51 protein-coding genes (2 of these 51 running past the window's edge) are annotated in these 56316 nt (G+C 69.2%); 17 read left to right on the forward strand and 34 right to left on the reverse strand.

Annotated features, from left to right (window positions below; all coding sequences use genetic code 11):
• Together MNO14_RS16290 and MNO14_RS16295 are read left to right on the forward strand one after the other, a co-directional pair.
• Positions 1-161, forward strand: partial view of a hypothetical protein gene (locus MNO14_RS16290; RefSeq protein WP_241944717.1) — the 3' portion only. 37 nt of this gene lie to the left of the window's left edge; only the last 161 of its 198 coding nucleotides appear in the window; the start codon falls outside the window, past its left edge; its stop codon occupies positions 159-161.
• A 145-nt stretch (positions 162-306) separates the two neighbouring features.
• Positions 307-2484 carry a glycoside hydrolase family 3 N-terminal domain-containing protein gene (locus MNO14_RS16295; protein WP_241944718.1) on the forward strand — a complete coding sequence of 726 codons (2178 nt, stop codon included), beginning with the start codon at positions 307-309 and terminating at the stop codon, positions 2482-2484.
• A gap of 71 nt (positions 2485-2555) precedes the next feature.
• Here the strand turns inward: MNO14_RS16295 and MNO14_RS16300 are convergent, their stop codons facing one another.
• From MNO14_RS16300 to MNO14_RS16325, 6 genes are all read right to left on the reverse strand, one after another.
• Positions 2556-2951 carry a DUF6165 family protein gene (locus MNO14_RS16300; protein WP_241944719.1) on the reverse strand — a complete coding sequence of 132 codons (396 nt, stop codon included), beginning with the start codon at positions 2949-2951 and terminating at the stop codon, positions 2556-2558.
• Positions 2952-2984: 33 nt separating this feature from the next.
• Positions 2985-3749: an N-acetylmuramoyl-L-alanine amidase gene (locus tag MNO14_RS16305; RefSeq protein WP_241944720.1), complete on the reverse strand. Its 765-nt coding sequence runs from the start codon at positions 3747-3749 to the stop codon at positions 2985-2987.
• A 66-nt stretch (positions 3750-3815) separates the two neighbouring features.
• Positions 3816-4073: a hypothetical protein gene (locus tag MNO14_RS16310; RefSeq protein WP_241944721.1), complete on the reverse strand. Its 258-nt coding sequence runs from the start codon at positions 4071-4073 to the stop codon at positions 3816-3818.
• 47 nt (positions 4074-4120) lie between these two features.
• Positions 4121-4381, reverse strand: coding sequence for a hypothetical protein (locus MNO14_RS16315; protein WP_241944722.1), 261 nt, complete (start codon positions 4379-4381; stop codon positions 4121-4123).
• A gap of 54 nt (positions 4382-4435) precedes the next feature.
• Positions 4436-6301, reverse strand: coding sequence for a S8 family peptidase (locus MNO14_RS16320; RefSeq protein ID WP_241944723.1), 1866 nt, complete (start codon positions 6299-6301; stop codon positions 4436-4438).
• A gap of 68 nt (positions 6302-6369) precedes the next feature.
• Positions 6370-11475 (reverse strand): ESPR-type extended signal peptide-containing protein, encoded by a 5106-nt coding sequence (locus tag MNO14_RS16325; RefSeq protein ID WP_241944724.1) that lies wholly within the window; start codon positions 11473-11475, stop codon positions 6370-6372.
• Here MNO14_RS16325 and MNO14_RS16330 point away from each other — a divergent pair.
• On the forward strand, positions 11474-12826 hold the full coding sequence (locus tag MNO14_RS16330) for a HAMP domain-containing sensor histidine kinase (protein ID WP_241944725.1): 1353 nt from the start codon (positions 11474-11476) through the stop codon (positions 12824-12826). The two genes, MNO14_RS16325 and MNO14_RS16330, sit on opposite strands and share 2 nt — an antisense overlap.
• Here the strand turns inward: MNO14_RS16330 and MNO14_RS16335 are convergent.
• From MNO14_RS16335 to MNO14_RS16365, 7 genes are all read right to left on the reverse strand, one after another.
• Positions 12810-13538: a response regulator transcription factor gene (locus MNO14_RS16335; protein WP_241944726.1), complete on the reverse strand. Its 729-nt coding sequence runs from the start codon at positions 13536-13538 to the stop codon at positions 12810-12812. The two genes, MNO14_RS16330 and MNO14_RS16335, sit on opposite strands and share 17 nt — an antisense overlap.
• Positions 13539-13641: 103 nt before the next feature.
• Positions 13642-14949, reverse strand: a complete 1308-nt coding sequence (amt, locus tag MNO14_RS16340; protein WP_241946372.1) for an ammonium transporter — start codon at positions 14947-14949, stop codon at positions 13642-13644.
• Positions 14950-15004: 55 nt separating this feature from the next.
• Positions 15005-15343 (reverse strand): P-II family nitrogen regulator, encoded by a 339-nt coding sequence (locus MNO14_RS16345; RefSeq protein ID WP_241944727.1) that lies wholly within the window; start codon positions 15341-15343, stop codon positions 15005-15007.
• 28 nt (positions 15344-15371) lie between these two features.
• Positions 15372-16076, reverse strand: coding sequence for a TorF family putative porin (locus MNO14_RS16350; protein ID WP_241944728.1), 705 nt, complete (start codon positions 16074-16076; stop codon positions 15372-15374).
• A gap of 229 nt (positions 16077-16305) precedes the next feature.
• On the reverse strand, positions 16306-16455 hold the full coding sequence (locus MNO14_RS16355) for a hypothetical protein (protein WP_241944729.1): 150 nt from the start codon (positions 16453-16455) through the stop codon (positions 16306-16308).
• Positions 16455-17864, reverse strand: a complete 1410-nt coding sequence (gene glnA / locus MNO14_RS16360) for a type I glutamate--ammonia ligase (protein WP_241944730.1) — start codon at positions 17862-17864, stop codon at positions 16455-16457. The genes MNO14_RS16355 and glnA overlap by 1 nt, the downstream gene beginning before the upstream one ends.
• 167 nt (positions 17865-18031) lie before the next feature.
• The gene (locus MNO14_RS16365; protein ID WP_241944731.1) at positions 18032-18505 is read right to left on the reverse strand and encodes an Lrp/AsnC family transcriptional regulator; all 474 of its coding nucleotides are present in this window, start codon (positions 18503-18505) and stop codon (positions 18032-18034) included.
• A gap of 129 nt (positions 18506-18634) precedes the next feature.
• Here MNO14_RS16365 and phhA point away from each other — a divergent pair, with 129 nt between their 5' ends.
• Positions 18635-19537 (forward strand): phenylalanine 4-monooxygenase, encoded by a 903-nt coding sequence (phhA, locus tag MNO14_RS16370; RefSeq protein ID WP_241944732.1) that lies wholly within the window; start codon positions 18635-18637, stop codon positions 19535-19537.
• A 34-nt stretch (positions 19538-19571) separates the two neighbouring features.
• On the opposite strand, the gene MNO14_RS16375 is transcribed toward phhA, so the two are convergent.
• The 4 genes from MNO14_RS16375 to MNO14_RS16390 all read right to left on the reverse strand — a co-directional run bounded on the left by MNO14_RS16375 (position 19572) and on the right by MNO14_RS16390 (position 24826).
• Entirely contained in the window at positions 19572-21719 is a 2148-nt protein-coding gene (locus MNO14_RS16375; RefSeq protein WP_241944733.1) for a TonB-dependent receptor, read from the reverse strand.
• A 95-nt stretch (positions 21720-21814) separates the two neighbouring features.
• The gene (adhP, locus tag MNO14_RS16380) at positions 21815-22843 is read right to left on the reverse strand and encodes an alcohol dehydrogenase AdhP (RefSeq protein WP_241944734.1); all 1029 of its coding nucleotides are present in this window, start codon (positions 22841-22843) and stop codon (positions 21815-21817) included.
• A 100-nt stretch (positions 22844-22943) separates the two neighbouring features.
• The gene (locus tag MNO14_RS16385; RefSeq protein WP_241944735.1) at positions 22944-23582 is read right to left on the reverse strand and encodes a response regulator transcription factor; all 639 of its coding nucleotides are present in this window, start codon (positions 23580-23582) and stop codon (positions 22944-22946) included.
• On the reverse strand, positions 23579-24826 hold the full coding sequence (locus MNO14_RS16390) for a histidine kinase (RefSeq protein WP_241946373.1): 1248 nt from the start codon (positions 24824-24826) through the stop codon (positions 23579-23581). Before MNO14_RS16390 ends, MNO14_RS16385 begins: the two co-directional genes overlap by 4 nt.
• A 4-nt stretch (positions 24827-24830) precedes the next feature.
• On the opposite strand from MNO14_RS16390, the gene MNO14_RS16395 reads away from it, so the two are divergent.
• Together MNO14_RS16395 and MNO14_RS16400 are read left to right on the forward strand one after the other, a co-directional pair.
• Complete coding sequence (locus tag MNO14_RS16395) at positions 24831-25262, forward strand: DUF2141 domain-containing protein (RefSeq protein WP_241944736.1); 432 nt, start codon at positions 24831-24833, stop codon at positions 25260-25262.
• A 23-nt stretch (positions 25263-25285) separates the two neighbouring features.
• Positions 25286-26803: a carotenoid oxygenase family protein gene (locus tag MNO14_RS16400; protein ID WP_241944737.1), complete on the forward strand. Its 1518-nt coding sequence runs from the start codon at positions 25286-25288 to the stop codon at positions 26801-26803.
• A gap of 79 nt (positions 26804-26882) precedes the next feature.
• Here MNO14_RS16400 and MNO14_RS16405 read toward each other — a convergent pair whose 3' ends face one another.
• Positions 26883-27767 carry a hypothetical protein gene (locus MNO14_RS16405; protein ID WP_241944738.1) on the reverse strand — a complete coding sequence of 295 codons (885 nt, stop codon included), beginning with the start codon at positions 27765-27767 and terminating at the stop codon, positions 26883-26885.
• Between the two features lie 172 nt (positions 27768-27939).
• Positions 27940-29142 (reverse strand): amino acid aminotransferase, encoded by a 1203-nt coding sequence (locus tag MNO14_RS16410; protein WP_241944739.1) that lies wholly within the window; start codon positions 29140-29142, stop codon positions 27940-27942.
• A gap of 157 nt (positions 29143-29299) precedes the next feature.
• On the opposite strand from MNO14_RS16410, the gene MNO14_RS16415 reads away from it, so the two are divergent.
• Together MNO14_RS16415 and MNO14_RS16420 are read left to right on the forward strand one after the other, a co-directional pair.
• Positions 29300-30328, forward strand: coding sequence for a class 1 fructose-bisphosphatase (locus tag MNO14_RS16415; RefSeq protein ID WP_241944740.1), 1029 nt, complete (start codon positions 29300-29302; stop codon positions 30326-30328).
• Positions 30325-31026, forward strand: coding sequence for a 2OG-Fe(II) oxygenase (locus MNO14_RS16420; protein ID WP_241944741.1), 702 nt, complete (start codon positions 30325-30327; stop codon positions 31024-31026). The genes MNO14_RS16415 and MNO14_RS16420 overlap by 4 nt, the downstream gene beginning before the upstream one ends.
• Before the next feature lie 52 nt (positions 31027-31078).
• Here MNO14_RS16420 and MNO14_RS16425 read toward each other — a convergent pair whose 3' ends face one another.
• From MNO14_RS16425 to MNO14_RS16435, 3 genes are all read right to left on the reverse strand, one after another.
• Positions 31079-31513 (reverse strand): response regulator, encoded by a 435-nt coding sequence (locus MNO14_RS16425; RefSeq protein WP_241944742.1) that lies wholly within the window; start codon positions 31511-31513, stop codon positions 31079-31081.
• Positions 31510-32586: an ATP-binding protein gene (locus MNO14_RS16430; protein ID WP_241944743.1), complete on the reverse strand. Its 1077-nt coding sequence runs from the start codon at positions 32584-32586 to the stop codon at positions 31510-31512. Before MNO14_RS16430 ends, MNO14_RS16425 begins: the two co-directional genes overlap by 4 nt.
• Positions 32587-32665: 79 nt before the next feature.
• On the reverse strand, positions 32666-33763 hold the full coding sequence (locus MNO14_RS16435; RefSeq protein ID WP_241944744.1) for a PA0069 family radical SAM protein: 1098 nt from the start codon (positions 33761-33763) through the stop codon (positions 32666-32668).
• A 117-nt stretch (positions 33764-33880) separates the two neighbouring features.
• Between MNO14_RS16435 and cls the strand changes: the two genes are divergently transcribed.
• From cls to MNO14_RS16455, 4 genes are all read left to right on the forward strand, one after another.
• Positions 33881-35311 (forward strand): cardiolipin synthase, encoded by a 1431-nt coding sequence (gene cls, locus MNO14_RS16440; RefSeq protein WP_241944745.1) that lies wholly within the window; start codon positions 33881-33883, stop codon positions 35309-35311.
• Positions 35312-35367: 56 nt separating this feature from the next.
• The gene (locus MNO14_RS16445) at positions 35368-35730 is read left to right on the forward strand and encodes a hypothetical protein (RefSeq protein ID WP_241944746.1); all 363 of its coding nucleotides are present in this window, start codon (positions 35368-35370) and stop codon (positions 35728-35730) included.
• Positions 35731-35855: 125 nt separating this feature from the next.
• Entirely contained in the window at positions 35856-36128 is a 273-nt protein-coding gene (locus tag MNO14_RS16450; RefSeq protein ID WP_241944747.1) for a hypothetical protein, read from the forward strand.
• A complete protein-coding gene (locus tag MNO14_RS16455) occupies positions 36125-36910 on the forward strand; it encodes a pyridoxine 5'-phosphate synthase (RefSeq protein WP_241944748.1) in 786 nt (261 codons plus the stop codon). The genes MNO14_RS16450 and MNO14_RS16455 overlap by 4 nt, the downstream gene beginning before the upstream one ends.
• A gap of 462 nt (positions 36911-37372) precedes the next feature.
• Here the strand turns inward: MNO14_RS16455 and MNO14_RS16460 are convergent, their stop codons facing one another.
• From MNO14_RS16460 to dnaA, 10 genes are all read right to left on the reverse strand, one after another.
• Positions 37373-37783 (reverse strand): biopolymer transporter ExbD, encoded by a 411-nt coding sequence (locus MNO14_RS16460; protein WP_183425117.1) that lies wholly within the window; start codon positions 37781-37783, stop codon positions 37373-37375.
• A 15-nt stretch (positions 37784-37798) separates the two neighbouring features.
• Positions 37799-38224, reverse strand: coding sequence for a biopolymer transporter ExbD (locus MNO14_RS16465; RefSeq protein ID WP_241944749.1), 426 nt, complete (start codon positions 38222-38224; stop codon positions 37799-37801).
• A gap of 34 nt (positions 38225-38258) precedes the next feature.
• Positions 38259-39014, reverse strand: a complete 756-nt coding sequence (locus MNO14_RS16470; RefSeq protein ID WP_241944750.1) for a MotA/TolQ/ExbB proton channel family protein — start codon at positions 39012-39014, stop codon at positions 38259-38261.
• A 108-nt stretch (positions 39015-39122) separates the two neighbouring features.
• A complete protein-coding gene (locus MNO14_RS16475) occupies positions 39123-39782 on the reverse strand; it encodes an energy transducer TonB (RefSeq protein WP_241944751.1) in 660 nt (219 codons plus the stop codon).
• Positions 39783-39917: 135 nt separating this feature from the next.
• Positions 39918-41117, reverse strand: coding sequence for a tetratricopeptide repeat protein (locus MNO14_RS16480; RefSeq protein ID WP_343226426.1), 1200 nt, complete (start codon positions 41115-41117; stop codon positions 39918-39920).
• A 139-nt stretch (positions 41118-41256) separates the two neighbouring features.
• Entirely contained in the window at positions 41257-42066 is an 810-nt protein-coding gene (locus MNO14_RS16485) for a M48 family metallopeptidase (protein WP_241944753.1), read from the reverse strand.
• Between the two features lie 123 nt (positions 42067-42189).
• On the reverse strand, positions 42190-44625 hold the full coding sequence (gyrB, locus tag MNO14_RS16490) for a DNA topoisomerase (ATP-hydrolyzing) subunit B (protein WP_241944754.1): 2436 nt from the start codon (positions 44623-44625) through the stop codon (positions 42190-42192).
• Between the two features lie 862 nt (positions 44626-45487).
• Positions 45488-46588 (reverse strand): DNA replication/repair protein RecF, encoded by a 1101-nt coding sequence (gene recF / locus MNO14_RS16495; protein WP_241944755.1) that lies wholly within the window; start codon positions 46586-46588, stop codon positions 45488-45490.
• Between the two features lie 102 nt (positions 46589-46690).
• Complete coding sequence (dnaN, locus tag MNO14_RS16500) at positions 46691-47791, reverse strand: DNA polymerase III subunit beta (RefSeq protein ID WP_241944756.1); 1101 nt, start codon at positions 47789-47791, stop codon at positions 46691-46693.
• A gap of 253 nt (positions 47792-48044) precedes the next feature.
• Positions 48045-49388 (reverse strand): chromosomal replication initiator protein DnaA, encoded by a 1344-nt coding sequence (gene dnaA, locus MNO14_RS16505; protein WP_241944757.1) that lies wholly within the window; start codon positions 49386-49388, stop codon positions 48045-48047.
• Positions 49389-49609: 221 nt separating this feature from the next.
• Between dnaA and rpmH the strand changes: the two genes are divergently transcribed.
• The 5 genes from rpmH (at position 49610) to MNO14_RS16530 (ending at position 54629) form a co-directional block, all read left to right on the forward strand.
• Positions 49610-49750, forward strand: a complete 141-nt coding sequence (rpmH, locus tag MNO14_RS16510; protein ID WP_047138036.1) for a 50S ribosomal protein L34 — start codon at positions 49610-49612, stop codon at positions 49748-49750.
• 76 nt (positions 49751-49826) lie between these two features.
• Positions 49827-50243, forward strand: a complete 417-nt coding sequence (gene rnpA, locus MNO14_RS16515) for a ribonuclease P protein component (RefSeq protein ID WP_241944758.1) — start codon at positions 49827-49829, stop codon at positions 50241-50243.
• A gap of 13 nt (positions 50244-50256) precedes the next feature.
• Complete coding sequence (yidC, locus tag MNO14_RS16520) at positions 50257-51963, forward strand: membrane protein insertase YidC (protein WP_241944759.1); 1707 nt, start codon at positions 50257-50259, stop codon at positions 51961-51963.
• Positions 51964-52066: 103 nt separating this feature from the next.
• On the forward strand, positions 52067-53398 hold the full coding sequence (gene mnmE, locus MNO14_RS16525; RefSeq protein ID WP_241944760.1) for a tRNA uridine-5-carboxymethylaminomethyl(34) synthesis GTPase MnmE: 1332 nt from the start codon (positions 52067-52069) through the stop codon (positions 53396-53398).
• Between the two features lie 190 nt (positions 53399-53588).
• On the forward strand, positions 53589-54629 hold the full coding sequence (locus MNO14_RS16530; protein ID WP_241944761.1) for an energy transducer TonB: 1041 nt from the start codon (positions 53589-53591) through the stop codon (positions 54627-54629).
• 81 nt (positions 54630-54710) lie between these two features.
• Here the strand turns inward: MNO14_RS16530 and MNO14_RS16535 are convergent, their stop codons facing one another.
• Complete coding sequence (locus tag MNO14_RS16535) at positions 54711-55892, reverse strand: ABC transporter permease (protein ID WP_241944762.1); 1182 nt, start codon at positions 55890-55892, stop codon at positions 54711-54713.
• Positions 55889-56316, reverse strand: partial view of an ATP-binding cassette domain-containing protein gene (locus MNO14_RS16540; RefSeq protein ID WP_241944763.1) — the 3' portion only. 319 nt of this gene lie beyond the right edge of the window; 428 of the gene's 747 nt are visible here — the last part of the coding sequence; the start codon falls outside the window, past its right edge; it ends in the stop codon at positions 55889-55891. The genes MNO14_RS16535 and MNO14_RS16540 overlap by 4 nt, the downstream gene beginning before the upstream one ends.

Below are 56316 nucleotides of genomic sequence, written 5' to 3' on the forward strand. Positions count from 1 at the left end.
AGCGCGACCGTGCGCCGACTCCGGCCTCGCCGGAAGACGCGCGCGAGCATCGTGGGCACCGCGAACGGCACGAAGAAAACACCCAGGACGAGGCGCTGGAGGAGACCTTCCCGGCCAGCGATCCGGTCTCGCCGTTCGTGCCCGCTCGCAACCCGGAGTGAGGGCGTTCCAAGGCCTGGAGACCGTCGCGCGCAGGCCCGGCGGACAGCACGTCGCCTGCGTCCCGGCCATTGGGGCCACCCCTATCCGCAGAACGGAGCCAGGCCCCTATAATCGCCGGCTGTAATCGTTTACACAGGATCGACGATGCGTCTTGACGACCGGCTGGAAGCGCTGCTCGCCCGTATGACCGTGGAGGAGAAAGTCGGCCAGCTTGGCATTTTCGCCGACATGTTGCGGCCGTTCGCCGCCGACGTGAATCCTGAGATGAACGAGCTCAACGCCGGCGAACTGCGCGAGCGCATCCGGGCCGGGCGCGTCGGCGCGGTCTTCAATGGCGTGGGCGCCGCCCAGGGACGCGAAGCGCAGCGCATTGCGGTGGAGGAAAGCCGGCTCGGCATCCCGCTGCTGATGGGCGCCGACGTGATCCACGGCATGCGCACAGTGTTCCCGATTCCGCTGGGCGAGGCGGCGAGCTTCGAGCCTGAACTGGCCCGGCGCACCGCACGCGCGGCCGCGATCGAAGCCACCGCCTGCGGCCTGCACTGGACCTTCGCCCCCACGCTCGACATCGCCCGCGACCAGCGCTGGGGCCGCGTGGCCGAAGCCGCCGGCGAGGACGTGGTGCTGGCCAACGCCTTCGCGGCCGCGCGCGTGCGCGGCTTCCAGGGCGACGACCTGACCGCCGACGACGCGCTGCTGGCGAGCCCCAAGCACTTCGTCGGCTACGGCGCGGTGATGGGCGGGCTGGACTACAACAGCGTCGAGATCTCCGAGGGCACGCTGCGCGACGTCCATCTGCCGCCGTTCAAGGCCGCGATCGATGCCGGCGCGCTGACGGTCATGAGCGCGTTCAACGACATCAACGGCGTGCCGGCCTCGGCCCACGACGGCCTGCTGACCGACCTGCTGCGCGGCGAATGGAAGTTCGGCGGCTTCGTGGTCTCCGACTACACCGCCGATTTCGAGCTGGTCGCGCACGGCTTCGCCGCAGACGACCGCGAGGCGACCAAGCTGGCGTTCACCGCCGGCGTCGACATGAGCATGCAGAGCGGGCTGTACGCCGCGCACCTGCCGGATCTGGTCGCCAACGGTGAGGTGTCGATGGAGACGCTCGACGAGGGTGTGCGCCGGGTGTTCGCGGTCAAGCAGGCGATCGGCCTGTTCGACAATCCCTACCGCTCGCTCGACCCCGAGGCCGAGGCCGCGCTCGATCCGCAGGCATTACACGGCGATCTCGCACGCGACGCCGCCCGGCGCTCGATCGTATTGCTCAAGAACGATGACGACCTGCTGCCGCTGAAGAAGACCGGGCAGAAGCTCGCGCTGATCGGCCCCTACGCGCGCGACCGCGACAACATCGAGGGCTGCTGGACCCTGTTCGGCGACAAGCGCCTGCACGTGAACCTCGAGGACGGCCTGCGCGCTGCACTCGACGACGGCGATGCGCTGACGGTGGTCGACGGCAGCGGGATGGAAGAGGCACTCGACGGCGGCCTCGACGCCGCGGTGGCCGCCGCGCGCGACGCCGATGTCGTGCTGCTGGCGATCGGCGAACCCCAGAACTACAGCGGCGAGGCACAGTCGCGCACGCAGATCGTGATCCCGCCCGCGCAGCAGGCGCTGGCCGAGGCGGTCGCCGCAACCGGCACGCCGGTCGTCGTGCTGCTGCGCCACGGCCGCGCGCTCGCACTGCACGGCGCGGTGCGTGATGCGCAGGCGATCCTGGCGACGTGGTTCCTCGGCACCGCGACCGGGCCTGCGATCGCCGATGTGCTGTTCGGCGACTACAACCCGTCCGCGCGCCTGCCGGTGAGCTTCCCGCGCGACTCGGGCCAGCAGCCGCTGTACTACAACCGCCAGCGCACCGGCCGTCCCGAGCTGCCGGAGATGAGCGAGTTCAAGAGCCGTTGGCGCGAGATGCCCAACAGCCCGCTGTATCCGTTCGGCCATGGGCTGTCGTACACCCGCTTCGAATACGGCCCGGTGCAGTTGTCGACCGACACGCTCGACTGGGACGGCACGCTGACCGTCTCGGCGACGCTGCGCAACACCGGCGACCGCGCCGGCGAGGAAGTCGTGCAGTTGTACATCCACGACCGCGTCGCCAGCCGCGTGCGCCCGATCCGCGAGCTCAAGGCCTTCCGCAAGGTCGCACTCGCCCCGGGCGAGGAGACCACGGTCGCGTTCGAACTGCAGCGCGACCAGCTCGCCTTCACCACCCGCAGCGGCGCCTTCGCCGCCGAGCCGGGCCTGTTCGACGTGTGGATCGCCCCGCATTGCGAGGCCGGCGAGGCGGTGCAGTTCACGCTGCGCGGGGCCTGACGCGCGCAGCGGGCGTCTGCGCCGGATCGTGACCGGCCGTTCGCCGCACGCGCGGCGACTGCCCCCGCCTTTCAGTCCGCGTCGGCGGCGTATTGCTTCTCTTCGATGAAGCCGGCGCCGGCCAGGCGGTTGATCGCGTTCTTGAGCTCGACGCGGGCGTGGTTGGTCGTGGCGACGGCGCGCGCGAGGCGGATGAACTCGTCGTCGAAGGTCTGGCTGCGCTCGCGGTCGCGCAGGCCGTCCTGGATGTCCCACATCGTCGCGTTGACCGCCTTGAGCTCGGCCTTCAGCGATGCGAAGCCGGGATCGCCCGCCTCGACGCCGCGCCACGGCGCCAGCAGCGCCTCGAGTTCTGTGCGCACGTGCGCGAGCTTGTCGGCATCGTCGAGCCGCTCGGCCTTGATCTCGAGGATGGTGATCTTGTCGGCGAGTTCGCCGACCGATACCGGGGTCATCACTGCGCCCACGTCTGTCTCCTCGTCGCTGGAAAGCCGGTCATTCTAGTCGCGCGTCGGCTGCGCGGCCGGGTGGATGGCCGGGATCGTCCAGCCCTGGACCAGCGCGTACAGGATGCGGCGGTCTTCATCGTCGAGCGCGCCGGTCGCCTGGGCGCGGAAGCGCAGCCGGAATGCGCGCGCGGTCGCGTCGGGATCATCGGTCGAATAGCCCAGCGTGCGCAGCGCCTGCAGCGCATCGAAGCCCGGCGGCGCGGGCGGCGTGCCGTCCTGCGGCCAGACGCCATAGCCGTGTTCGGCGAGCCGGCGCCAGGGGAAATGCACGCCCGGGTCGATCTTGCGCGTGGGCGCAAGGTCGGAGTGGCCGATGACGTTCTCCGGCGCGATCCGCCAGCGCGTGCGCAGGTCCTCGAGCAGCACCAGCAGGCTCTCGATCAAGGGCTCGGCGAACGGCTCGCGGCCGTTGTTGTCGAGTTCGATGCCGATCGAGGCCGAATTGACGTCGGTGATCGCGCCCCAGCGGCCGGCACCGGCGTGCCAGGCGCGATCGAGGTCGGACACCAGCTGGTAGCGCTCGCCGTGTTTGCCGATCAGGTAGTGGGCACTGACCCGGCCGCCGCTGTTGGCGGTGCGCAGCGTGTCGAGACTGCGTTCGACCGAGTCCTGCTCGGTGTAGTGCAGCACCACCAGCACCGGCCGGCGCGCATCGGCGTTGGCCGACGGCACCCAGGTGGCGAGCGGATTGCGCGGGGCCTGGTGGGCGCAGGCCGACAGCAGCAGCGCGGCGACGAGGAGAGAAAGGAGGCGCATCGCCGCATTGCACCCGTTCGTCACCGCGGGCGCAACCCGCGCTGCGGCGCCGGCCTCCCGAGGCACTCAACGATCGAGCAGCACGCGGACCAGGGTGCCTTCGGGCAGGCGTTCGACGCGCAGTTCGTACCAGCAGCGGTCGCGGGCGAGCCGCTCGCACTTCCACGACAGGAAATCGAGCGACCAGGTGAGCGGCGAGGCGCCGCTGCGTTCCAGGAACTGCGCCAGCGGAAACACCGCCTCCTGGCGACGATCCTCGCGCAGCGACCACGCCGTCCAGTGCAGCAGCCAGTCGTAGTCGGCCTGAGGGACCTCGGGTTGCATCGGGGATGTCTCGCTGTCGATCGGGTGTCACCTGCACGGCGGCGCCATCAGGCATGCGGCGGACGTTGGCGGACGATGCGCACCCCTTCGATGCCGCCGGGCAGCGTGTGCGTCTGGATCTCGTACCACTCGCCGGTGCGGATCAGCCGGTCACTGGCCCAGGACACGAAGGCGAACGCCCAGTCTTGCTCCGCCATGCCGCTGCAGTGCGCGACCGCATCGCGCGCCAGGTCCAGCCGCTCGCCTTGCGGGCACGCTGTCCAGCCGGGCAATCCGGCAATCCAGTCGAACGCGGTGCAGGGCGGCATGACAACGCGCACCCGCCCGCACCGCCTCCGGCGATGCGGGCGGGCACTTGGCGCCTACTGGCGCGCGACCAGGGTCAGGCCCGCGTACGTGCCGCTCAGGCGGATGTAGTACTTGCCCGCCTGCGGCGCGGTGAAGCGGACGGTTTCGGTGTTGCTGTTGGCACGCGTGGAGAACGCATCCCGGTCGGTGGCGGTCGGGACCCGGCCCCTGGCGACATGCATCGACACATCGCCGGTGCCGCCGAAGGTCATGAAGGTCAGTACCGTGCCGGCCGTCGCTTCGAACGTGTAAAGCGCGTCTTCGACACCCGCCGACAGGCCGCGCAACTCGACCTTGTTCACCAACGGCACCTCCAGCGGTGCGCAGTCGCTGGTGCACGGCGGCTGCGTCGCACGATGCAGCAGCTGCGCCGCATCCAGAATGCCCGCCCCCATTGGCGTGTTGGTGGGAATGGCCACCGGGAACGGTCGCGCGGTGCGCCGCAACAGGTCGCGCATGTCGCTCCAGTTCAATGGCGTCTCGACGACGCTCTGCACCATCGCCGCGGCCGCGGCCACATGCGGCGAGGCCATCGAGGTGCCGGTGTAGCCGCCCAGGACCCAGTCAGCGGTCGGGCGCGTGGTGCCGGCGTTGACTACCTGGAAGATGTAGCCGTTCGGATTGCCATCGACATCGCCGCCGCCGCCCGGTGCCGACAGGTCGATCCGGGTCCCCCAGCTGGAATAGCTGGCCTTGCCGCCGGTGACGCGGGTCGCGCCCACCGAGATGACGCCGGTGCACGAACTCATTGTGTAGGTGCCGGCATTGGCATTGGAGTTGCCGGCGGCCACGACGACGATCGAACCCTGCGCGTTGATCTTGTCGATGGCGTCCTGGTACAGCGCCGGGCACGCCTGCGGGCCGGTGCTGCCCAGGCTCATATTGATGATCTCGGCCGGATTGGGATTGTCAGGCACGCCCTCGACCGGCAGGCCGGCGGCCCACATCATGCCGTCGGCGATGTCGCTGCCGTAGCCGCCGCACGAGCCGAGCACGCGCACCGGCACGACCTTGGCATCGTGGGCGAGGCCGGCCAGACCGGCGCCGTTGTTGGTCTGCTGAGCGATCGTGCCGGCGACGTGGCTGCCGTGCCAGGAGCTGTCGCGCGGCGCATTGCCCTGTGCGCCCAGCGCGACGCAATAGTTGGCCTCGACCCAATCGCCCACGTCCCAGCCGCCGGCCACGCGTGCATCGGTGTCGCGGCGGGAAATGCGCCGGTCGCTGATCATGTCGTAGCCAGGCAGGACGTTGACCGCGAGATCGGGATGATTTTCGACGATGCCGGTATCGACCACCGCGACCACGACGCCTTCGCCGGTGGAGATGTCCCAGGCCTGCTCGGCACGCACGCCGCCGGTCGGGTCCTTGAAGTTCCACTGCAAGCGCGCGTACTCGGGATCATTGGGCACGGCGGCCGGCATCACCGTCGGCGCACGCGCCACATCGGCGCGCTGATAGAGGCGGTCGACCTCGACCCGGAGCACGCCGGGCTCGGCCGACAGTTCGCGGATGAAGCTCGCGCGCTCGGACTCGGTCATCGCGCGTGAGGCCTGCACCACGTGCCAGCCCGGCGCGGCCATGCTGCGCAGCACGCGCGCGGTGGCGGCCGGGCGCGCGGCGGAGGTCGCGGTCGCGGCGACCGCGCTCGACAAGCCGGCGCGGCGGACGCTGGTCGTCAGCGCGCTGCCCAGGGCGGCGCGGCCCTGCGTGGACGGCAGGCTGGTTTTGACGATGAACCGCTGGCCTTCCGCCGCAGCGGCTTGCGTTTCGCCGGCAAGGTCGCGGGTCACGCTGCGGTCGAGGCGAGGGCCTGCGGCCTGCGCGCCGCCGGTCAGCAGGATGGCGGCGATCGCCGCGCCGAGGGTGGTTTGGATACGCATGGAACGTGTCTCCGTCGAAGAGTGGGATGTCGCGAGGGACGGCGGCGCCGGTCGACGCCGCCGAGGTGTCACAGGTCGATGCCGAAGCCGAAGCCGGCCGATTTCTCGTCGCCGCTGAACGCGCCGCCGAGGCTGAAGGACGCGCGCTCGCCAACCCGCTTGGCGTAGCCGATCGACAGCGCCTGCTCGCCGCTCTGGAAGCCGGCGCCCACCGCCACCCGTCCACGCGGGCTCTGCGTGCCGGCCGCGTTGGTGGCCATGTTGAGCATCGCCGCGCTCATCGCGCCCTGCCGGTCCATGCGCCGGTCGACGTCGCTGAAACGACGCTCGACATCACCGCGGTAGGCATCGAACTGGTCGCCCCACGCGGCCAGGCGCTGGTCTGTGTAGGCCTTGGACGAGGCGACCGCCTGTGTGGCGGTGGTGTCGGCGTAAGCCTTGGCCTCGGTGACACCGGCGCGGACCTGGGCGACATTGGCGGCATCGGTCGCCTGGGTGCCCGCGGCGACGTTGGCGATCTGTCGCTCGGCACCCGCACTGCCGACCGAGACGGTCTGGGCACGGTCGGCAACCGAGCCCTGGCCGAGGGCGACCGCCCCCTGCGCGGTGACGCTGGCCCCCTGACCGAGCGCGGTGCCCGAGGCCGCGGTGACCGAGGCGCTTTCGCCGATGGCGACCGCGTTCGTGGCATCGGCCGAGATGCGGCTGTTGGCGCCGACCGCGGTGCTGCCATCAGCATGCACCTGGGCGTTGCCGCCGACGGCCGTGTCGTTGGGCCCGTGCGCATAGGCGTCGCTACCGACCGCGACGCCGTTGGCGCCGTTCGCCGTGGCGCCTGCACCGACCGCCACCGCATTGGTGTCCGTGCCCACCGTGGCCGGCGCACCGCCGCCGACCGCGACGCGGTCATTGGTGCCCTGGTTGCTGTCGATCACCGTCTCGACCGCACCGACGCGGGTCTTGAGCTGGCTGATCTGCACATCGAGCGCGGCGAAGGTCGCGCCGATCGAGGCGTACTGCGTGCCCTGCACGGCATAGCTCGGCGCTGCCAGCGTGCCGAACGCAGTCACCGCGGCGCCGCCGCCCAGGACCTCGGCCATGCTCTGCAGGCCGCCGTGCAGCTGCGCGCCGTTGATCGCCTGCGTGCTGTCGGCCGACACCGCGCCTGCGGCCAGGTTCGACAGCACCGTGCCGTCGGCACCCGCCAGCGAGATGCTTGCCTTGTCGGCATCGTCGTAGGCCACCGCGTTCTGCGCGACCCCGGCGACGTCGCCGATGCGCGTATCCAGATCGTCCACGCGGCCTTCCACCTGGGTCACGCGCGTGTTGGTCTCGAACAACTGGCTGCCGTTGACCGCGTCGGTGCTGCCTTCGGTGAGTTCGCCGGCGGCGACGTTGGTGATCACCGTGCCGTCGACGCCGGCCAGCGAAATGCGCGCTTTGTCGACATCGTCATAGACCACGGCATTGGCCGAGAGCTCGCCCAGGCCGCCGGCGACAGCCTCGAGCTGGGCCAGGTTCACGGCATCGGTCGATTCGGTGCCGGCAGCGACGTGGGTGATCTGCCGCTCGGCACCTGCCCGGCCCACCGAGATCGTGTTCTCGCGGTTGGCCCACGAGTTCGCGCCCAGGGCCACGCTGTTGTCGACACCGGTCCACAAGCCATTGGCCTGCTGGCGACCGACGATGGCCGAGGTACCCAGCGCAATCGAGTCAGACCCATAGGTATTGGTGCCGACGCCGATGGCGATGCTGTTGAGATACAGGATCGGCGAGGGCGCGAAAAAGTCGCCGTTCCAGACCATCGAGCGGTTGCCGATCGCGATCGAGTTCTGGCCGGCGGCCGCCGATGCCGTCCCCAATGCGACGGCGTTGACGTTGCGGGCCGACGCCCCATTGCCCAGTGCCGTGCCGCCCTCGTAGAGGGCATTTGCGCTCGACCCGACCACCGTGGTGCCCTTCGCGCTGGCGCGCGCGCCCGAGCCGATCGCCGTGGTGAAGTCGAACGTGGCCTGCGCACGATCGCCGATCGCGATCGCATCGTAAGCGGTCGCCTGCGTCCGATAGCCGATCGCGATCGAGCGGATGGCGGTGGCTTCGGCCAATGCACCGATCGCGGTGGCGGCGTATTCGGTCGCCTGCGCGCCGCCGCCGATCGCCGTCGACAGGCGGCCGGCCGCCTTGGTGTTGCGCAGGAGCTGGCCCATGAAGTTCGAGCCGATTTCGTCCTCGCGCACGTCGACGATGCCGCCGACCGCAACGGCCGACTTGCCACTGGTCTCGGACTGCGCACCGATGGCGGTGTTGAAGTCGTCGTTGGCCTGCGCGCCGGCACCGGCGGCCGTCGCGCCCAGCCCCAGAGCGGCGGTCTGGCTATGGATCACCACGCCGCGCGGCAACGTGCTGTAGTCGATGTCGAGGACGCCGCCGAACGCGGTCGACGAGCCGCCGACCGCGAGACTGTCGCGGCCCACGGCGGTGGCGTTGTTCGCGTACGAGACCGCGCCGGCGCCCAGCGCGACGGTGCCCGTGCCGACCGCCGCGGATGCCTCGCCCGCCGCCAGCGCGTTCTCACCTTCGGCGTATGCGCCGGCATCGCTGTCGGCGCTTCCGGTGGCCTGGACATAGCGCGACGCTTCGGCGGCGGCCGCTTCGAGCTGCGCCACGTTCACCGCATCTGTGGCCTCGATGCCGGCGGCGACGTGGGTGATCTGGCGTTCGGCGCCCGCGCGGCCGATCGAGATCGTGTTGCTGCGATCGGCGATCGAGCCGGCGCCCAGCGCGACCGCATCGTCTACGTTGCGCGGCAGTCCGTCGTCTTCCGGAACGGCCCAGCCACCGACGATCGCGCCTGCACCCAACGCGACAGAACGGCTGCCGTTCACCTCGGCATCGGTGCCTATCGCGATACCGTCGGTGAACTCGACAACGGCCTCGCGGTAGGGATTGCTGTGCCACACGGTCGCCTTGCCGATGGCGATGCTGTTGGCACCGGTCGCCCAACTGCCACTGCCGAGCGCGAGGCTGCCTGGGTTGTTGGCCAGCGCCCCTTCTCCGACCGCGGTGGCATTCTCGCCGATCGCGGTCGCGAAGCTGCCCAGTGCGGTGGATCGGACGTGGGTGGCCCGTGCGCCGCCGCCAATCGCGGTGGCCCACTCTTCAGATGCCTCGGCGCGGTCGCCGATCGCGGTCGCATCGTAGGCCAGGGCCTGGCTGGCGTAGCCGATCGCGACCGCACGGATGCCGCCGGCGTTCGACAGTGCGCCGATCGCAGTGGCGGCGTAATCCGTCGCTTGCGCGCCACCGCCGATCGCCGTCGCAAGACGACCCGATGCCCGCGTGTTCTGCAGCTCGACGCCGGCGAAGTCCTCGCCGAGTTCGTCCTCGCGCACATCGACGATACCGCCGATCGCGACCGCCGACTTGCCGGTGGTTTCGGTCTGCGCACCGATCGCGGTGTTGAAGTCGCCCTCGGCACGGGCACCCGCGCCGAGTGCCGTCGCTGCCAGTCCGCTGGCGGCCGTCTGCTGGTCGAGCACCACGCCGAACTCACCCACCGCGCTGTAGTCGAGCTGCAACATGCCGCCGAGCGCCGTCGATGACGCGCCCGTCGCGAGGCTGTCTTTGCCGATCGCGGTTGCGGTGTCGGCGTATGCCAATGCGCCGCCGCCGACGGCCGTTGCACCTTGCCCGACGGCCGAGGCCGCCTCGCCCGCCGCGAGCGTGTCATCGCCTTCGGCATAGGCACCGGCATCGCTGTCGGGATTGCCATTGACGCCGATGTAGCGATTGACCGCCGTGGCCGCCTCGAGCTGAGCGACGTTGACCGCATCGTTGGCCTCGGTGCCGGCCGCGACGTTGACGATCTGGCGCGTGCGCGCCGGATTGTCGGTCGCGTAGGACCACGCTTCCGATGCGCCGACAGACACCGTGTTGGGCCGGTCGGCCAGCGAACCGACGCCGATCGCGACGCTACCGGTCGCATCGCTGCGCGCGTGCGTGGACGCACCCAGCAGGGTCGACGACGGGGCGAGCGAGGCCGCGTACGCGCCCAGTGCTGTCGACATCTCGCCAGCGCCGGCCTTGAAGCCGATCGCGGTGGCCGATTCGCCGTGGGTCAGCGCGGTGTTGCCGATGCTCGTGCCGCCGGCGCCGAGCGCCTGCGCGTAGGGGCCGACGACGATGCTGCCTGCAGCCCAGGCCGACGAAAAAACACCGATCGCGACGGTCTCCTGGGCTCTGGCGCCCGCGCCGACGCCGGCGGCCACCGAATAGCGCCCGAGGGCGAGTGCATTGGCGCCGAGCGCCGTGGCGCCTTCCGCCCGGCCCTTCGCACCGAAGCCCAGCGCCGTCGCGTACAGGCCTTCGCTGATCGAAGACGCACCGACGCTGGTCGCCGCATCGTTGCGCGACACCGCATTGACGCCGATCGCCATCGCGCCGGCCGATTCGGCCAGCGCGTTGTGGCCGATCGCCATGCTTCGCCATCCCTGCGCCTGGGCGGCGTTGCCCAGCGCCAGCGCCTGGTCGCCGACCGCGGTCGCCTGCATGCCCAAGGCGGTGGCGGCCTCGCCGTCGGCGAGACTGTTGTGACCGACCGCGGTGGCGCCGCTGCCGTTCGCGACCGCGCCGCCGCCCAGTGCCGTGGCGCCGCTGCCGATCGCCGAGGCGGCTTCGCCGGCGGCCAGCGCGTTGTCGCCTTCGACGTACGCACCGGCGTCGCTGTCGGCGCTACCGCTGGCCTGGAAGTAGTGCGCGACGGTGTCCGCGTCGACAGCGGCCGGTGTGTCGTAAGCCTGCACGCCGACGGCGGTGGCCTGCGCCAGTGCGGTCAACGGCAACGCCAGCACCAGGCCGGCGACCACTGCGCCTGCGCGACGTCCGCTGCGGCTGCGCGCCAGTTCCGAGGCCACGACCATGCGACCGAGCTCGGCGTTCCAGAGGGTGCGGTAGATGCGGTTCATTTCGGAGGTCTCCGGTAGCGTTTCATGAAGGCGAGCGCGGTCGTGCGGCGGGCCTGCGCCCGTCACCACCGGCTTTCCGTGTCTTGGCCCTGTCATCCCGATCGGATAGGGCGTCCCCGTCTGCGACCCTACGAGGCGTCCACGCCTCTTGTCACCTGCACGATCTCGCTGGAATATCACGCGATTCTCACGGTCTGCCGGGCTCGCCATGTACCGTCCGTTTCTGCGCTGGCTCGATCGCGCACCGGTCCAGGACCCGGTCGACCAGCGCAATGCGCGCGTGATCCAGGCGCTGTTGCTGTTTCTCGGTGTGACCGTGCCGGCGACGGTGACCTTCGCTTTGGTGGCCAGCTGGCCGATGCTGCGCGCCGAAGGGCTGCCGTGGCAGATCGCCGTGTCGCTGTCGATGAGTCTGGCGATCGGCCTGATCGCGCTGGGCGGTGTGGCGCTGATCCGCCACGGTCGCTTCCGCCTGGCAGTCAAGTTGCTGATCGGCGTGCTGCTGGCAGTGTTCGCGGTGAACATGGCGCTCAACGGCCTGCAGAAACAGATCCCCGATCAGCTCGCACAGCTGCTGGTGATGCTGCTCAGCGGTCTGGTGCTGGGGCGACGAGCGTTGTGGACGAGCTTTGCGCTGCTCGCATCAAGCGTGCTGCTGGGCGCGGTGCACGATGCGCACGTGCTGTTCGCGCAGACGCCGGCGCGCGCGTTCTACAACCTGCCCTCGGTGCTGTTCACCTACCTACTGGTCGCGATCCTCATCGACCGTACGACCGAAGCCCTGCGCGAGAGTCTGCGCGAATCCAATGCACGCGGCGCCGCACTCGAGCAGGAGATCCGCGAACGCGAGCGCACGCATGCCCAGCTCATCCACGCGCAGAAGAAGGAAATCACCGAGCGCATGGCCAGCGGCATGGCGCACGACTTCAACAACATCTTCTCGGTGATCGCGGGGTTTTCGGCCGAACGCCACGAGGACGACGGTGGCAGCGATGCACAGCGGGCCGCGCAGCTGGAGAGCAGCCTGGCATCGGTCGAGGCCTCAGCGCGACGCGGCATGGCGATCAGCCGGCGCCTGCTGCGCTTCAGCCGCCGCGACGGCACCCAGGTCGAGGTCTTCGACGCGGGGGAGGCGATCGACGCGCTGCAGCCGATGCTGCGGCAACTGCTCGACGCGCGCATCGTGCTGCGCTTTGAGCGTGACGCTGCACCGCTGCCGATCCTGTTCGACCGCAGTCAGTTCGAGCTGATGTTGCTCAACCTCGCGTCCAACGCACGCGATGCGATCGACGGGACGGGCGTGTTCGAGATCCAGGCGCGGCGCGCCCGGGGCGAGGTCGCGATCACCCTGCGCGACGACGGCGCGGGCATGCCACCGGAAGTCACCGCGCGTGTGTTCGAACCGTTCTTCAGCACCAAGCCCGCCGACAGTGGCACCGGCCTGGGTCTGGCGGTGGTGCACGAGTTGGTGACCACCGCCGGCGGCAAGATCACCGTGACCAGCGCGCCGGGCGCCGGCACCACGTTCCGGATCGCGTTGCCGCTCAGTCCTGCGGCGTGAGCAGGTAGCCGCGGCCGTGCACGGCCGTCAGCGGCAGCGTTTCGCCGCAGCGCGTGCGGGCCTTGCTGCGCAGGCGATGGATCATCGAGTCAATGCGATGGGCATCGAAGTCGTGGACCTGATCGGTCAGCGCCTCGATCAGCGCCTCGCGCGCCACCAGTTCGCCGGGCGTCTCGAACAGCCGACGACACAGCCGACGCTCGCTCTGGGTCAGGGCGGCCGAGCCGCCCGCCGGCGACAGCAGGCACCAGCCATCCGCACTCAGGCGCCATCGGCCGGGCGTGTCGCGCGCTCCGGTGGGGGCTGCCACAGCGTCCAGGCGCCGCGCGAGACTGTGCAGCGTGGCGGCGAGCAGGTCGATCTCGATCGGCTTGGTCAGGTAGGCATCGGCGCCTTCGGTCAGGCCGCGGACGCGGTCGCCGGTCTCGGCGCGGCTTGTCAGCATGACCACGCCCAATTGCGGGCGCGTCTCGCGCAGGGCGCGTGCAAGACTGAAGCCGTCGCCGTCGGGCAGCCCGACATCGAGCACGACCAGATCGACCGGATGCAGGTCGAGGTGCGCGCGCAACGCCGCGATGGTTGCAAAGCCCACCGCGGCGAAGCCGAAACGCTGCAGGCCGGGCAGCAGGATCCGCTCGCGCAGCATGGCCTCGTCCTCGAGCACGGCGACGTGCAGCGCGGCGGTCATCGACGAAAGGTCAGGTCCGGTCATGTGGGCCGCATCCTAGCCTCGCCGCCGCGCAGCGGACAAATCACCCCTGCCTACAGGCGCGGGCGGCAGCCCCCACTGCCGCCCGCCCGGCCCCTTCCCGCGATTAGGTCTCGTAGGCCGACTCGCCGTGCGAGACGATGTCCAGGCCCTGGCGCTCGTCCTCCTCGCTCACGCGCAGGCCGACCACCGCGCGCGTGACCAGGATCGCGAGCGTGGTGACGACCGCGCACCAGAGAATCGTGAACAGCACACTGAAGGTCTGCGCCCAGACCTGGGCACCGATCGAGCCCTCGATGCCGGTGCCGCCGAGCGAGGCGTCGCTGAAGACGCCGGTCAGGATCGCGCCGACGATGCCGCCCACCGCATGCACGCCGAACACGTCGGCGGTGTCGTCGGCGCGCAGCAGACGCTTGAGGCCGTTGACGCCCCACACGCACACCGCGCCCGCGACCGCACCGATGACCAACGCGCCGATCGGGCCGACGCTGCCGGCGGCCGGCGTCACGCCGACCAGGCCGGCCACCGCGCCCGACGCCGCGCCCAGGGCCGACGGTCGTCCCTTGCTGATCGCTTCCACCAGGGTCCAGGCGACCACGCCGGCGGCCGTGGCCACCATCGTATTGATCATCGCCAGCGCCGCACTGGCATCGGCGGCCAGCGCCGAGCCGGCATTGAAGCCGAACCAGCCCACCCACAGCAGCGAAGCGCCGATGAAGGTGAACGGCACGCTGTGCGGCTTGATCGCCTCGCGCCCGTAGCCCAGCCGCCGGCCGACGAAGTACGCGCCGACCAGTCCGGCGATGCCGGCGTTGATGTGCACCACGGTGCCGCCGGCGAAATCGATCACCCCCCTATGCGCGAGGAATCCGTCCTCGCCGCTCCACACCATGTGCACCATCGGCAGATAGGCGAAGGTCACCCACAACACCGAAAACAGCAGCACCGCGCAGAACTTGATGCGCTCGGCGAAAGCGCCGATCACCAGCGCGGCGGTGATCCCGGCGAAGGTCGATTGGAACACCACGAACAGCAGCTCGGGTAGGCCGTCGGCGTCGCTCTGCGGGGTGATTCCGCGCAGGAACGCCTTGTCGGTGAACGAGCCGAAGAACGCGTTGCCGCTGGTGAACGCGGCACTGTAGCCATAGGCGATCCACAGCAGGATCACCACCGAGAACACCACCAGCACCTGCACCAGCACCGACAGCACGTTCTTGGCGCGGACCATGCCGCCGTAGAACAGCGCCAGCCCCGGCACCACCATCAGCAGCACCAGCAAGGTCGAGGTGAGCATCCAGGCGACGTTGCCGCTGTCGAACACCGGGGGCGCGGCTTCCGGGGTCTGCGCCAGCGCGCCGGTCGATACGCCGAGCGATGCGAGCGTGCACGCAAGCAGCAGGCCCACTGCCTGCATCCGGGGGGTCGACCCGCGGGTTTGGATCAAGTTCATGGCATGTCTCCGGATGGGGTTAAAGCGCATCGGCGCCGATCTCGCCGGTACGAATACGCAGGGCCTGCTCGAGCGCGACGACGAAGACCTTGCCGTCGCCGACCTTGCCGGTCGCCGCCGCAGCGGTGATCGCTTCGAGCGCGGCCTCGTAGGACGCATCGGTGACCGCGCATTCGATCTTGAGCTTGGGCAGAAAATCGACTACGTACTCGGCGCCGCGATAGAGCTCGGTATGGCCCTTCTGACGACCGAAGCCTTTGACCTCGGTGACCGTCAGGCCGGTCACGCCGGCCTCACCGAGCGCCTCGCGGACCTCGTCGAGCTTGAAGGGGCGGATGATCGCGGTGATCAGTTTCATGGATGTCTCCGGTTGCGCGATCGCGGTGTCAGAACGACTTGGTGATCGCGAAGGTGAGGGTGTCGTCGGGACCGACGAGGTCGTTGTCGTGCCACGTCAGAGCGAGTTCGAAGCCGTTGTCGAAGGCCTTGCCTACGCCCGCCGACCAGAACGCGTAGGTCGCCGTCCCCGCACGACCGGCGACCCACTGCTTGCCGACGGCGCCGTTGAGCGACCAGCCCGGGGCGAATTCCCAGCCCAGGCCGAGGTCGAGGTTGCTGCTGCCGTCCGAGTCGGGAATGCCGAACAGATCGCTGACGGCGTAGGAATACTTCGCGCTCAAGATGCCCCAGCTCAGACCGGCATAGAGCTCGGTGGTGTCGGCCTTGTCGAAGCCGGCGGGGTAGCGGCCCGGATACCAGTAGTGCACGGCGCCGACATCCCAACCGAGCCCGGAATCACCGAAGTCGCCGCGAATCCCCAGGTAGCCATCGAGTTCGAGTTGGCTGGATACCGCCGGATCGCTGTCGGCGAGCCAACTGATGCTGCTGCCCCAGGTCCCGGCGTAGAACCCGCTGTCGTGCGCCCATTCCACGCCGCCCTGCAAGGCAGGCTTCTCGTCGGTCTGGGTGATGCCGCGGAACAGGTAATCGCTGGTCAACGTGATCGTGCCGGACACTTGCGCGTGCACGGCGCTCCCCGACAGCAGCCCTGCACACAGCAGGACGTTGCGTACGTGCTTGCATGACGACATGACAGGCTCCTCATCTGAAAGGAAAGCCCTCCCCGGTCATTGCTGTCTGCATCGGCGATGCCGAGCAGATGGTGCTTCGGCGGGTCGACCTGCCCCCTGGCGGTCGTCCACCGCGACCGGCGCTCTGTGGCGTCTGGTGGCCGCGTTCGGTCCTGCGTTGACTGCGTGTGGCGCCGCTTGCGCGGTGAAACGAAGAAGGGCCTGCCATATGGCAGGCCCTTCGCTTGCATCAGATCGCGTAGTACATCTGGTATTCGAGCGGGTGAGCCAGGCACGCTTGCGCGGCACTGCCGCGCGTGCCCGGCGAACGCCCGTCGCGCTGCGACGGGCCGGACAGCCGCCCCGTCGAAGCCATGGCGATGACGTACGCGATGCCCATCAGATCGCGTAGTACATCTGGTATTCGAGCGGATGGGTCGCGCCGCGGAACGCGGTGACTTCCTTCATTTTCAGCGCGATGTAGGCGTCGATGAAGTCGTCGGTGAACACACCACCGGCCTTGAGGAACTCGCGGTCCTTGTCGAGCGCCTCGAGTGCCTGGTCGAGCGAATGGCACACGGTCGGGAAGTTCTTCTCTTCTTCCGGCGGCAGGTCGTAGAGATCCTTGTCGCTGGGGCCGCCCGGGTCGATCTGGTTCTTGATGCCGTCCAGGCCGGCCATCATCAGCGCGGCGAAGGTCAGGTAGCCCGACTGCATCGGATCGGGGAAGCGCATCTCGATGCGGCGCGCCTTCGGATTGGCGACGTACGGAATGCGGCACGAGGCCGAGCGGTTGGACGCCGAGTAGGCCAGCATCACCGGCGCCTCGAAGCCCGGCACCAGGCGCTTGTAGGAGTTGGTCGAAGCGTTGGCGAAGGCGTTGATCGCACGCGCGTGCTTGAACACGCCGCCGATGTACCACAGCGCGGTCTGACTCAGGCCGCCGTAGCCGTCGCCGGTGAACAGATTGGTGCCGCCCTTGGCCAGCGACTGGTGCACGTGCATGCCGCTGCCGTTGTCGCCGACGATCGGCTTGGGCATGAAGGTCGCGGTCTTGCCGTTGCGGAAGGCGACGTTCTTGACGATGTACTTGAGCGTCTGCAGTTCATCGGACTTGGCGACCAGCGAGTTGAAGCGGGTGCCGATCTCGCACTGGCCGGCGTTGGCGACCTCGTGGTGGTGCACCTCGACCTCGATGCCGACCTGCGACAGGGTCTTGCACATCTCGGCGCGGATATCGTGCAGCGAGTCGAGCGGGGCGACCGGGAAGTAGCCGCCCTTGATGCCCGGACGATAGCCGCTGTTGCCGCCCTCGTATTCCTTGGATGAGTTCCAGTGCGCCTCTTCCGAATCGATGTGGAAGAAGGTATGGCCCATCTCGTTGCCGTAGCGCACCGAGTCGAAGATGAAGAATTCGGGCTCTGGGCCGAAGAAGGCCTGGTCGGCGATGCCGCTGGACTTGAGGAACGCCTCGGCCTTCTTGGCGATGCCGCGCGGGTCGCGCTCGTAGGACTGCATCGTCGTCGGATCAAGGATGTCGCAGGTGATCACCAGCGTCGGGTCGGCGGTGAACGGGTCGACAAATGCGGTCGAGGCGTCGGGCATCAGCACCATGTCCGAGTTCTGGATGCCGCGCCAGCCGTTGATCGACGAGCCGTCGAACATCTTGCCGTCCTCGAACAGGCCGGGCTCGACGATCGACTGCGGGAACGTGACGTGGTGCTGCACGCCGCGCATGTCGGTGAAGCGCAGATCGATGAACTCGATCTTGTGGTCCTTGATCAGCTTTTCGACGTTGTCGATGGACATCGGGAACGATCGCCTTGAGGTTGGGTGTATTGGTGAACAAGCAACCCGCGTGCCAACCGATGTCTTCCTTTCAGATCAATGATTTACACCCAGCCGGCTGATGACGTGATTGGCGACATGCACCATGTTGGTGCTACCTGCGCAAGTTCGCACTGATCCGGTGCAGCTCAGATCGGCAGCGGCAGCCCGCGCCAGGCCTTGACGGTGCGCAGTACGAAGCTCGAATTGACGTCGTCGACCGCTGGCTGGTTGAGCAACCGGTCGAGCAGGAATCGCGAGAAGTGCTCCAGGTCGCGCACCGCGATCTGCAGCAGATAGTCCATGTCGCCGGTCAGCGCGTGGCAAGCGACCACCTCGTCCCAGTCATCGACCAGCTGCGCGAAGCCGGCGACCGCGGCGCTGTCGTGATGCTTGAGTTGCACACGCACAAACGCCTGCAGCCCCAGCCCCAGCCGCTCGGCATCGACCTCGGCGCGATAGCCGGCGATGACGCCATCGCGTTCGAGCCGCTGGACCCGGCGCAGGCACGCCGAGGCCGACAGGTGCACGCGCTCGGCGAGATCGGCGTTGCTCTGCCGGCCGTTGCGCTGCAGCTCGGCGAGCAGCAGCAGATCGGTGCGGTCCAGCGTCGCAGCGGCCATGGATTGCTCAATTTCGTGTTCGGACGCACGGATATTGCGCGAAAACCGGCTTTGTACGCAACGAACGCAAGCCCGTTGCGGGCCAGTGGCGCTATCGTCGGAGGCCTGGTGTTTTCTTAGGAGCGTGCGATGTCCGCCCAGCCTTCGAGCGCCCCGCGCCGGGTCGAGAACCTGCAGACCGACAAGGGCAAGGTCCCGGTCTATGCCACCGGCATCGTCGAGCAGCCGTGGGACGACTACAGCGCCGACGACCACGCCACCTGGGCCACGCTCTATGCGCGCCAGCGCGCGCTGCTGGTCGGGCGCGCCTGCGACGAGTTCCTGGAGGCGCAGGACGCGATGGGCATGACGCCCGACGCGATTCCGAAGTTCTCCGAGCTCAACACCGTGCTCGAGGCCGCGACCGGCTGGACGCTGCTGGGCGTCGAGGGCCTGCTGCCCGAGCTCGATTTCTTCGACCACCTCGCCAATCGCCGCTTTCCGGTGACCTGGTGGATCCGCCGTCCCGACCAGATCGACTACATCGAGGAACCGGACTTGTTCCACGATCTGTTCGGCCACGTGCCGCTGCTGATGAACCCGGTGTTCGCCGACTACATGCAGGCCTACGGCCGCGGCGGGGTCAAGGCGCACGGCATCGGTGCCGAAGCGCTGCAGCACCTCACGCGGCTGTACTGGTACACGGTGGAGTTCGGGCTGATCCGACAGGCGCAGGGTCTGCGCATCTTCGGCGCCGGCATCGTGTCGTCGAAGGGCGAATCGATCCATTCGCTCGAATCCGACGCGCCCAACCGCATCGGTTTCGATCTGGAGCGGATCATGCGCACGCGCTACCGCATCGACACCTTCCAGAAGACCTACTTCGTCATCGACAGCTTCGAGCAGTTGATGGAGGCCACGCGCCCGGACTTCGCGCCGATCTATGCACGGCTGGCACCGCTGGACGCGATCGATGCCGGCACGGTGCAGGACAGCGACCGGGTGTTCCACCGCGGCACCGGCGAGGGCTGGGCCAGCGGCGGCGACGTGTGAGGCGGCGTCTGCGCGCGATGCGCTGATCCTCGGCTCAGCGGTGCCAGGTCCACTGCGCACCGAGCAGCACACCGCGGCCGGGGCCGGGTTCGTAGAACCGGCCGTTGCCTTCGTTGACGATCACCGAGCCGATGTAGGCCTGGTCGAGCAGGTTGTCGACGCGCAGGAACGTGCGCAACTGCCCGGCCTCGAAGTGCCAGCGGCGCGCGCCTTCCAGATGCAGCAGGGCGTAGCCCGCGGCGCGGCCGGTTGCAAGATCGTCAACCACCACATCGCCCACCCCGACGCCTTCGATCGCCGCACTCCAGGGACCGCCGGTCCAGTCCAGTCGCGCGAACAATTGGCGCGCCGGCACACCGGGGATGCGCGCGCCGGCCGCGACTGGTGTCGTCGGCACGGTGCAGCCCGCACCGGTGCAGACGCGGTAGGCATCGCGGAAGGTCGCGTCGAGCCAGGTCGCCGCGACATGGAGCTCGAAGGCCTCGCCCAGCGGCTGGCGCAGGGACAGTTCGGCGCCCTGGCGACGCGCGCGTCCGACGTTCTGGAAACTGCTGCGGCCGCCGACATTGCGCGCGACCGCAAGCTCGTTGTCGGTGTCGGCGCGGAACAGCGCGGCGTTCCAGGTGGCGCCGGCGGGCGCGCGCCACTTGGCGCCCAGCTCGAGGTTGTCGCTGATCGCCGGCGCGAGGTCGAACGCCAACCCGGCGCCGCCGTCGGCGCGATAGCCCAGCTCGTTGAAGGTCGGCGTCTCGAAGCCCCGGCCGGCCGACAGGTAGGCGCGCAGGTCGTCGCGCGGCGCGAACACCAGCCCGGCGACCGGCGAGGTCTGGCGGTAAGCGATGCGACCGCTGTCGTCGGGATTGCCCGCGGTGACGTAGGCATCGCGCGAGACGAACTCGACCTCGCTGTGGCGCACGCCGGCCAGCAGCGACCAGCGCGGCGCGAACGCCCAATACGCCTGCGCGAACTGGTCGCGGTTCTCGACCGTGTTGCGTTCGTCGCGTCGCCGCGCACCGCGCACACCGAGCGCGTCGCCGACGAAGTTCTCGAAGCCCTGGCGATGCTGGCGCTGGCGGTCGGCGTTCGCGCCGACGGTCAGTTCCAGCGGCCGGCCGGCAAGTGCGCCCTCCCAGCTCCAACGCAGATCGAGACCGCCGTAGGCATTGTCCAGGTCGATCACACCGCCCGAGTTCAACGGGTTGGCCTGCGCGGCCGCGGGAATCGGCAGGACCTGTACCACCCTGCGTTCGCCGCCATAGGCCATCGCGCGCAGGGTGTGCGCCTCGCCCACGCCGTGCTCGTAGATCACGCCGGCCTGCTGCTGGCGCACCGTCTTGCGGGTGTCGAACTGCTGCGCCACCGTCGCGACCTGACGCGGATTCGCACGGACCTGGTCGGCGGTCAGCCCCAGCGGATCCTGGGCGTCGATGTCGACCCAGTTGGCGACCAGGTCCAGGCGCCGCCGGTCGCCCAGATCAAAGCGCAGCTTCGTGTTCGCCGAGTCGCGGCGCGCGGCGCTGTGATCGCGCCAGCCATCGGTGTCGAAGCGCGACAGCGCGAGGTTGTAGCCGACCGTCTCGCTGCCGCCACGCAGCTGCGCGGCCAGGCTGGTGGTGGCATCGCGCCCGTGACTGGCCTTGAACCGCCAGTCATCACCCGGCGCGCCATCGGCGCTCCAGATCTGCAGCACGCCGCCCGAGGAATTGCCGTACAGCGATGAGAACGGGCCGCGCATGATCTCGATGCGGTCGCCACCGACGAGGCTGAAATGCGAGAGCTGGCCCTGCCCGTCGGGCATCGAGGCCGGGATGCCGTCGGCGTAGAGCCGCACGCCGCGCACGCCGAAGGTCGAACGCGCGCCGAAGCCGCGGATCGACAGCTGGGTGTCCTGCGCGTGGTTCTGGCGATCGCGCGCCAGCAGGCCCGGCACGCCGGCCAACGGCTCGGAGGCGACAGTGCCGCTGCGGCTGCTGTCGGCATCGTCGAGCCGCAACGCATCGACCGAGGCCGGGGTGTCGAAGTCCGACACGCCGCGCAGCCGAGTGGCGTCGACCCGCACCCGTTCGAGGGTGCGTGGTGCGTCGAACGCGCTGGCCGGCACGGCGGCGCAGCAGGCGGCGATCGCCAGGGGCAGGGACGCGAGAAACGGGGTGGCGCGGAACGCGACGAACGGCAGAGGCATCGGCAGGCGGGCGCAACGGGGGGTGTGCACCGTAACAGACGCCCTGCAACGCACCCGTGCCGCCGGCCGCAGTCGGGCCGACGGCGCGGTGCAGCTCAGGCCGCGAAGTCGAGCACCACGCGCCCTTCGATCTTGCCCGCGTGCATGCGCGAGAACACGTCGTTGATGTTCTCCAGGCGGTCGGTCGAGACCGTCGCGGCGACCTTGCCCTGCGCGGCGAAATCCAGCGACTCCTGCAGGTCGAGGCGGGTGCCGACGATCGAGCCGCGCACGGTCACGCCGTTGAGCACCATGCCGAAGATGTCGAGCGGGAACGCGCCCGGCGGCAGGCCGTTGAGCGAGACCGTGCCACCGCGGCGGACCATGCCGATCGCCTGCTCGAAGGCCTTGGGCGAGACCGCGGTGACCAGTGCCCCGTGCGCACCGCCGATCTCCTTCTTCAGATAGGCGACCGGATCGGTGGTGCGGGCGTTGACGGTGACCGTCGCCCCCAGCCGCGTGGCGAGGGCGAGCTTGCTGTCGTCGACATCGACCGCGGCCACGTTCAGGCCCATGGCACGGGCGTACTGCACCGCCATGTGGCCCAGGCCGCCGATGCCCGAGATCACGACCCAGTCGCCGGGCTTGGTGTCGGTGACCTTCAGGCCCTTGTAGACGGTGACGCCGGCGCACAGCACCGGGGCGATCTCGACGAAGCCGACGTTCTTCGGCAGATGGCCGACGTACCCGGCATTGGCCAGCGCGTACTCGGCGAAACCGCCGTTGACCGAATAGCCGCTGTTCTGCTGCGCCTCACACAGCGTTTCCCAGCCGCCCAGACAGTGCTCGCAATGGCCGCAGGCCGAGTACAGCCACGGAATGCCGACCCGGTCGCCTTCCTTGATGTGGGTCACGCCCTGGCCAACCGCGACCACGTGGCCCACGCCCTCGTGGCCGGGGATGAACGGCGGATTGGGCTTGACCGGCCAGTCGCCGTCGACCGCGTGCAGGTCGGTATGGCAGACACCGCAGGCCTCGATCTTGACGAGGATGTCGCCGGCCGCCGGACGCGGCACCGCGACTTCTTCGATGACCAGCGGCTTGCCGAATTCGCGGACCACCGCGGCCTTCATCGTCTTGTCCATCGTCCAGGCTCCAGCGCAGTCAAGGGAGGATCAGGCTAGCGCGGCCCCGGCGCGGCCGCCTTGATCCGCATCAATCCCCTTCGCCGCGGCGACGGGCCGGTCAGATGACGCGCAGGGTGATCGCCTTGAGCACCGCCCGCGTGCGGTCGCGGGTGCCGAGCTTGTCGAGGATCGCCGAGACGTAGTTCTTCACCGTGCCCTCGGCCAGGAACAGGCTGCGCGCGATCTCCTTGTTGGAGTAGCCGCCGGCGAGCAGGCGCAGGATCGCGACCTCGCGTTCGTTGAAGGTCTCGCGTGGGGCCTGGTCGTCGTGGAACCGGTAGCGCGCCCGCACCGGCTCGGTGCTGACCGGCTGCAGCAGCGTCTCGCCCGCGGCGACGCGCGCGATCGCATCGCGCAGATCCTCGGGGGCGGCGTCCTTGAGCAGGAAGCCCTGCGCGCCGGCATCGGTCGCGCGCAGCAACAGGTCGCTGTCGTCGAAGGTGGTCAGCAGCAGCACCGGCGTGGTGTCGCCGCGCGCGCGCAGCGCGGTCAGGGCATCGATCCCGTCCAGGCCAGGCATGCGGATATCGCTGAGCACCACATCGACCGGCTGCGCGGCGATCCGCTCGAGCAGGCTCGTACCCGAATCGGCCTCGACTACGATGACGATGCCCTGGCGTTCCAGCAGCGCGCGCAGCCCGGCGCGGACCAAGGCCTGGTCGTCGGCGAGCGCGACGCGCACAGCCGTCGCACTCATGCCGGCAACTCCGCATCGATCCGCATCCCGCCGTGGGCATTGCGTGCCAGGCGTACGCGGCCCTGCAGCGCGACCAGGCGCTCGCGCATGCCGGCGATGCCGTTGCCTTCGCGCCAGTCCTCGCGCACCAGGCCATCGTCCTCGATGGTCACATGCAGCACGCCGTCCGCACGGTGCAGGGCGACATCGAGCGTGTCCGCATCGGCGTGCTTGGCGGCATTGGTCAGGGCCTCCTGCACCAGCCGCAATACCGCTTCGGCGATCGCCGGGTCGGTCACCTGCACGTCGTCGGCGATCGACAGCCGCAGCACCGGGCGCGGCATCGGCGCGGCCAGCGCGCGCAGCGCGGTCGCCAGATCCAGTCCACCGCGCTCGCGCAGGGCCTGAACCACGTTGCGGATGTCGGCCAGCAGTTCGCCCGACAGCTGTTCGGCCACGCGCAGCTGCGGGTTGTCGGCCAACGCCGGCTCATCGACGAGCGCACGCAGGTTCAGACGCATCGCGGTGAGCTTGTGGCCGGCAACGTCGTGGAGTTCCCGCGCCACGCGCAGGCGTTCGGCATCGCGCGCACTGTCGGCGAGCAGCGCGCGCGTGGCCAGCAGATCTGCATTGACGCGCGAGAGCGTGTCGCGTGTGCGCTCGGCGCTGCGCGCGTAGTGCATGCACAGGCCCGCGAAGGCCTGGAAGCCGGCGAAGATCAGCACCACCATCAGCGGCGCGCCGAAGCCGGCGATGTGCTTGAGGATCAGGTAATAGACGACGTCGGCGAGCACCAGCGCGACCGTCGCCGCGCGCGGCGGCCAGTGCGAGAACGCCGCCGCGATCCAGACCACCAGCAGTATCGGCGCTGTGCCGGGCTTGGGAGCGAGCGCGATCAGCGCCAGCGCAATGATCGGCAGCAGCGCGACCACCGCGTGCTTGACCCGTCGCAGCCGCGGCGGCCACAGCGACAGCGACAGGAACCCGACGGCGAACAGGCCGAGCAGCAGCCAGGCCGTCGCCTGGCGCCCCGGTTCGTAGTACCGCACCGAGTACGCAACCGCCCCGAGCGTCAGCAACGCGGCGAGATTGAGCGGTTCGAACAGGCGGCGAGGCTGGGTCATGGCGCCATGCTGCAAGTCGGCGCCGGCGGCGGCAATGGGCGGGGCGCAGAAAGTGACTTCCGGCACTGCGGATCGATGACCACTGGCAGCAGGCGGCGCGGAACGGCGCACGGAGACTGTAGCCACACCCCACGAGGACATCGCCATGCGCCGCACGCCCGTCTCCATCGCCGCCCCGTTCGCCCTGCTGGCCGCCGCCGCTTTCGCCGCGCCCGCGCACGCCGCGAGCCTCGAGGTCTCCATCCGCGATGCCCGCAACCAGGACGGGCAGTTCCAGGTCGCCCTGGTCGATGCGGCGGGCTACGCCGGACAGGCGGCGCCGATCGCCGGCCGCCTGCTGGCCCCCGCGGGCGAGGTCACCCACCTGCGCTTCGACGACGTGCCGGCCGGCCGCTACGCGCTGATGGTGATCCACGACGAGAACGGCAACGGCAAGCTCGACACCAACCTGGCCGGTATGCCGGTCGAAGGCTACGGCTTCAGCAACAACCCGCGGGTGATGCGCAAGCCGACGTTCGACGAAGCGGCATTCGAGATCGGGCGCGACACCACCGCGCTCGATATCGCGATCCGCTGATCCGGCCGACCCCAGGAGCGCCCATGGACCGCCGCCGCTTCCTGCGCAATCTGCTCTCCGGCGCCACCGTCGCCGCGCTCGGGCCCGCCCTGCTGCACGGCGCCGACGCGTTCGCCGGCGATCCGGCCGAGTTCGCCGCCGGCCTACGCGCGCACCCGTACCTGGCCGGTTGGCGCCAGGTGTCGGCCGAAGCCTTCGGCCCGACGACGGTGCAGATCGAAGGCCGCCTGCCGGCGGACTTCGCCGGTACCTTGTACCGCAACGGGCCGGCCTGGTTCGAGCGCGACGGCTTCCGCTACGAGCACTGGTTCGACGGCGACGGCATGGTCCACGGCTGGCGGTTCGGCGCCGGCTCGGTGACCCACCGCGGGCGCATGGTGCAGACGCCGAAGTTCAAGCGCGAACGCAGCGCCGGGCGCTTCAACACGTTGGCCGCGGGCACCACGGTGGCCGACCCGGTCGCGCTGCGCAACAACGACGATGCCAGCACCGCCAACACCTCGGTGGTGGTCATCGGCGGGCGCCTGTTCGCGTTGAGCGAGGCCGGCTCGGCCTTCGAGCTCGAGCCCGATGCGCTCGACACGATCGGCCCCAAGACCTGGCGACCCGACCTGCAGGCGCTGCCGTTCTCGGCCCACCCGCTGCAGGACCGCGACGGCAGCTGGTGGAACTTCGGGGCGCTGTCGATGCTCGGCGGCGCCGGCCTGCTGGTGTGGCACATCAGCCGCGACGGACAGCTGATCGACGCGCAGGTGCACGACATGGGCGCGCCCGGCTATCTGCATGCCTTCGTGCAGACCGACCGGTCTCTGGTCTTCCTGCTGACGCCGTTCGACTACACGCCGGCCGGGTCGTTCTTCGAGAGCCTGACCTTCGCACCGCAGCGCGCGTCCACGGTCCTGGTCATCGACAAGACCGCCCCCGACCGCGTTGCGCGCCGCTTCGAGGTCGAGTTCACGATGGCCTACCACTTCGGCGATGCCTTCGAGCGAGACGGCGAGATCACCGTACGCACGATGCGGCTGGCCAATGTCGCAAGGGCGCGTTCGCCGCATCGCGAAGCGATGTTCGGTCATCACGGCCCGGCCGCGCCCGCGGAGCTCGTCGAGTTGCGGCTGGACATGCGCACCGGTCGCGGCCGCTGGGAGACCACGGGTCTGCGCGGTATGGAGTTCCCGGCGTTCGACGCGCGCACGCCGAGCGACCGCGGCGCGCGGCTCTACACCCCGACCAATGCCGGCGAGGCGACCGCGCCGTATTTCAACGCGGTGCAGATGATCGACCCGGTTGCCGGCCGACGCGCGCTGCATCGCTACGGGCGCGACATCCTCGCCGAGGAACACGTCTTCATCCCGCGTCCTGGCAGCACGCGCCCCGACGACGGCTGGCTGGTCGGCACGCTGTTCGATCCCACGCGCGACCGCAGCGGTATCGCGGTGCTCGACGCCCAGCACATCGGCGACGGCCCGATCGCGACCGCCTGGCTGCCGTACGCGTTCCCACTGGGCTTCCACGGCCACTTCGCGCAAACCGCGGCCTGACGCCACGGCGTCGGGCCCCGGGGCGTCGGTTGCGCCGTCGCCCGCGAGCGCGGAGCGCGGCGAGGCCTGAACCGATGCGTCAGTCGCGGGCGAACGTCCGCGGCCGCGCCGCGACCCGGACCGGCCGTTCGCGCAGGCCCGCCGCGGTCAGCCACTGCACCAGTTGCGGCGGAAGCGCCGGCAGTTCGGCGCTGGTGCCACGCGGCACGCGCGCCACGCCTGCCAACAGGCTCACCGCCTCGACACCGGGTGCGGTGAGTTCGAGCCGCGCATGGTCGGACGCGGTCTGCCAGCGGAACAACGTGAGCTCGCGCAACGCAAAGACGCGCGGCGGCTGGCAGGCCTGTTCCAGGGTCAGGTGTGCGGCATCGATGCGCAGCGTCACGGTCTCGGTGCCACGACGCAGCAGCGCCGTCAGCGCCAGGTAACCGGGCATGCCGACGACCAATGCGAAAATCAGGATTGCGCCATAGGCACCGATGCGCAGCGTCGCGTCGTAGAACGTGATCAGGCCGGCGACCGCCAGGCCCCCGGCGATCACCGTCACCGACGCGATCAGTGCGACGAGCGTGCGCGTGCGCATGGGCACGGCCGGAAAGCACAGCGTCCAGGCCGCGCCATCGCGGCGCCACTGCGTCCGCGTCATCGTCGCCGCGCGCGCCTGGGCGTCGCGTTGGAAATAGCTGCTGATCCGACCGAGCAACGCCAACCAGATCCAGCCGAACATCGGCGCGATCCCGAGCCGCAGCCAGAGCACGGCATGGCGCAGCGGCTCGGGCAGCGGCGACAGATCGGGCAGGTCGCCGTGGATCGCCCATCCCACGCCCCCAACGCCCACGATGGCACCGGCGACATGCAGCCACACACCCAGGCGCGGCGGCGAGACCCGGAAGGTCGCGGCCACAAAGGACACGCCGCACAGCACCCCGGCCAGCAACACCGCCAGGTACGGCGGGAATGCCATCCCGTGACGCCCGGCGACGATCGCGAACGCCGTACACGCCGCGGCCCAGGCCAGTGGTGAGCGCAATGCGCGCCGCCACCACGGCGGCCGCGCCGGTCCCGGTGGCGGGCCCGGGCGCACGCGACCGGCTGCGTTGCGGGATCGCGAACGCCGCCGGGCGCTCATGCGTGGCTCAGCGCGCCACCGTCGCCACCGCCTCGGCGACGTAGTCGAGGGTCTTCAGGCTCAACGCGGCGACGCAGATGCGCCCGGTGCCGACGGCGTAGATGCCGAACTCGTCGCGCAGCCGATCGACCTGGGCACGGCTCAGGCCCGAGTACGAGAACATGCCCGCCTGGTCCTGGATGAAGGCGAACTGCGGCGCGCCGTGCGCGGCGAGTTTCTCGACCAGCCCGGCGCGCAGTGCGTGGATGCGCTCGCGCATCTGGCCGAGCTCGGCCTCCCAGCGCGCGCGCAGCTCGTCGCTGCCGAGCACGCCGGCGACCAGCGCCGCGCCATGCGTCGACGGGCTTGAGTAATTCGCGCGCACGATGCGCTTGATCTGCGACTGCACCGCGCGGCTGCGCTCGGCATTGGCCGAGACCACGGACAGGGAGCCGACGCGCTCGCCGTAGAGCGAGAACGACTTGGAGTAGGAGCTGGCGACGACGAACTCGGGGATGCCCGAAGCGGCGAGCAGACGCACCGCCGCGGCGTCCTGGGCGATGCCCTGGTCGAAGCCCTGGTAGGCCATGTCGACGAACGGGAACAGGTTGCGCTCGGCCAGCACCTCGATGACCTGGCGCCACTGGTCGGCGGTGAGGTCGGCGCCGGTCGGGTTGTGGCAGCAGGCGTGCAGCAGCACGACGGTGCCGGCCTCGAGCTTGCGCAGATCGGCCAGCATGCCGTCGAAGTCGATGCCGTGGCGGGCGGCGTCGAAGTAGGTGTAGTCGACGACCTCGAAGCCGACCGCGCCGAACACCGCGCGATGGTTTTCCCAGCTGGGATTGCTGATCGCGATCGTCGCGTGTGGCAGCAGCTTCTTCAGCAGGTCGGCGCCGGTGCGCAGCGCACCACTGCCGCCGATGGTCTGGGTGGTCGCCACACGGCCGTCGGCCAGCAACGGCGAATCGGTGCCGAACAGCAACGCGCGGGTCGCCCGGGTGTAGTCGGGCATGCCGTCGATCGGCAGGTAGCCGCGCGGCTTGGACTCGGCAGCCAGCCGCTGCTCGACCTCGCGCACCGCGTCCAGCACCGGAATGCGGCCGGCCTCGTCGTAGTAGATGCCCACGCCGAGATTGACCTTGGTGGTGCGCGGATCGGCGTTGTAGGCCTCGGTCAGACCGAGGATGGGATCACCGGGAACGAGTTCGACAGCAGCGAAGAAGGAGGACACGGCACGGCCTGCGACGGTGGAGGGGAGGAGATGCGGCGCGCCGGGCGCGCGGCAAACCCATGCAGGATAGCCGGCCGACGCCGCGCGTGCGATGCCGCCGGGACAGCGCGACGCTTCCGGGCGACAATGCCGCCACCCTGTCCGCCATGGAGCCGCCATGCCCGCCATCTCCCTGACTCGCCACCTGATCGAGGAGCAGCGCCTGGGGCACGTCACCCCCGACCTGCGGCTGCTGCTGGAGGTGGTCGCGCGCGCGTGCAAGCGCATCTCGGTGGCGGTCGGCAAGGGCGCGCTGGGCGATGTGCTCGGCGAGGCCGGCGGCGAGGCGGGCAGCATCAACGTCCAGGGCGAGGCGCAGAAGAAGCTCGACGTGATCAGCAACGAGATCCTGCTCGAGGCCAACGCCTGGGGCGGCCATCTGGCCGCATGCGCTTCGGAGGAGATGGCCCATTGCGAGCCCATTCCCGATGCCTTCCCGCGCGGCAACTACCTGCTGGTGTTCGACCCGCTCGACGGCAGCTCCAACATCGACATCAACGCCAGCGTCGGCACGATCTTCTCGGTGCTGCGCTGCCCCGAAGGCACAGCCGCGGTCGAGGACGCGCATTTCCTGCAGGCCGGGCGCACCCAGGTCGCCGCCGGCTACTGCCTGTACGGGCCGAGCACGATGCTGGTGCTCACGATCGGCCACGGCACCCACGCCTTCACGCTCGACCGCGAGCAGGGCTCGTTCGTGCTGACCCGCGCCGACCTGCGCATCCCCGAGACGACACGCGAGTTCGCGATCAACATGTCCAATCAGCGCCACTGGGAAGCCCCGACCCAGGCCTACGTCGCCGACCTGCTGGCCGGGACCGACGGGCCCCGCGGCAAGGACTTCAACATGCGCTGGGTCGCGGCGATGGTCGCCGACGTGCATCGTATCCTGACCCGCGGCGGGATCTTCATCTATCCCTGGGACCGCAAGGACCCGTCCAAGCCCGGCAAGCTGCGGCTGATGTACGAGGCCAACCCGATGGCGATGCTGGTCGAACAGGCCGGCGGCGCGGCGACCAACGGGCGCACGCGCATCCTCGACATCGAACCCGAGTCGCTGCATCAGCGCGTGCCGGTGTTCCTGGGCTCGCGCGACGAGGTCGAAGCCGCGACCGGCTACCACCTGCGGCACGACGGCAACGCAGCGTGAGCGCGGCCGACTTCATTGAAGTCGTCCCCGGCGCCCTGACGCCGCAGGCCTGCGCGGCGATCGTCGCGCGGCTGCGCGCCAGCCCCGACCTGCAGCCGGGGCAGGTCGGTGGCGGATTGCATCCCGAGCTCAAGCGCAGCCGCGACCTGTCGCTGGGCGATCGCAGCGACTGGGCCGACGTGGTCCGGCAGCTCAACGTGGCGGTCTACGGCGGTCTGTTGCGCTACCTGCGCCGGTACCCGCAGGCGCTGATCGCGCCGCTGATGCTGCAACAGCCCGATGCGGCCGGCACGCCCCGGCGGCTGGTCGCCGAGGACTTCGTCGACATGGACGACGCCCGGCTCGGCGGCCTGCTGCAGACCTGCCTGCGGCCCGGCCAGATCAACCTGCAGTGGTACGCGGCGGGCGAGGGCGGCTACCCGTACTGGCATTGCGAGCTGTTTCCGCGCGACGCCGGCTGCGAGACCCTGCACCGCCACCTGCTGTGGACGATCTACCTCAACGACGGCTTTGCGGCCGGCGAGACCGAGTTCCTGTTCCAGCAGCGCCGGATCGCGCCGCGCACCGGCGATCTGTTGATCGCGCCGACCGCCTTCACCCATACCCATCGCGGCAACAAGCCACAGGGCGGCGACAAGTTCATCGCCACCAGTTGGATCCTGTTCCAGCGCGCCGAGGCGCTGTACGGGGCGGGCTGACGCACTTGGCGGTGGCGGGATTGGACCGCGCCGCCGGTCGGCGCTGGCGGCGTCAGCCGCGCGGGTGGTTGAGCACCAGCCAGTACAGGCCGATCTGCTTGACCACTTCGACGAACTTGCCGAAATCCACCGGCTTGCGGATGTAGCTGTTGACGCCCAGCGCGTAGCTCGCCTCGACGTCGAAGGGCTCGGTGCTGGTCGTGAGCACGACCACCGGCAGGCCGCGCGTCGCCGGGCTGGCGCGCAGTGCCTGCAGCACCTCGCGGCCGTCGAGCTTGGGCAGGTTGAGGTCGAGCAGCACGATCGACGGCAGCTGGCTCGCATCGCGTCCGGCGTGGCGGCCGCGTGCGAACAAATAATCGAGCGCCTCGGCGCCGTCGCCGACCACCACCAGTCGGCCATCGATCCGGGCTTCCGCGAATGCGATGCGGGTGAGCTCAGCGTCGTCGGGGTTGTCCTCGATCAACAGGATCGTGTGTTCGCTCATTGGGGCGATGCGTCCTCGGCCGGCGGTGCCGGCAGGTCGATGTGGAAAGTGGTGCCGACGTCCTCCGCCGATTCCACCCGAATGCGGCCGCCATGCGCATGCGCAATCCGCTGGGCGATCGCCAGCCCCAATCCATGGCCGGCGCCGTCGTCGGCGCCGTGCAAGCGCCGGAACGGCACGAACAATCGATCAGCATAACGCATGTCGAAGCCGCGCCCGGCATCGCGGACACGCAGACACAGACGATCGCCGACCCGCTCGCCTTCAAGATCGATCCGCACGATGTCGCGTCCGGCGGAGAACGTCCAGGCGTTGTGCAGCAGCTTGCCGAGCAGTTGCTTGAGCGCATGCTCGTCGCCCCAGGCCCACAGCCCGGGGGCGACATGGATCTGCGCCGCGCGCCCGGGATCGGCATCCTGCAACTCGGCGCAGATCCAGTCGCCGAGCAAGCTGATGTCGACGGGCCCGAGCTGCCGCGGCGGACGCGCGGCGCGCATGGTCTCAAGCAGCGCGTCGATCAGGCCCCCGGCCTGGGTCGCCGCGCCGCGGATCCGCTGCACATGGTCGCGCACCACGACAGCGTCGGCATCCTCGCCCTGCGCGGCCAGGCGCCGGGAGAACTGCTCGATCGTGCGCACCGGCGCCCGCAGCTCGTGCGAGATGCCGAATGCCAGCGTCTCCTGCAGCAGCTCCATGGCCCGCAGCGCGGTGACATCGTGGACCTGCAGCAGCGCATCGCCGCCCGGCAGCGGGGTCAACGTCACCTGCAGCGAGCGTGCCCTGTCCTCGCCCCGGTCGATCGTGACCGGGATCCCGTGCAGGCCGTTGCCCCCATCGGCAAACCCGGCCAGCGCCTGGTCGAGCTGCAAGGCAACCGGTGTCAACGCCTGACGATGCGCGGCGGTGCCGACCAGCGCATCGGGGCGACGGTCGAGCCAGCCCGCCAAGGCGGCATTGACGCGCCGCCACGTGCCGTCGGGCGCGAGCTGCGCCAGACCGGTGACGAGATGGTCGAACACATCGATCGCCCCGGTGGGGGCACCGGGCGAGGGCGGGGAGACAGCGTCGGGCATGCTCGGCGCAGGCGGCGGGAAGCCCTACAGTGTAGAAAATCCAGGCGTGGACGTACCGTGCACGCGCCGTGAATGGGCGCTAGAACAGCGTGCCCTGCGGCGAGGGCGGGCGCGGCGCGACGAACAGGTCGGTCCGCAGCGCCGGCAGCCGGCTAAAGCCCAGCGCGCGGCGCGCCCTGGCGAAGCGGTGGGCGAGCAGGTCGGCGAACGGCCCCTGGCCGCGCATGCGGTGGCCGAAGCGGCTGTCGTAGTCGCGCCCGCCGTGGAGTTGCTGCAGCAGGCTCATCACGTGCTGGGCGCGATCGGGATAGTGCAGGTCCAGCCATTCGCGCCACAGCGTCTTGAGCTCGTGCGGCAGACGCAGCAGCACATAACCCGCCGAGTCGGCACCCGCCTCGCGCGCAGCACCCAGGATCGCCTCCAGTTCGTGGTCGGTGATCGCCGGCACCACCGGCGCGACCATGACCCCGACCGGAATGCCGGCCGCCGCCAGCGCGCGCATCGCGCGCAGGCGCGCATGCGGCGCGGCCGCCCGTGGCTCCATGCGGGCCGACAGGCGGTTGTCGAGCGTGGTCACCGAAAAGTGCACCGTCACCAGCCCCTGGGCCGCCAGCGGCGCCAGCAGGTCGAGGTCGCGCACGATGCCTGCGCTCTTGGTGATCAGGCTGAAGGGATGCCGGGTCTCGGCCAGCAGCGCGATCAGCTCACGGGTGAACTGGTAGCGGCGCTCGATGGGTTGGTAGGCGTCGGTGTTGATGCCCAGCGCCAGCGGCGCACAGACATAGCCCGGCTTGGCGAGCTCGATGCGCAGCCGTTCGGCGGCATTGGTCTTGGCGAACAGCCGGGTCTCGAAGTCCAGGCCGGGCGACAGGTCGAGGTAGGCGTGCGAGGGCCGCGCGAAGCAGTAGATGCAGCCATGCTCGCAGCCGCGGTAGGGATTGACCGAACGGTCGAAACCGACATCGGGCGATCGGTTGCGGCTGAGCACGCTGCGCGCGCGCTCCTCGACGACCACGGTCTCCGGCGCCGAGGCCTCGTCCTGCAGCATCTGCAGCGCCTCCCAGCCGTCATCCTCGGCCACCGTGGCCTGTTTTTCGTAGCGTCCGGTGACCCAGGACGCGCTGCCGCGCCCCTTGCGGGCCACGGGCACGGGCGGGCGGAGGCGGTCGGCGCTCATCGGTCCACGATGCCGGGCTGGCGTCTCAACGGGTGCGACGCGCCCGTCATCGCAGCGGCCGCGCGCGCATTTATCCTGTATGCGGCGCGACCGGCGCCGCCATGGCAGGAACCGACCGTGCAGCGCGCCTGGGATTCGCTCGTCACCGCCCCGCACCTGCTCACGCTCCTGGCCGTCGGCTGGTTGCTCTATCTGGTCCTGCTGGGCGGCTGGATCGTGCTGCAGAAGCGCGAGCCGGTCGCGACCCTGAGCTGGCTGCTCGGCCTGGCGCTGCTGCCCTACGTGGGCTTTCTGATCTACCACGTCTTCGGACCGCAGAAGATCCACCGCAATCGGCTGCGCCGCAGCCGCAGCCGGGCCTCGATGCAGAGTGCCCAGGTCGACGCCGAGGAGGGCGAGGCCGCAGAGTTGGTGCGCCTGGCGCAAAACACCACCAGCCTGCCGGCAACCTCGTCGGCCGAGGTCGACCTGCTGGTCGACGGCGCGGCGAAGTACACCGCCTTGCTCGCCGACATCGCAAAGGCGCGCCATCACGTGCACCTGGAGTACTACATCTTCGAGCCCGACTCGACCGGCTCCGCGCTGCGCGATGCCCTGGTCGAGCGCGCGCGCGCCGGGGTCCACGTGCGGCTGCTGCTCGATTTCGTCGGCACCCGTGCTCGGCGCAGCTTCTTCGCGCCCTTGCTCGAGGCGGGCGGCGAGCTCGCCTGGTTCCATCCGATGCGTTTCGGGAAGATCTGGAAACGCCCGTGGACCAACCTGCGCACCCATCGCAAGCTGGTCGTGATCGACGGTCGGATCGGCTACACCGGCGGCATGAACGTCACCGACGAGCAGGACGAGCGCCTGCGCGCCGACGCCTACCGCGACCTGCACATGCGGCTGATCGGCAAGTCCGTGCGCGTGCTGCAGCTGGTGTTCGCCGAGGACTGGGCCTACGCGACCGGCCGACGCGACTTCCTCGCCGACGTCGAGGCGCAGACCCCGGCCGCAGATTCCGGCCCGATCCGCACCCAGGTGCTGACCTCGGGGCCGGACTCGAACTGGGAGGCCATCCACCGCCTGCATGTCGGCGCGATCCATGCCGCGCGGCATCGGGTGTGGCTGACGACGCCCTACTTCGTGCCGGGCGAGGCGGCGATGATGGCGCTGACCTCGGCCGCACTCGCCGGGCTCGACGTCCGCCTGCTGGTGCCGCGCACCAGCGACTCGCAATTGGTGACGCTCGCCGCGCGGTCGTACTTCGGCCAGCTGCTGGTGGCCGGGGTCAAGATCTACGAGTACCGCTCGCGGATGCTGCACAGCAAGTCGCTGCTGATCGACGACAGCCTGGCGATCATCGGCAGCGCGAATTTCGACCACCGCAGCTTCCGGCTGAACTTCGAGCTGTCGGTGCTGTTCGACGATCCGGGCGTCGCGGCCGCGCTCGCACAGATCATCGAGCGCGAGTTCGCGCATGCCCCACGCGTGCAGCGCGGCAGACACCGCCCGCTGCTGACCGCACGCTTGCCCGAAGCGCTGGCGCGGCTGTGCTCGCCGCTGCTGTAGCTGGACACGCACGGCGCATCCGAGCAGCGCGCGTGCGCACACGAGGACAAGCTCCCATGGCTTTGAGCAACACAGCGCCCGTCGAGCCGAAGCGGCTGCAGCTCTGGCAGGCGCTGTCAGACCTGTTTCTCGACACCGAGATCGACGACACCACGATCGTCGCGATCGCCCGCGTGGTGCGCGAGACCGGCTACACCGCCGCCGAGGTGCACCGTGTCCTGTGGGGCGAGGTCTACCCGGTCCTGGCGCCCAACCTGCGCAGCGTGGCCGGTATCTGGTCGGGCTGGCCGGACGCGTGGCTGGCGGCCCACCTGCGGGTCCATGTCGGGCCGGCACCGCGTCCGCGCGGCCGGATCGCCGCCACGATCGCCCGCGACTGGGCACGGGTCGCAGCCCACCTGCCGCCTGGGTTCGCCTGAGCGCAGGCGCGCAACGATGGGCGACGACACCGACCGACCGCGGCCCGACGGCAGGTCGCGATCGGCCTCTGGCGCTGCGCCGGCGAGCGGTTAGACTGCACCCAAGTCAGGCGGAGGCCTTGCCCATGTCGTGGTTGTTGCTGCTGCTCGCGCTCGGCGCGATCGTCGTTGCGTTCACCACCACATCGGTGCCGGTGGCGGTGGTCGCCTTGCTGTTGTCGTTGGCGCTGGTCGTCGTCGGCGTGCTCGGCCTGCTGGCCCAGCGCGTGGGCGAACGCAGCCGCAGCGAAGCGATGATGGTCGACCCGGTGGAACTGCGCCGTCTGCGCGAGCAGGCGCAAGCCCGCCGCGCCGCCACAGCCGCGACGCCGGACGTGCCGCCCCCGCCCAGCGCATGAGCGATGCGCTGGGCGCGCCTGCACGGCGTACGACGCGGCTGAGCGTCAACCTCAACAAGATCGCCGTGCTGCGCAACTCGCGCGGCGGGCACGATCCCGACGTGCTGCACGCCGCCCGGGTCTGCCTGGACGCCGGCGCGCACGGCATCACCGTGCACCCACGCCCCGACGCCCGGCACATCCGCACCGACGATGTCCTCGCGCTGGGCGCATTGACGGCCGCGCGCGGCGTCGAGTTCAACATCGAGGGCAATCCGTTCGCTCCCGCGCGCGGCGCCTATCCCGGCCTGCTCGCCCTGTGCGCACAGGTCCGACCCGCGCAAGTCACGCTGGTGCCCGATGGCGATGCACAGCTGACCTCCGACCACGGCTTCGACTTCGCCCGTGACAGCGCCACGCTGCGCCCGCTTGTCACCCAGTTGCACGCCTTGGACTGTCGCGTCAGCCTGTTCGCCGATGCCGGCGCCGACATCGAGGCGGCGGTGTCGACAGGCGCCGACCGCATCGAGCTCTACACCGGCCCGTGGGCTGAGGCCTTCGCCGCCGGCACGCCCGACGCCGCGCTGCCCAGCCTCGTCGACACCGCCTGCCGCGCGCGTGCCGCGGGCTTGGGCGTCAACGCCGGTCACGACCTGAGCCAAGCCAACCTCGGCGCCCTGCTCGACGCGCTCGCTCCCGTGGATGAAGTCTCCATCGGCCACGCCCTGATCGGCGAGGCCCTCTACGACGGCCTCGCTGCGACGGTCCGTCGTTATCTCGCGATCGTCAACGCGCAGGTCTGACGTCGGATCGGCTTCCCAGCTGGTGAGTCCGCCACTGCCGCGGATCGAAATCCTCCAAGGCCCCGCCCCCACCCGGCGCGCCAAGCGCGCCGTCCTCCCCCGCATGCGGGGGAGGTGATTTGGGATCTCCCGCATGCCACGCACAGGGAGGCGCGCCATCGCACAAGCCGCTTGGCTCCTTTCCCCGCATCGCAGATGCATTGCGCTCCTGATGGGAGCCGGTTGGAAATGAAGACGCTTCGTGCCGGGTTCGCCTCGTGTCATCCGCACATGGATGGCGAACCATGCCAGTCGAGTGCACTCATCGACGCACGTCACGCGCATCGTGTTCGCGCATATGCAGCCACGCCGCCATGCGTCCGCGTCACCGAACCCTGCGAAAAAAAACGCCGCCCGAAGGCGGCGTCAAATGAAGCGGGGTAAGCGCCGAGCGTGCTGCAGGCGCGTCGGCGGTACTGCGGATTACTTGCGGACGAATCCGATCTTGAGCATCTGCGCGTTCTTGGCCTCGGCCAACACCTTCGCCAGCACGCCGTAATCGGCGTCCTCGTTGGTGTCGATCTCCAGCGTGGGCTGGTTGGTCGGATCGCGCTGGACTTCCGATTCCATCATGTTGCGCAGCGCCGAGACCGGCGTCGGGCTGTCGTTCCAGAAGATCTGGCCCGAGCCGTCGATGCGCAGCTTGATCGGTTCCGGCGGTTCCACCGGATTGTCAGGCGGCGTCGAGGAGCGCTGCGGCAGGTCGATGTCGATCGGATAGGACAACTGCGGCGCCGTCACCATGAAGATGATCAGCAGCACCAACATCACGTCGCAGAGCGGAATGATGTTGATGTCGGCCATCGGGCCTTCGCCACCGGATGAAAATGCCATGGGTGATGCTCCGGTTTAGTTGCTTTCGGTCGTCGCCACGAAGCCGACCTTGCGCATGCCCTGGGCCTGCGCAACGTTGACCACCTGGTTGACGACCCGGTATTTCGCGGTCGAGTCGGCCCGGATGTTCACCGGCGGCTGAGGCGTCTTCTGCGCCTCGACCGACAGCGTGCTCTCGAGCAACTCGATCGACACCGGCTCGTCGTTGACGTAGATCTCGCCACTGTCGGTGATCGCGACCGTGATCGGAGGCGCCGGGGGCGCCGTATCCGGACGCTCGTCCAGATTGGCCTGCGGCAACTCGACCTTGACCTTGTGCGCCATCATCGGTGCCGTGACCATGAAGATGATCAGCAGCACCAGCATGACGTCGACAAGCGGGACGATGTTGATCGTGGCGTTGACCTTGTCGTTACCGCCACCACCTGAGCTGAAAGCCATATCGGGACTCCGTTGTCGCTACTGACGTACGTTCTTAGACCTTGGCCGGCGGGACGGCATCGCCGACGCGCGAACCGGTGGCGAAGAAGTCGTGCAGGTCGTGCGCGAACGTGTCGAGCTTGTTGTTCGTGCCGCGGTTGAGGCGGACGAAGAAGTTGTAGCCCAGCACCGCCGGGATCGCGACGCCCAGACCGATCGCGGTCATGATCAGCGCCTCGCCCACGGGACCGGCCACTGCGCCGATGTCGGCCTGGCCGCTGGCGCCGATGCGGATCAGCGCGCGGTAGATGCCCCACACCGTACCGAGCAGACCGACGAACGGTGCGGTCGCACCGACGGTCGCGAGCACGGTCAGGCCGTTCTCGAGCTTCAGCGATTCACGGGTGACGGCCTGACGCAGCGCGCGGTCGACGAACTCCGAACGGTTCAGCGATTCGACCAGGCGCGAGCCCTCGTGACGCTGGTGATGCGCGGCGGCCTGGGCGGCGTCCAGGGCGACCTTCGAGAAGGGCTCGCTCTTGGGCTGCTCTTCCATGTGACGGATCGCGTCCTGAGCGTTCGTGGTTTCCCAGAACGTGTTGATGACGCGGTCCGAGCTGCCGCGCAGGCGGGCATTCTTGATCGCGTTGTAGATGATCCAGTAGATCGACATGGCCGACATCGTGACGAGCACGATGAGGACGACCCAGCCGACCGCGTCCATGTGCTGAATCATGTCCGCAAAGCCCATCTGCTGCAGGGCTGCAGCGTTGCCGGCTCCGGTCGGGGCGGTGGTGGTTTCCTGCAGCATAACGCTTACCTTCTAGATGTAGTGGTTTGAAGAAGTGGAACGTGGCGCGGGGACTAACAGGCGCCCGCGGACGGGCGCCGAATCTGCGCGGCCGTCAGGCCGCCATGATCAACTCAGGCTGAAGTCGACCGGGACGCGGACGCGACCGGCGGCCGGCTGGCCATCCTTCATCGCCGGTGCGAACGACCACTTGCGTGCGGCCTCGATCGCGGCGCGGTCGAGATCGCGGTTGCGGCTGGACTTCTCGACCGAAACATTGGTGACATTGCCCTGCGCATCGACGTCGATGACGAGGATGACGGTGCCCTCGATCTGGGCGCGGGCAGCGGCCGGCGGGTAGCGCGGCGGGTTCATGTTCTTCGACGAGATGTCGACGCTGGCACCGATGTCGGCGACCTGCGCGGGGGGCGCGGGCGGAGCCGGCGGCGGGGCCGGCGCATCCATCGGCGACGGGTCGTCGAACACGACCGGCGGCGCTTCCGGCGGCGGTGGCACCGGTGTCGGTCGCGGCGGCGACAACTCCTTAATGGGCTGCGGCTTCGGCGGTTCCGGCGGCGGCGGCGGCGGCGGGGGGGGCGGCGGCGGCGGCTCGATGATGACCACGCGGGTGGCCATCTCTTCCTCGGGGGCCGCGTTGGGCGGATTCACCGGCGCCAGCAGCAGCATGACCGCGGCGGCGTGGAAGGCGACCACCATCGTGAATCCGGCGATGCGGGCCCAGTTCAGGCCTTCGTCTTCGTCGTTGGTCGTCGTCGAGCGTTGCGTCATGCGGAGAACTCACGTGAGGCCAGAGCGAAACGCTCCGGTGGAAAGGTCAACCTGCTGCCCTGTCTGGCGGCAGGAATCCTGAAGCTTATACCAATCCGAGTAACGTGCACCATCCGTGACGCGCAGAACTTTTCCTTAACGGGCGGAGATGATTCGCTCCGCGTCGGCATTGGACTTGAGCCCCTTGGCGATGGCCTGACGCGCAGCTTCCTTGGCTTCCGCGCTGCGGCCTTCCTGATGCAGTGCACGCGCCAGGTTGAGGTAGGTCTCGCCGTTCTCGGCCAGCGGCGCCGCCTTGCGCCAGGTCTCGATCGCCGGCTCGATTTGGTCGGAGAAGTAGTAGGCCTGAGCGAGCGCCGAGAGCGTGCGGTAGTCGGACGGCAGGATGTTTTTCTGCAGGCCTTCGTTGATCACCGCGATCGCCTCGCGCTCCTTGCCCTCGCTGTTGAGGTAGAGCGCGTAGAGGTTGCGGTACTCGGTGTCCTCGGTCAGCTGGCCGCTGCTGCGCAGACGCTCGAAGACCTCGATCGCCTTGTCGTTCTGATCGGTCTGCAGGTACGAGACTGCGAGGTTGATCTGCGAGCGCTTGTCATCCGGCGTGGCCTGCGCGACCTGCTCGGCCAGGCGCGTCGCCTCGGCGCTGTTGCCCGACTCGGCGTAGGCGCCCATCAGTACCTGCGTCCACTGCGGATCGACCTCGCCGCCGCCTTCGACCAACGGCTTGAGCGTGGCGATCGCCTCGGGGTAACGCTCCAGGCGATAGAGCAGGTTGCCCTTGAGCGCCTGATCCTTGGGATCGGACGAGCCGGATTCGGCGAGGTAGCGCTCCAGCGACGCCAGCGCAGCGGCGTAATCCTGCTCCTGTGCCTGCAACTGGGCGACGATCAGCATCGCCTGGAAATGGTTGTTGTTGTCCAGGCCACCGCCGGCGATCGCCTGTTCGAGGTAGGTGATCGCGCGTGCGTTGTCGTCGTTGAGCAGGAACTGGCCGGCGAGCAAAGCGGCCATGGACTTGTCGTACTCGTTGGCGCGCTCGTTGGCGATGATCTGCTCGGCCAGCGGCAGCCCCTTCTGCGCGTCCTGCGCGTTATAGGCTTCCGACAGCGCATTGAGATCCTTGACCAGACGCTGGCTGGCCTGCACGCCCGGCTCCTTGCGCGTGGCATTGGGATAACGCGCTTCTTCCTTCTGCTCCGCCTGGCGACCGCCGCGACGCTCGCTGCGGTCGGCCGAGCGCGAGCTGCGATCCGCACGGCTGCTGCGCTCGCTGCGATCGCTGCCGCCGTCGTCCTGCGCCATCGCCGGCGCGCCGAAGGCCAGCAGCGCGGTGGTCATCGCGGCGACCAGCGCCTTGTGGGAAAAACGGGACTTGGACATCGGGTCACCTCGATTGGGGTGGATGCGCCGCGAGCGCGGGCGCAGGAGTCTTTGGGGGGCGATTATGGCCGACGGGTCGCCATCGTGGGCAGAGGGCTCAGCCGCAGTTGGGACGGCGGCCGGCGGCGCGGGCCTGTTCGTAGACCGGCACCAGTGAATTCGCACGCGCCTGCAATTCGGCGATGCGGTTCTGCGGGTTGGGGTGTGTCGACAGCCACTGCGGCGGCTGGTTGCCGCCGCTGGCGGTGATCATGTTCTGCCACAGCGCGACGGCCGCGCGCGGGTCGAAACCGGCCTTGGCCATCAGCTCCTGCCCCACCACGTCCGCCTCGGTTTCCTGGGTCCGGGTGCCGGGCAGCAGGAACGTGGCCTGCAGTGCTGCGCCGCCAAGCTGGCTGGTCGTCTGCTGCGCGCCTTCGCCGTAGCGCGAGCCGAGCAACGCACCGGCCACGCCGAGCGCGCCCTGGGCGCCGAGCTGGCGGGTGATCCGCTCGTCGTGATGGTTGGCGTAGACGTGGCCGATCTCGTGCGCGATGACCGCCGCCAGCTGGTCCTGGTTCTTGGCCACGGTCAGGATGCCGGTATGCACGCCGACCTTGCCACCGGGCAACGCGAAGGCGTTGGGGTTGTCGTCCACGAACACCACCGACTCCCACTTGAGCTGCTGCCAGTTGGCGGGCAACTCACGCACGATGTCGGTCACGATACAGCGCACATAGGCCTGTTGCCGGGCGTCGGTGGACTGGCGGGTCTTGGCCTTGGTCTCGGCGAACGCCTGCTCGCCCATCTGGTTGAGCTGCGCCTGCGAAACGCCGCCCACGTACTGGGTGCGCCCGGTCGGCGAGGTGGTGGTGGCGCAGGCGGTCAGCAGCAACGCGACGGCGGCGGCTGCGATAGGCGCTTTCATGGTCGGGCTTCCCCTTGCTCGATACGGATGATCAGGGCATCCGTTGTAGTGCGGCCCGGATTAACGTTCCGTCAATCCGGGCGCACGACGGCCTGCACGGCGCAGGTCGCGTGGTCACGGCCCTCAGACGTCGAGGTTGGCGACCTTGAGCGCGTTGTCGTCGATGAAGGCGCGGCGCGGCTCGACGACGTCGCCCATCAGCGTGCTGAAGATCTCATCGGCCGCCACCGCATCCTCGATCCGCACCTGCAGCAGACGCCGCGTTTCGGGATTGACGGTGGTGTCCCACAGCTGCTCGGGGTTCATTTCGCCCAGGCCCTTGAAGCGCTGGATCTGACGTCCCTTCTTGGCCTCCTCGAGCAGCCACGCCTGGGCGCCGGCGAAGGTCTTCACCGGCTGGGCGCGATTGCCGCGAACGATCTGCGCGCCCTCGCGGATCAGGCCGTGCAGCTGGCGCGCGACCTCGCCGACGGCGCGCAGGTCGCCGCTTTCGAGCGCGGCCAGCGGCACCATCTGGATCAGGTCGACGCCCATGTGCTGACGTTCGATCGTCAGCACGGCGCCGCGCGATTCATTGGCCGGCTGCACCGAGAACCGATAGCGCGGACGGCCGAGCCCGGACTGGTTGAGGCGCCCTTCCAGCGCACGCAATGCGTCCTGCGCGGCCTCGGCATCGCCGGACAGCGGCGCGGCGTCGAGCAGCAGTTCCAGCACGGCCGGATCGTAGCGGTGCGCGTTGCGCGCGATCGCTTCCTTGGCCGCGGCGAAATCGAGCAGCAGCCGCTCCAGAGCGACGCCTTCGATCGCCGGTTCGCCAGCCGCCGGAATCAGCTGTGCGCCCTCGACCGCATTGCCGGCCAGATAGGCGTCGAGCGCGGCGTCGTCCTTGAGGTAGAGCTCGTTCTTGCCCTGCTTGATCTTGTACAACGGCGGCAGGCCGATGTAGACATGCCCGCGCTCGATCAGCTCCGGCATCTGCCGATAGAAGAACGTCAGCAGCAGCGTGCGGATATGCGAGCCGTCGACGTCGGCGTCGGTCATGATGATGATGCGGTGGTAGCGCAGCTTGTCGGGGTTGTACTCGTCCTTGCCGATGCCCGTGCCGAGCGCGGTGATGAGCGTGCCGACTTCGGCCGACGCGAGCATGCGGTCGAACCGCGCGCGCTCGACGTTGAGGATCTTGCCGCGCAGCGGCAGCACCGCCTGGTTGCGGCGATTGCGCCCCTGCTTGGCCGAGCCGCCGGCCGAGTCGCCCTCGACGATGAACAGTTCCGACAGCGCCGGGTCTTTTTCCTGGCAGTCGGCGAGCTTGCCCGGCAGGCCGGCGATGTCCAGCGCGCCCTTGCGTCGGGTCAGGTCACGGGCCTTGCGGGCGGCCTCGCGCGCGCGGGCGGCGTCGACGATCTTGCCGGCGATCGCACGCGCCTCGTTCGGGTTCTCCTCGAGAAACTCCTGCAGCCGCTGGCCGAACGCGCTTTCGACGACCGGGCGCACCTCGGACGAGACCAGCTTTTCCTTGGTCTGCGACGAGAAGCTCGGGTCGGGCACCTTCACCGACAGCACCGCGATCATACCCTCGCGCATGTCGTCGCCCGACAGCGCGACCTTGGCCTGCTTGGCGATGCCGTTGTGCTCGATGTACTGCGTCAGCGTGCGCGTGAGCGCAGCGCGGAAACCCTGCAGATGCGTGCCGCCGTCCTTCTGCGGGATGTTGTTGGTGAAGCAGAACATCGTTTCTTGGTACGCGTCGGTCCACTGCAGCGCGACATCGACGGTGATGCCGCTCTGCTCGCCTGTGACGGATATCACATTCGGGTGCAGCGGCGTCTTGAGCTGGGCCAGGTGTTCGACAAACGACCGGATGCCGCCTTCGTACTGGTAGGTATCGCGCCGCCCTTCCCCACGCAGGTCGACAAGCGTGACCTTGACGCCGGAGTTGAGGAACGAGAGCTCGCGCAGACGCCGGGCCAGAATGTCGTAGTGGAACGTGACGTCGGTGAACGTCGCCACCGCCGGCCAGAAGCGCAGCGTGGTGCCGCGCTTGGTCGAGGGCTCGCGGCGCTCGAGCGGGGCCACCGGCTCGCCGGTCGCGTATTCCTGGTGATGGTGGTAGCCGTCTCGCCAGATGTCGAGCGTGAGCTTCTCGCTCAGCGCGTTGACCACCGAGACGCCCACGCCATGCAGGCCGCCGGAGACTTTGTAGCTGTTGTCGTCGAACTTACCGCCGGCGTGCAGCTGGGTCATGATGACCTGCGCCGCCGACACGCCCTCTTCCTTGTGGATGTCGACCGGGATACCACGGCCGTTGTCCGACACCGAGACCGACCCGTCCTCGTGGATCGTCACGACGACCTCGTCGGCATGGCCGGCGAGCGCTTCGTCGATCGCGTTGTCCACGACTTCGAACACCATGTGATGCAGGCCGGTGCCATCGTGCACGTCGCCGATGTACATGCCGGGCCGCTTGCGGACGGCTTCGAGGCCGCGCAGCACGGTGATCCGGGTGGAGTCGTAATCGGTATTGGCGGGGGCGCCGCCGGGGATGGTCTCGTCGCTCATTCGATTCGCTGTCTGGCAGGCGCGCGGTCCGCGACGCGCAAGCGCCGCGAGGCGCCATGCGGCGGTCGAACAGGCCGGCATAGACGGCCATCATACCACCCCGCCCCCGGGCCTCCCGAGGGTGGTTCCACGTGGAACCTTTGCGTTCAACAGCGCACGTTGCTGGCGTTGGGCAGGTCGGCAGCGCGTCACGGTGTGGTGGATTGGGCGCAACGCCAGCTCCTGTCCGAAGCCAACCTCTTCGCCCCGTCCAATGCCTGAAAGCCCTGCGCAGCGGGGACGTCCGTTCTTGACGGTGAGCGACTGTGATTACCCGCCCCGTGACCGCGTCTGATAGCGCGTCGCACGCAAGCGGTCGCTGGCGACCTTGCGACGCGTCGCGGACTGTCGGGCTGATACCCCGAGAAAAGCGCCGGGGATTCTAGGGGCCCTTGGCACGTACCCGACGTGGAGTCGGGCAGGTGCTGGCCGGAGGCCACGGTGAGGCTACGACGACGGCGGCGCGGTTGAGACTCCGCAGCCAGCGCCCTGCCATCCAACGCCGGCCCCGGAGCCGGCGGCAGTGGCTAAGGCAGGGGAGCCGTCCGCGACTCCTCGCTACCCAGTTGCGAAACGCGGGAACGCAGGCCGCTCGCTGGGGGGCGGGCGCGCTTGTCGGCAACACCACCGTCCCAGCGGATCATGCCGCCTCCAGTCGAAAGAACGCAGCCTGTCCGGCCGCGGATACTGCGGCCGGACAGGCGTGCGCGGCGGGGCAAGTAAGGTTCCTCGTGGAACACGCCCCCACACCTACCCGCCCGCCGTGGTTTCACGTGGAACATCACTCTGCGCCCCGACGGCTGACGCAACGGGCCCATTCAGCCTAGTTGCCGCTTTCGATTCTGCCGTGTTCCACGTGGAACACACGCGCCCCGTCCAGCAACGCCGCCGGCCAGTGCGGGGGCTGCTCCGTGCCTGTCAGCAGGACCTGCGCATCCACGGCATGCAGAAACTCGAGTACCTGGCGCTGGTGATCGCGATCCAGCTCCGATGCCAGATCGTCCAATGCCACGACCGGCCAGTGCCCCGCAGCCGCATCTGCACAGTCCGCCGCCTGCGCCAGCAGGCAGCACAGCGCGGCCTGTTTGGCCTGCCCGCGCGACAGCAGGCCCTGCTCGGGCCGCGCTTCGAACGCGATCCGCCAATCCGCGCGGTGCGGACCGACGGACGTATGGCCAAGCGCACGGTCCCTGTCGCGCGCGACCAGCAGCGCATCCGCCAGCGACAGGTCGTTCCTGCGCCACCCGGGCAGGAACGAGAGAGTCACCTCGCCCAGTCCCGGGGCCAGCACCGCCGCGATGCGCTGCAATGCTCCCTGCAGTCGGCCCAGATAGGCCTCCCGGCGCAGATCGAGCGGCTGGCCCGCTTCCGCGAGTTCGTGATCCCAGGCGTCCAGCTGCGAGCCACCGACGCCGGCCTTCAGCAACGCGTTACGCTGGCGCAGCGCCCGCGCATAGCGCCGCCATTGCGCCAGGAAGTCATGTTCCACGTGGAACAGCCCCCAATCGAGGTAGCGCCGCCGAATCTCGCTTCCCCCGGAAATCAACGCGTGGCTGCCGGGCTCGAAGGTCACGACCATCAGCGCGGCACACAACTCACCGAGCTGGCTCACGGACACGCCGTCCAGCCGTCCCGTCCACGCCTGCCCGCTATGCCGCAGCCCCGCGCGCCGCCGGTGCTCGGGCCGCGCAGGATCCGGTTGCCACTCCGCGTACACCTCCAATGCGTCGGCGCCGCGCTGGATCAGGCCGTCACGCACCCGGCCACGGAAGCTGCGACCGTAGGCAAGCAGATGCAGGCCCTCGAGCACGCTGCTTTTGCCCGCCCCGTTCGCACCGAGCAGCAGGTTCAAGCGCGGCCCCGGCGCGAGGGAGACCGCGTCCAGGTTCCTTACGCGGCCAAGATCGAGACGGGTGAGCTGCACGCAGGTCCTGTAGGGTCGAAAACGGAAAACGCCCGGCATGACCGGGCGCTTGTTCCACGTGAAACATTGCGTCGGGCGGGCCCGCGCATGATAGACCGGGCGTCAGAGACGCAACGGCATCACCACATGGCGGCTGCGCTCGTCCGCGGCCTCGCGCACCAGCGCCGAGGAGTTGGCATCGCGCAACTTCAGGATCACCTGTTCGCCGCGCAGCGCGGTTAGGGCGTCGAGCAGGTAGTTGACGTTGAAGCCCACTGCGAGCTCATCGACCTTGGTGTCGGCCTCGACCTCTTCGTGCGCCTCTTCCTGCTCGGGGTTGTGCGCGTTGATCCGCAGCATCCCCGGCGAGACCTCGACACGCACGCCACGGTACTTTTCGTTGGACAGGATCGCCACGCGCTGCAGCGCCGCGCGCAGCAGTTCGCGGTCCACCGAAACCTCGCGATCGGCGCCGATCGGAATCACCGCCTCGTAGTCGGGGAAACGGCCGTCGATCAGCTTGCTGGTGAACGTCACATCGTCACGCTTGACCCGCAGATGGTTGCGGCCCAGCTCCAGCTCCAGGATCTTGTCACCGCCCTCGAGCAAGCGCTGCAGCTCGGTCACGCCCTTGCGCGGCAGGATGATCTGACGCTTGGTCTGCACTGCCGCTTCGAGCTCGGTCTCGCACAGCGCCAGGCGGTGGCCGTCGGTCGCGACGCAACGCAAGCGGGTCTCGCCCAGGTCGAACAGCAGGCCGTTGAGGTAATAGCGCACGTCCTGCTGCGCCATCGCGAACGCGGTCCGCTCGATCAGTTCCTTGAGCGCGGCTTCCGGCACTGCGATGCGCTCGGTCGCCTCAACCTCGTCCACCGAGGGGAAATCACCCGCCGGCAGGCTTGCCAGCGTGAAGCGGCTGCGACCGGCCTGCACCGTGATCTTGTCGCCCGACTGCGAGATCGCGACCTTGCTGCCGTCGGGCAGCGCACGAACGATGTCGAACAGCTTGCGCGCCGGAATGGTGGTCTCACCGTCCTGCGCGTCGTCGACGGCGCGGCGCGAGACCATCTCGACTTCTAGGTCGGTACCGGTCAACGACAGCTGGCCGCCTTGGACCTGGACCAGCAGGTTCGCCAGCACGGGCAGGGTCTGACGCCGCTCGACGACGTTGACGACCTGGGCCAGCGGCTTGAGCAGGGTTTCGCGTTGCAGACTGAAGCGCATGTCGGTGTTATCCCCTTGAGCCGTGCTTTCTTAAGATGGTTATAAATCTAAAAAAGGTGGAGCTGGATGCAGCGAAAACCGGGTGATATCTCATCTAAGCAACTGATTTAAAACAAGATTTCCTGACTTCAAACCCGGTGGACAGTGCCTGTGGAGAAGTGGATCAAGCTGTGGACAAGTTTGCAGGTCCGAAATTGTCCACATGCTGTCCACTGCGCGTCCCGGTGTTGTGCAGTCCCCGGATTTTCGCAGCTTACTCGCTGAGCTTGCGGATCAGCTTGTCCCAATCCTCGCGCAACTTGCCGTCGCTTTCGATCAGGGTGCGGATCTGGCGGCAGGCATGCAGCACCGTCGTGTGGTCGCGCCCGGCAAAGGCCTCGCCGATTTCCGGCAGGCTGTGCTCGGTCAGCTCCTTGGACAGCGCCATCGCGACCTGACGGGGGCGCGCCAGCGAGCGCGTACGGCGCTTGGACAGTAGGTCCTTGATCTGCAGGCCGTAGTAGTCGGCGACGACCTTCTGGATGTTGGCGATGCTGATCGCCTGCTGCTGGGCGCGCAGCAGATCGCGCAGCGTCTCGGTCGCGAACTCGACCGTGATCGCCCGGCCCATGAAGTTCGCGCGCGCGGCCAGCGTGTTGAGCGCGCCCTCGAGGTCACGCACGTTCGAATGCATCTTCTTGGCCAGCAGGAACGCCACGTCGTCGGGCACCTGGGTGCCGCGCTCGGCGGCCTTGGCCAGCACGATCGCCGCGCGCGTCTCGAAGTCCGGAGGGTCGATCGCCACCGACAGCCCCCATGCCAGCCGCGACTTGAGCCGCGGCTCCAGGCCGTCGACCTCACGCGGGTAGCGGTCGCAGGTCATGATGATCTGCTGCTTGCTGTCGAACAGCGTATTGAAGGTGTGGAAGAACTCCTCCTGGGTGCGGTCCTTGCCGGCGAAGAACTGGATGTCGTCGATCAGCAGCGCGTCGATCTGGCGGAACTGGCGCTTGAACTGATCCGATGTCTTTTCCTGGATCGAGCGGAAGAACGCGCTGTAGAACTCCTCCGAGCGCAGATACAGCACGCGCGCGCGGGGATTCTGTCGGCGCATCTCGTTGCCGGCGGCGAACATCAGGTGAGTCTTGCCCAGGCCGGTGCCGCCATAGAGCAGCAACGGGTTGTGCGCGCGGTCGCCGGGCTTGAGTGCGGCCTGCCAGGCCGCGGCCCGGCCCATCTGGTTGCTGCGGCCTTCGACGAAGTTGTCGAAGGTGTAATGGCTGTCCATGTTGCCGGCGAACGCCTCGATCGGCGCGGCGGGCGTGCTGGTGCGGGCCTCGCCGAACGGCGCGGGCGCGGCTTGCGGCGGCGGCACGGCGGCGCGCGGCAGCGACCCGACCTGCAGGCTCACCTCGTCATGGCCGGCGAAATGGGCCAGCAATTCGCGGATGCGCGGCATGTAGCGCGCCTGCACCTCGTCGCGGACGAACGCATTCGGGGCGTAGAGCACCGTGGCCTGCGCATCGGCCCGGGCCTGCAGCGGCTTGAGCCAGGTGTGGACTTCCTCGGCCGGATACTCGGCTTCGAGGCGTTGGAGGCAGCGGGGCCAGACATCCATAGGGCGCGCGATCGACCAAAAAGTACGGTGCGGCCGTCGCGCAGCCGCGCGACTTCCGGCACCGGGAAAGAGGGCTGGCAGACTACCATGTCGCTGTCGGCGCTCGCCCTGCGACGCCGCGGCACGCCCGCCACCTGCCGGAAGGCCGACTTGACCGTCCCGGCACGGCGCCGCTAGAATTTCCGGTTCCTTTTCGTCGCGTTGCCCCAGAAGGCGTCACCATGGCTACCAAGCGCACCTACCAACCCAGCAACCTCAAGCGCAAGCGCGACCACGGCTTCCGTGCCCGCATGGCGACTGCCGACGGCCGCAAGATCCTGGCCCGTCGCCGCGCCAAGGGCCGCAAGGTCCTCTCGGCCTAATCGCCGCTAGGATGCTTCCTGACGGAATGGTGCGCCGCGACCCGCCGCGCGCCGTTCCGTCCGCCGCGCCATCCCGATGAACGCAGGTGCCCGCTACCCGCGGCACATGCGCGTTCGCGCGCGTGCCGATTTCGATCGCATTTTTGCCAGCGCGACGCGGACCGCGTCGCCGTTGCTGGCCGTGCACCTGTTGCCCGAGCCCGGCCCGGCGCGTCTGGGGCTGGCGGTTTCGCGCAAGGTCGACAAGCGTGCGGTCGGTCGCAATCGCATCAAGCGGGTGCTGCGCGACCAGTTCCGCCTACTGCAGGCGGAGTTGAAACCCGGCAGCTATGTCGTCGTCGCCCGCCCGCCCGCGGCCGGCGCCGACAATGCGGCGCTGCGCACCGCCTTCCTCTCCGCGTTGCGACGTGCCCGCGCGTTGCCGCTGGCCGCCCCGGTCGGCACAATGCCCGCTTCCCCGATTCCATCCACGCCGGCCACGCCCGGCGCATGAGCCTGCCCGCCTGATGAACCAGATCCGTACTTTCCTGATCCTCGCCTGGCTGATGGTCGCCGTGCTGCTCTGGATGGAGTGGGGCAAGGAGAAGGCAGCTGCTGCGCAGCCGGCCCAGACCAGCGCCGCCACCGCCGCGCCGACCGTGCCGACGCCGCAGGCGCCGGGCGCGGCCGTCCCTGAAGCGCCGGCCGCGACCGCGGCGCCCACCGTGCCCGGAGCGAGCTCGGCGCCGGCGACCCATGCCGCCGCCGCTGCGCGCCGCGTGGTGGTGCAGACCGATGTGCTGCGCGTCGTGCTCGATGGCGGCAACGTCGTCGAGGCCGATCTTCTGGCCTACCCGCAGACCCGCGACGCCGACAGCCCGCCGGTGCGCATGCTCGATACCGATCCGCTGCATTACTACGCCGCACAGGCCGGTTGGGTCAGCGGCAACAATGCCGCGCCCAGCCACGAGGGCGCATTCGTGCCCGAGGGCCAGGCCACGTCCTACACGCTGGCCGATGGCGAAGGCAGCCTGGTGGTGCCGTTCGTGTGGACCGGTGCCGACGGCGTCACCATCCGCCGCAACTTCGTGTTCTCGCGTGCCGACTACGCGATCGAAGTGCGTGACGAGATCGTCAACGCCGGCAGCGCGCCGTGGCAGGGCTTCGCCTATCGCCAGCTGATCCGGACTGCGCCTGCGGTCAAGCGCGGCATGACCAATCCCGAGTCCTACAGCCTGGTCGGTGCAACCTGGTTCGGCAGCGAGATCGGCTACAGCCGCCGCCAGCTCGGCGACTTCGAAAGCGACGGCCCGCTCAACGCGAAGGACACCCAGGTGTGGATCGCGATGGCGCAGCACCACTTCTTCAGCGCTTGGATTCCGCGCGCCGACGATGCGAGCACGATCTCGATGCAGGTCGATCGCAGCACGGGCGCGCCGCGCTACCTGATCCGCGAACTCGGCCCGCCGATTTCGGTCGCCGCCGGCCAGCAGGCCGCCACCAGCGCCCGGTTGTGGATCGGGCCCAAGCAGGTCGACCTGATCAAGGCGCAGGGCGTGCGTGGTCTCGACCGCGTTGTCGACTACAGCCGCTTCACCCTGTTTGCGATGCTCGGCGAAGGCCTGTTCTGGGTGCTGGCCAAGTTGCACGGCCTGATTGGCAACTGGGGCTGGTCGATCATCGGCCTGGTGCTGCTGGTGAAGCTGGCGCTCTATCCGCTGTCGGTCGCCCAGTACAAGTCGATGGCGAAGATGCGCAAGTTCCAGCCGCGCATCGCCCAGCTCAAGGAACGCTACGGGGACGACAAGCAGAAGTTCCAGATGGCGATGATGGAGCTGTACAAGAAGGAGAAGATCAACCCGATCGGCGGCTGCCTGCCGGTGCTGCTGCAGATGCCGGTGTTCTTCGCACTGTACTGGGTGCTGCTCGAGTCGGTCGAACTGCGCCACACGCCGTGGATGCTGTGGATCCAGGATCTGACTGCGCGCGATCCCTACTTCATCCTGCCGGTGCTCAACATCGCAATCATGTGGGCGACGCAGAAGCTCACGCCGATGGTTGGCGTCGACCCGATGCAGCAGAAGATCATGCAGCTGATGCCGCTGATCTTCGGTGTGATCATGATCTTCTTCCCCTCGGGCCTGGTGCTGTACTGGGTCACCAACGGCGGCCTGGGTCTGCTGCAGCAGTGGTGGATGATCAGGCGCTACAGCGAGGCGCCGGCCAAGGCCTGATCAAACCCCAGAACCGGGGTCAGCGTGGATTGTTTTCGCATATCGCCACTCTGCCCCGGATTTCCGAGAATCCACTCTGACCCCGGTTTTTGAGGAGGTGTGGATGCAGTCGACCGACACCATCGCTGCGATCGCAACGTCGGCCGGTGCTGGAGGCGTGGGAATCGTGCGGTTGTCGGGCCCGCGCGCGGTCGAGATCGCGCAGGCGCTGTGCGGCCGAGTGTTGCGGCCGCGCCATGCCCATCATGTGCGCTTGCGTGGCGACGACGGCGAGACGCTCGACGATGGCATCGCGATCGCGTTCGCCGGTCCTGCGAGCTACACCGGCGAGGACGTTGTGGAGCTGCAGGTCCACGGCAGCCCGGTCGTGCTGCAAGAACTGCTGGCACGCTGCCGGGCGCTCGGCGCGCGGCTCGCGCGGCCCGGGGAGTTCAGCGAACGCGCATTCCTCAACGGTCGGCTCGATCTCACGCAGGCCGAAGCGGTCGCCGACCTGATTGCCGCTGGCGATGTGCGCGCCGCACGTGCCGCGCGTCGCGCACTCGATGGTGCATTCTCGACCCGCTGCGATGCACTGGCCGCCGAGCTGCTGCACCTGCGCGTGCACGTCGAGGCAATGATCGATTTCTCCGACGAGCCGATCGATGCGCTCGGCGGCGATGCCGTGGCGCAGCGGCTCGATGCGCTGGCGGTATCGCTGGGCGTGCTGCTCGCCGAAGCCGAGCAGGGACGCCGGCTGCGCGATGGTGTGCATGCGGTGATCGTCGGCCCGCCGAATGCGGGCAAGAGCTCGCTGCTCAATGCGCTGGCCGGCAGCGAGCGCGCGATCGTCACCGAGATCGCCGGCACCACGCGCGACCTGCTGCACGAAACGGTGCGCATCGCCGGTGCCGAACTGACCCTGGTCGACACCGCCGGCTTGCGCGAGGCTGGAGACGCGATCGAGCGCGAAGGCATCCGCCGCGCCCGCGCCGAACTGCGTCGCGCTGACCTGGCGATCGTCGTGCTCGATGCGCGCGATCCGCAGGCGGGCCTGCGCGCCGTGGCCGGCGACATCGCCGATGTGCCGGCGCGTCTGGTCGTGCACAACAAGAGCGACCTGCTCGAGGGCAACGCCGCCGCAAACGACGACGTGTTGCGTGTCTCCGCGCGCACAGGGGCGGGTCTGGACGCACTGCGCGACGCGCTGGCGACGCATGTCGCCGGACCCGCGGGCAGCGAAGGCGCGTTCACCGCCCGGCAGCGCCATGTCGATGCCCTGCGCGTCGCCGCCGATGCGGTGGACGACGCCCGCGCGACGCTGCAAGCGCAGACCCTGGAACTGACGGCCGAAGCACTGCGCGTGGCCCACGACGCCGTCGGCGAGATCACCGGCAGGGTGCTGCCCGACGACCTGCTGGGACATATCTTCTCGAGCTTCTGCATCGGCAAGTAGGCCGGTCCAGTGCCGGGCGTCGCCGCTGAAACCGCACATATTCGGTGAACATGCTGCCAACGCGCTTACAATCGGAGCCCGCACGCCTACCTGCGCGGTTGACAAATCGCCTGCGCTGCCGCGTGCTACGCACTTTGAAGAACAGGCACCCTGGGGAACGATGATGGTCTCGAATCGATCGACGCCCGCAGTGTCGTCGCGGACCGGGCTGGCCGCGGCGTTGTGCGTGGCGCTTGGCCTGGCCGCTTGCGGCGGCCGCGACGATACGCCCGAACCCGAAACGGCACCGGCCGAGACCGCGGACGTGAGCCGCCAGGCGGCCGACCAGGCCGCGCGCCAGCAACGCGCGGCCGACGATGCGCTGGCCGCGCTCTCGGCCGACGACCTGCGCAAGGCCGCCGGCCAGGCCTACCAGGACAGCCGGCTGTACTTCCCGCCCGGCGAGAACGCGATGGAGTATTACCTCGCGCTGCGCGACAAGACGCGCGGCGACGCCGCGGCGACCAGCGCGTTGATCGACCTGCTGCCGCTCACCGTGATCGCCACCGAGCAGAACCGCGACCGCGGCGATTTTGCCGAGGCGCGTCGGCTGCTGGGGCTGATCGAACGTGCGGACGCCACCCACCCGGCGCTTGCCCGATTGCGCACCAGCATCGCCACCGCCGAAGAAGCGGCCGTGCGTCAGCAGCGCGGCGCCGCGCAGGAGGCCGAGCGCCAGCAGCAGATCGCGCGCGAGCGCGCACAGCAACAGCGCGAACAGCAGGTTTCGGCGTCGCAGCAACTGCCGGGGCCGCCACCGGCCGACACCACCAGCGCGCGCAGCGCACCGGCCTCTGCGCCGACGCCGACGCCCGCGCAGCCGGCGCCGCGCCCGGCGCAGGACACGCCGCGCCCGGCCCCCGCACGTCCGGCGCCCACGCCCGCCCCGGCCAACGAAGCACCGCCGCCCGAGGCCGCGCCGGCCCCGGCGCCCGTCCAATTGCATCCGTTGAGCACACCGGCGCCGCGCTATCCGCCGGATGCATTGCGGGCCGGCATCAGCGGCGAGGTGCAGGTCGAGTTCACTGTCGCGGTCGATGGATCGGTGAACAGTGCGCGCATCGTGCGCGCCGATCCGCCCCGCACCTTCGATCGCGAGGCCTTGTCGGCAGTGCGACGCTGGCGCTTCGAGCCAGTGCCGGCACCGGTCACCACGCGGCGCACGATCGGCTTCTCTCCGACCGCCAACTGACACGTAGCGCCTCACCTGCGTGTGCCGGTGGGCACGCTGGGGGCGTGTGCAACGCACGCGCCCCATGCCGTCTGCGCGATCTCAGCCCGAGATCGCGAGCCGCTCCTGGCGATAGCGCCACACCGCCAGGCCCCAGAACACCGCCACCAACGCGAGGCTGGCGAGCAGGTACACCGCCCAGACCTGCGGCGCGATCGGCTCGGCGCGGATGATCTTGAGCAGCAGCTGGTTCTGCGACAGGAACGGCACCGCGAACTGCCACAACTCGGTCTTGATCGGATTGATGATCAGCACGAACGTGGGCACCATCGGCAGCAGCATCAGCCAGACAATGTGGCTCTGCGCTTCCTTCATGCTCTTGGCCGCGGCTGCGAGGAACGTCAGCAGCGACGTGCCGATGAACAACATCGGCAGCAGCACCAGCAGCATCTTGCCGATCGCCGCCAGCCGGACGTCGAGCATGCGGGTCATGCCGGTGCCGATCTGGGCGCTGAGCTTGAAGGCCAGCAACGTGAGCAGCAACGACAACAGGCCGATCACGCAGGCGGCGAGCATCTTGCCGCTGACGATCGCACCGCGTGCAGCCGGCGTGGCGAGCAGCGGCTCGATCGACTGCCGCTCGCGTTCGCCGGCGGTCGCATCGATGATCAGGTACGAGCCGCCGATGAAGCTCGACAGGATCAGCAGATACGGCAACAGCGCCGCGAGCAGGATGCCGCGCTTGGCCTCTTCGCTCGCCATGTCGCGCGTGCCGACCGCGATCGGCTGCACCACCGACGGGTCGATACCGCGCGCGAGCAGACGCAACGCGCCGACCTGCTGCCCGTAGCTGGCGATCGCTGCGCGCACCCGCGTGGCCGGTGTCTGCGCGTTGCGCTGGGTGCTGTCGCTGATGACCTCGACCGTCGCCGGGCGTCCGGCCTGCCAGTCCTCGGCGAACGAGGCCGGGATCTCGATCGCGACGTCGACGTCCTGCCGGGAGATGGCCGCATCGAGGTCGTCCGGCGCATCGACCGCGACGATGCCCAGCGTCGCCAGGTGCGCGACCAGGTTCGGTGCATGCGCCGCGCCCAGCACCGGGACTTCGAGAACGCGGTCCTGTTCGGTCTTGGCGCGCTTTTCCATCATCACGTTCATGCCGGTCATCAGCACCGGATACAGCAGCGGGCCGAGCAGCAGCGCCATGAACAGCGTGCGCCGGTCGCGTCCGATGTCGAGCAGCTCCTTGCGCATCACGCACCACACCCATCGCAGTGCGCTCATGCCAGCAGCCCCTCTTCCGAGCCGATCGCACGCACGAAGGCGTCCTCGAGGTTCTGCGTGCCGTAGCGCGCGCGCAGTTCTTCGGCGGTGCCGGCGGCCACCACGCGCCCCTTGGCGATGATGACGATGCGGTCGCACAGCGCGGCGACCTCTTGCATGATGTGGCTGGAGAAGATCACGCAGCGGCCCTCGTTGCGCAGCTTCAACAGGAATTCGCGCATCGCGCGGGTGGTCATCACATCCAGGCCATTGGTCGGCTCGTCGAGGATAACGTTGCGCGGGTCGTGCACCAGGGCGCGCGCGATCGCGGTCTTGGTGCGCTGGCCCTGGCTGAAGCCATCGGTCTGGCGGTCGAGGATCTCGCCCATGTCCAGCTGGTCGCTCAGCGCCTGGGTGCGTGTGACGATCTGGGCCTGGCTCATGC

This window comes from Luteimonas sp. S4-F44, assembly GCF_022637415.1.
GTDB lineage: Bacteria > Pseudomonadota > Gammaproteobacteria > Xanthomonadales > Xanthomonadaceae > Luteimonas.

Excerpts from the sequence above, each read along its gene's own strand:
- MNO14_RS16295 (WP_241944718.1), top strand. The coding sequence starts at position 307 with ATGCGTCTTGACGACCGGCTGGAAGCGCTGCTCGCCCGTATGACCGTG.
- MNO14_RS16305 (WP_241944720.1), bottom strand. The coding sequence starts at position 3,749 with ATGCGCCTCCTTTCTCTCCTCGTCGCCGCGCTGCTGCTGTCGGCCTGC.
- MNO14_RS16310 (WP_241944721.1), bottom strand. The coding sequence starts at position 4,073 with ATGCAACCCGAGGTCCCTCAGGCCGACTACGACTGGCTGCTGCACTGG.
- MNO14_RS16315 (WP_241944722.1), bottom strand. The coding sequence starts at position 4,381 with ATGCCGCCCTGCACCGCGTTCGACTGGATTGCCGGATTGCCCGGCTGG.
- MNO14_RS16320 (WP_241944723.1), bottom strand. The coding sequence starts at position 6,301 with ATGCGTATCCAAACCACCCTCGGCGCGGCGATCGCCGCCATCCTGCTG.
- MNO14_RS16330 (WP_241944725.1), top strand. The coding sequence starts at position 11,474 with ATGTACCGTCCGTTTCTGCGCTGGCTCGATCGCGCACCGGTCCAGGAC.
- MNO14_RS16325 (WP_241944724.1), bottom strand. The coding sequence starts at position 11,475 with ATGGCGAGCCCGGCAGACCGTGAGAATCGCGTGATATTCCAGCGAGAT.
- MNO14_RS16335 (WP_241944726.1), bottom strand. The coding sequence starts at position 13,538 with ATGACCGGACCTGACCTTTCGTCGATGACCGCCGCGCTGCACGTCGCC.
- amt (WP_241946372.1), bottom strand. The coding sequence starts at position 14,949 with ATGCAGGCAGTGGGCCTGCTGCTTGCGTGCACGCTCGCATCGCTCGGC.
- MNO14_RS16345 (WP_241944727.1), bottom strand. The coding sequence starts at position 15,343 with ATGAAACTGATCACCGCGATCATCCGCCCCTTCAAGCTCGACGAGGTC.
- MNO14_RS16350 (WP_241944728.1), bottom strand. The coding sequence starts at position 16,076 with ATGTCGTCATGCAAGCACGTACGCAACGTCCTGCTGTGTGCAGGGCTG.
- MNO14_RS16355 (WP_241944729.1), bottom strand. The coding sequence starts at position 16,455 with ATGGGCATCGCGTACGTCATCGCCATGGCTTCGACGGGGCGGCTGTCC.
- glnA (WP_241944730.1), bottom strand. The coding sequence starts at position 17,864 with ATGTCCATCGACAACGTCGAAAAGCTGATCAAGGACCACAAGATCGAG.
- MNO14_RS16365 (WP_241944731.1), bottom strand. The coding sequence starts at position 18,505 with ATGGCCGCTGCGACGCTGGACCGCACCGATCTGCTGCTGCTCGCCGAG.
- phhA (WP_241944732.1), top strand. The coding sequence starts at position 18,635 with ATGTCCGCCCAGCCTTCGAGCGCCCCGCGCCGGGTCGAGAACCTGCAG.
- MNO14_RS16375 (WP_241944733.1), bottom strand. The coding sequence starts at position 21,719 with ATGCCTCTGCCGTTCGTCGCGTTCCGCGCCACCCCGTTTCTCGCGTCC.
- adhP (WP_241944734.1), bottom strand. The coding sequence starts at position 22,843 with ATGGACAAGACGATGAAGGCCGCGGTGGTCCGCGAATTCGGCAAGCCG.
- MNO14_RS16385 (WP_241944735.1), bottom strand. The coding sequence starts at position 23,582 with ATGAGTGCGACGGCTGTGCGCGTCGCGCTCGCCGACGACCAGGCCTTG.
- MNO14_RS16390 (WP_241946373.1), bottom strand. The coding sequence starts at position 24,826 with ATGTCCTCGTGGGGTGTGGCTACAGTCTCCGTGCGCCGTTCCGCGCCG.
- MNO14_RS16395 (WP_241944736.1), top strand. The coding sequence starts at position 24,831 with ATGCGCCGCACGCCCGTCTCCATCGCCGCCCCGTTCGCCCTGCTGGCC.
- MNO14_RS16400 (WP_241944737.1), top strand. The coding sequence starts at position 25,286 with ATGGACCGCCGCCGCTTCCTGCGCAATCTGCTCTCCGGCGCCACCGTC.
- MNO14_RS16405 (WP_241944738.1), bottom strand. The coding sequence starts at position 27,767 with ATGGCATTCCCGCCGTACCTGGCGGTGTTGCTGGCCGGGGTGCTGTGC.
- MNO14_RS16415 (WP_241944740.1), top strand. The coding sequence starts at position 29,300 with ATGCCCGCCATCTCCCTGACTCGCCACCTGATCGAGGAGCAGCGCCTG.
- MNO14_RS16425 (WP_241944742.1), bottom strand. The coding sequence starts at position 31,513 with ATGAGCGAACACACGATCCTGTTGATCGAGGACAACCCCGACGACGCT.
- MNO14_RS16430 (WP_241944743.1), bottom strand. The coding sequence starts at position 32,586 with ATGCCCGACGCTGTCTCCCCGCCCTCGCCCGGTGCCCCCACCGGGGCG.
- MNO14_RS16435 (WP_241944744.1), bottom strand. The coding sequence starts at position 33,763 with ATGAGCGCCGACCGCCTCCGCCCGCCCGTGCCCGTGGCCCGCAAGGGG.
- MNO14_RS16445 (WP_241944746.1), top strand. The coding sequence starts at position 35,368 with ATGGCTTTGAGCAACACAGCGCCCGTCGAGCCGAAGCGGCTGCAGCTC.
- MNO14_RS16450 (WP_241944747.1), top strand. The coding sequence starts at position 35,856 with ATGTCGTGGTTGTTGCTGCTGCTCGCGCTCGGCGCGATCGTCGTTGCG.
- MNO14_RS16455 (WP_241944748.1), top strand. The coding sequence starts at position 36,125 with ATGAGCGATGCGCTGGGCGCGCCTGCACGGCGTACGACGCGGCTGAGC.
- MNO14_RS16460 (WP_183425117.1), bottom strand. The coding sequence starts at position 37,783 with ATGGCATTTTCATCCGGTGGCGAAGGCCCGATGGCCGACATCAACATC.
- MNO14_RS16465 (WP_241944749.1), bottom strand. The coding sequence starts at position 38,224 with ATGGCTTTCAGCTCAGGTGGTGGCGGTAACGACAAGGTCAACGCCACG.
- MNO14_RS16470 (WP_241944750.1), bottom strand. The coding sequence starts at position 39,014 with ATGCTGCAGGAAACCACCACCGCCCCGACCGGAGCCGGCAACGCTGCA.
- MNO14_RS16475 (WP_241944751.1), bottom strand. The coding sequence starts at position 39,782 with ATGACGCAACGCTCGACGACGACCAACGACGAAGACGAAGGCCTGAAC.
- MNO14_RS16480 (WP_343226426.1), bottom strand. The coding sequence starts at position 41,117 with ATGACCACCGCGCTGCTGGCCTTCGGCGCGCCGGCGATGGCGCAGGAC.
- MNO14_RS16485 (WP_241944753.1), bottom strand. The coding sequence starts at position 42,066 with ATGAAAGCGCCTATCGCAGCCGCCGCCGTCGCGTTGCTGCTGACCGCC.
- gyrB (WP_241944754.1), bottom strand. The coding sequence starts at position 44,625 with ATGAGCGACGAGACCATCCCCGGCGGCGCCCCCGCCAATACCGATTAC.
- dnaN (WP_241944756.1), bottom strand. The coding sequence starts at position 47,791 with ATGCGCTTCAGTCTGCAACGCGAAACCCTGCTCAAGCCGCTGGCCCAG.
- dnaA (WP_241944757.1), bottom strand. The coding sequence starts at position 49,388 with ATGGATGTCTGGCCCCGCTGCCTCCAACGCCTCGAAGCCGAGTATCCG.
- rpmH (WP_047138036.1), top strand. The coding sequence starts at position 49,610 with ATGGCTACCAAGCGCACCTACCAACCCAGCAACCTCAAGCGCAAGCGC.
- rnpA (WP_241944758.1), top strand. The coding sequence starts at position 49,827 with ATGAACGCAGGTGCCCGCTACCCGCGGCACATGCGCGTTCGCGCGCGT.
- yidC (WP_241944759.1), top strand. The coding sequence starts at position 50,257 with ATGAACCAGATCCGTACTTTCCTGATCCTCGCCTGGCTGATGGTCGCC.
- mnmE (WP_241944760.1), top strand. The coding sequence starts at position 52,067 with ATGCAGTCGACCGACACCATCGCTGCGATCGCAACGTCGGCCGGTGCT.
- MNO14_RS16535 (WP_241944762.1), bottom strand. The coding sequence starts at position 55,892 with ATGAGCGCACTGCGATGGGTGTGGTGCGTGATGCGCAAGGAGCTGCTC.